We start from the raw sequence: 57,464 nt of genomic DNA, 5'->3' as shown, positions 1-57,464 counted from the left end.
TCTATCGCCAACAGCAAGGATTGAGATGTTATGAACTTGATCCAAGCAATCAATAAAGTCTCTCAGGGAGCCTCAATTGTCTCCTGTGCAGGCCGAACTTATACATATGCCATGTTGCAGCCTGAATGGGTTGGAGCGCTATGTTTCTTTTAATACGTTTGGAATGACTGAGGTTGAGAAGAAAAATAATTGGACAATTAGGGAGACCATATAAATGACAATCGAAAATAGCATTAAAGACGTAATCTTAAATAAGTTGAACGATGGTTTAATTGAGAAATTGGTAAGTGAGCAATTAGAGAAAGGCGTAAAGAATGCACTGGATCATCTCTTTGGTTCATATGGCGATGTTACAAAAGTAATTGAACAGCAAGTAAAATCTGTGATGATTCCCTATCTTGAAAAATACGACTATTCTCAATACATCACAAAACTAGATGCAGTTCTCGTAGATGTCCTTAAATCTTCTGCTTTGGAGAATAAGAATCTTCTAGAGAATTTCAAAAATTTGATGACTCCAAAACAGTGGCATGACACTATCAAAGTGAGTGAACTTTTTAATCACTGGATGAATTATGTTAAGAAAAATGTAAAAACTGACGGACTTGAAATTGATTATGATGATCGTCCTACATATGAAAATGTTGAAGTGCGATTTGAAGTAGAATATAACACTGATAGATCGTGGAGTGATATTGAACGAGCAGTTTTAGTTTTTGAGTGTGACCATGATAAAGACATGAATTTCGAAATTAACATTCATCGTTGGAAAAAGTTTGATAAGGATAAATGGACAATCGATTATGACTCTGTTCACGATCTGAACTCGTTGAGAAACTTGAGTGAATTTGAAGTCTTAATTATGAAGCTTAGACAAAGCTACGCTAAACTAATTATTGATTCTGATAGTGAGTGTGATGAAGTGGAGCCAGAAGCAGAACCAGAAGCCAGTTATAACTAATGAAATAATGCTTTTAAAGGGAAAAGGAGGAATGAAATGATTAAATTGAATGGAAAGGTGCTTGATTTTGAAAAGTTCCCCAATGGTGAGACAAGAGTTAATGGTGAGCAGATTAATGTATATCAGGAAGATGTTAATCAAATTGAATTTAAGTACAAAGATGATAGTGATTTAATAAAACTTCTATTTGTAAAAAGGCACCTTGACAAACTTAACACTAGAACGTATCTCATTGTTTACTACATGCCATATAGCAGAATGGATCGAGTCGAAGGCGATTCCGTTTTCACACTCAAATACGTTTCGGAACTCATTAACAGTTTAAACTTTGAGCAAGTGACAATTGTAGAGCCACATTCTGATGTCACTCCAGCATTAATCAATAAAAGTAAAGCGATTTATCCAAGTCTAAACCTTTTAAAAGATGTGGTAAAAGAAGTTGGTTTTAATGCAGATACAGATTATCTTTTCTTTCCAGACCAAGGAGCTGCTAAACGATACTCGAAAATAGAAGGTTACAAATCACTTGTAGGATTTAAGGAGCGAGATTTTCAAACTGGTCAAATCAATAGTTTGCAGTTGGTTGGTGAAAAGCCTCAGCATGGATTTAAAGCGATTATTGTAGATGACTTATGTTCATTTGGTGGAACATTTATTCTCAGTGCAGAACAACTTAAGGCTGCTGGTGCAACAGAAATTTATCTGTTAGTTGCACATTGTGAAGAATCTATTTACAAAGGTAAGATTTTTAATACTGATTTGATTAATAAAGTATTTACCACAAATACTATTATCAAAGAATCAAAAAACGAAAAAATTAAATTATTTAACCATATCGGAGGAAAATCTAATGACTAAAACTACCTATTATCCAGCAACATTGCTCTGCGATTTCTACAAAGTATCTCACCGTCAACAATATCCAGAAGGAACTGAATTTGTTTATTCTACATGGACACCACGAGCAAGCTATATTGATGGAGTAAAAGGTGTAGTTGCATTTGGTATGCAAGCATTCGTCATGAAATATCTTATTGAGTATTTCAATGAACACTTCTTTGAACGTCCTAAGCAAGATGTAATTGATGAGTATGTTCGATTTATCAAGAATACATTATTTGTTGACTCTCCAGAATATGACCATATTGTAGCGCTTCACGACTTAGGCTATCTTCCATTGGAAATTCGAATGGTTAAAGAGGGAACTATCGTTCCACTTAAAGTTCCAATGGCAACAATAGTAAACACTCATCCAGATTTTTTCTGGTTGACGAACTATATCGAAACACTAATGTCATCTGAGAATTGGCTTCCATCAACAAGCGCAACAATTGCCCTTGAATATAAAAAACTTCTAAATAAGTATGCAGAACTAACAGGTGGAGACTTAGGATTTGTTCCATTTCAAGGACATGATTTTTCGATGAGGGGAATGGTTGTTGAAGCAAGCAAACTAAGTGGTGCTGGTCATCTTACATCATTTCTTGGCACTGACACGATTCCAGCTATTTCATTTCTAGAAAAATACTATGAAGCAAATGTTGAAAATGAACTAGTTGGCACTTCAGTAAATGCAACTGAGCATTCAGTAATGTGTGCTGGTGGACAGGACAATGAATTTGAGACTTATGATCGACTAATTAATAAAGTCCATCCAACAGGAATTCTCTCAATTGTATCTGACACATGGGACTTGTGGAATGTCCTCACTGATACTTTAGTTAAACTAAAAGACTCAATCATGAATCGTGAAGGCAAAGTTGTTATTCGTCCAGATTCTGGAGACCCTGTTCGTATTCTCTGTGGTGATTACATTCGTGACTTAACTGAAAAGTGCAGTACCATTGAAGAATGTAAAACTTATATGGAAGATGTTTTGATTGATGAAGTCCGTGATGAGACTCCTCATGGAGAGCATGGGGATTGTGATGTTTCAAATATGTTTAAATTTAAAGGTAAATATTATTCAATCGAAATTGAAATTGATTGGAACCGCTATGATAAACAATATTATTACATTGATGGAAGTAGAGTTTCTAAATGCAAAGAAACAACTCCCACTCCTGAGCAAATTGGTGTGATTGAACTTCTATGGAATGTATTTGGTGGCACCGTTAACGAAAAAGGATATAAAGAACTTGATTCCCATATTGGTGCAATCTATGGAGATTCCATTACCTTGGCTAGAGCTGAGGCTATTTGCAAGGGACTCATGGAGAAAGGATTCGCTTCAACAAATGTAGTATTTGGTATTGGCTCATTCACTTATCAATTTCAAACACGAGACACATTTGGATTTGCAATGAAGGCAGTTCATGTTGTGATTAATGGCGAAGAAAAGTTTATTCTTAAAGATCCAGTAACCGACACCAAAAAAACTAAAAAATCAGCTACAGGTCGTTTAATTGTCACTAAAGAAGATTTCACAGACAATATTATTATGGTTGATGGTCTGACAATTGATCAACAAAACATACTTGAAGAAAATGACCTTCTTGAGGTAGTGTTTGTAAATGGAGAATTGAAACGTGAACAAACATTGAGTGAGATTCGTGAAATCATTGTGAACCAATTGTAAAGCTTATGGGGGAGGCGACTCCCCTTAAAATAACAGTTCTATAGGGTGAGGTGATTATGTGGAGAATTATTTATTCTTAGAGGAGACCAGAAAAGGTGAATTGTTATTGATTGAAAAAAAATGGAACCTTTTATGATCATAGTAATCAAGATTTAATAATCGCTACATTTAATGATAATCGATATGCTAAAGAAATTTGTGAATATCTAAATAAATGCAAGTAAAAGATCTCTTTTATGAGGGGTGATACATATTAAGCAGACTGAAAAAAACGTAATAATTATTGCACTTATACATGATTTTATTAAACCATTCAGTCTTCGAATTGAGGACTTGGTTCCTGAGTTTGATAGGGCTAAATTTCAAGAGTTTACAGAAGGAATCTCTTTTATGGAGAACAACCAATCAGTAGAACACGCACTCCGATATCTCGCTGCTGACACATATAAGCGACTATCAAAGAAACTGTCTAAGGTGAAATTGCATGACTGAACATAAACCACATCCAATCGGTTCAATCATCATGGTTGATAATTACTATAGTCATGAGGAGTTTGAAATTACTGGATATAAGTGGACTACAAACATCATAAAGAGAAAAGTCTCAACGACGATTATGTATGATGTTAAAACAAAGAATGGATTTCCGTGGAAAGTGGATCATAGAATTGCTCGTTTGAAGGATGACTCAAAACAGGTATGTGTAGACTCAGGTATGACAACTGACGAGTTGCTTGATACTTATAGCAACTATAAGACACTGTATAATATATTTGGCGACAATGAATATCTGAACAAACTCCTTGAGATTGAACTACTCATTAAAACTAAAAAGTTGAAATGGAGTGATAAATGTGAGATGTAATGTGACTGGTCAAACCGAAGGGAAGATATATGACTTTTATATTAATGGGGATTTTGGTTTTACTGCTGATCACCTAATGGATGAGCAATTTAGTTTTTGTCTATGTGAACAAGAGTATAATAATTTCATGAAAAAAGGCGTACTAGATGAAAACATCACTCACATAGATAACTATACCTATCAATATGGAAAAAGGTTTAGCAGTGAGCAAGTATATGATCTAATCAGCACTTTTGAAATACCTCCTAAAGGATATTATAATAAGGGATGGGCACAGTTTACTAGAGTAGAAGAGCAATTATTTTGGGACAATATGGATTGGGAAATATATGATTTACTTAAAAAGAATTTTCCTGAACGAGCAAAAGAATTAGAATTTTTATTGTAGTTGGTGAAGACAAATGCCTCATACATATGAAATTGTTATTATTGATTGTCGCTCAGGAAAAGTTAATAAAACATTGACAAGATTTTATAATGATTCCCTTAATGAAAATGTTGAAGGAATGAGATTGCCAAAAGGCTACAGAATAGAATTAAATAAAAAATATTAAATAAAAAATTAAATATGTTGACTTAATTGAAGTTGATCTGTTAGTATGAACAAGCAAATGAGAGGAAATGAGAAGTGAAGAAATTTTGGAGACAAAAAGAACCAATTAAAGATTACAAAGAAACAGACAGTGTTATTGATAAGTTGATTGCAGTCAATAACATTGAAGATCGCTTCAGATTTTTATACCCCACTGAAGATGAATTACATAGTCCATATTTATTGAAAAATATAGAGCCAGCAAGAGATCGAATAATTGTAGCTCTAGAGAACAAGCAAAAAATTAGTATATTTGTTGATAATGATCCAGACGGAATTTCATCAACTGCATTATTGTTTCAATATTTAAATAACTATAGTGATAATGTTACATATTTTCATACTCAGAGAAGTGTGGGTCATGGAATTCAATATGCGTTAGAATTAATACCTTCAAATACAGACCTTCTCATTATTGTAGATTCATCAAGCAATGAGTGGGAGTCATGCAGATTAATTTCTGAGCAAGGAATGGATATTATAGTAATTGATCATCATCTTATCACAGACAAGAATGACTATTGTATACTTGTAAATCCACAACAAGAAAGTTGTCAGTATCCAAATAAACAATCATCAGGTTCACTTTTAACTTGGAAGGTTTGTCAGACATTAGATGAGTATTTTCATGAAAACTACTCTGATTCACTTATCGACTTAGCTGCTTTTGGGCTGTATAGTGATATACAGTGCATGAAGGAGTATGAGAATAGATTTATGGTTAATCACATGTTAGACAATGTACAAAACATTGGATTAAGATCTATTCTAAAGGTAATTGGTAAAGAGAAAGAGAAGCTGTATTCTTCAACTTTTGGTTACAATATAACACCTTTTATTAATGCACCCACAAGACTAGACAAAATTGAGTTACCTCTTAAACTACTTACAACTGAAGATCCTATACTTGCTTTAAAATTAGCTAAAGAGATTAAAATTTTGAATGAAGAGCGTAAAAAGTTTCAGAAAGAAGCAGTTGGAAGACTCAGGCCTTTAGTGAACGAGCAAGACAAATGCATTGTTTTAGTGGATTCAAGTTTAGGTAAGGGATATAACGGATTGGTTGCTAACGATCTATCAAGTATTTATCAAAGACCAGTAATCATCCAAGGTGAGAGTGATATGGAATATGCAGGAAGTTTCCGTTCATATGGCGATTTTGATTTTTTGAAATTTGTATCAGAGCTAGAGTTGGTTACAAATTGTGGAGGCCATGCAGGAGCAGGTGGAATTTCGTTTAAAAAGACAGACATAGACAGAATTAAATTAAATTTAAACAGTAAACTTAAAAATGAAAAATTCGAACAGATGATTGAATACGATTTTGAATTGAAGGCAGATGAAATTAATGAAAAAATAATTACTCAAGTTCAAGACTTCTGTCGTGTTTCTGGAACAGGATTTAATGAGGCCAAGTTTCTTATCAAAGATCTCATAGTAATTCAGAAGAAAATTCTTGGTAGTGGAGAAGACACATTGAAATTAGGTTGCTTAATTGAGTCTGATACATATTTTATGGATGACAATGATTTTAAAAAGGCAAAGTCCTCATTGGTAATTATGAAGTTTAAAGCTGATGAAAATTTTAAAGACAAAGTTAAGATTGGTGACAAGATTGATGTTGTTGGTAGTCTCAATTTAAATCTATTTCCACGATACAAACCAAAGTATCATATAGAAAAGACAAAACAAATATTTATTGAAGATTTGCGAATTATTGCAGGTAATGAAGGTTGAGTTTCATAAGGAGTGAATGAGATCAAAAAGTCATACATTGATCGACACTGGAAGTGGATTGTGAGTAAACAGTTTGATGAGTCCAAAATGTCTCGAAAAACTAAAAAGGCAATGAATCAATATTTCGAAACATTTGAAGATGAGTTATATCTTACTGAAGAAGAGCGTTTATTGAAGTCATTGCCTAATTGTTTGTAAGTGGTGTCGTGGTAGTGGCGCAAGTGAAGATGACATGTGGTTCGATGGTTATGATTGTTCGGACTGTTATGGAACAGGTAAAACAGGATGGAAGTTTAATGATAAAGGTGAAAAGGTAATTAGATAACCGTTTTAATGGGGAGATACAAATATGATTTTTCTTGCAAGTATAATTATCGTTCTAATAACCGCATTTGTGTTGTGGGTTTTGCTGGCTCCAGTCTATAAAAAGATTGGAAGCATTATTAATAATAAACTAAAATATTTTATTCAGGAGGAAAAAAAGAGTGAGTAAATTTGCTAAAGGTTCGATTTATGTTGGTGCTTTGTTGATTGTGGGACTTATTTTATTGAGTATGTTTGTAACAAGAATTCCTAATGGATACGTTGGTCTCGTATACTCTCCAAACGGTGGGGTTCAAAATCAAACACTCAGTCAAGGTTGGCACATTGTTGGGATGTTTGACAAAGTAATTAAATATCCTGTTCGTATCAAAACAGTTGAGTATAAAGATATTCAAATTGCAACTTCCGATGGTAAAAATATTACAATTGATTTTGCTTACAATTATCAGATTGAACCAAGTAAAGTAGTATCACTGTTTAATACATTTGGCCCTATCTCTGTAGGTGAAATTGAAGATACATATCTACGAACACGTTTTTGGGATGCTTCAAGAAAAGGAATTTCCAAGTTTACTGTAATCGATGTGTATGGAGAAAAATCATCTGACGCTGCTAATGATGTTCAAAGTCGCTTCTCTGAAGATGTTAAGAGTTTAGGATTCATTGTTTCCAATGTAACTGTTGGAGTTCCTAAACCTGATGCTAAGACACAAGAAGCAATTGATAAACGAGTGGAAGCTGCTCAGGAACTGGAGCGTAAAACAACTGAGCTTGAAATTGCTAAGAAAGAAGCAGATCGTAAACGTGTTGAATCTCAAGGTATTGCTGACTCGAAACTCATTGAAGCTCAAGGTCAAGCAAAAGCGAATGAAGTACTTCGCCAATCCTTGACTAAGGAACTAGTACAGTATGAATGGATCAAAAAATGGGATGGAAAACAACCAGTTGTAAGTGGAACAGGAACAGATATTCTTCTTAATGCAAGTAATATCGTGTCTGGTAAGTAAGAAATTATGGGGGGAGAAATCCTCCTAAACTCAAACTATAGGGAGAAGATAAACATGTTTAATAAAAATAATGTAGTCATAGCAAAAAAGAAGATTGATGGTGCTCTTGCAATGTTCACAAAGGCTTCTCAAGCAGTTGATCTAGCAAACCAGCTACTTGCAAGTGAAAAGGAAATTAGATTAACTGAGAAAGAAGCTATTTTAGTACGACTTGAAGAAATTAATCAAGAGGTAATCTCAGTAGATAATGAAGTTGAATTTAATAATGGTATTAAAGCGAAACTTCAGGAGTTCATTAGATAATCAAATATAGATTTTAAGGAGTGAATGAAAATTTATAAAGCAAAAGTCTATGAGAGAAAAGTAAAGAGGACATTCTTCTTAGCAGAGGAAGATCGTATTTTCCCATTCATAGATGCAAAGATTGAAGTAAATTCGATGAGTAATGAGATTGGATTTGTAGGAAGTGAGATTAAATTTGATTCATGGTCAATTATCATGGAAACTAATCAATACATCAGAGAATTTGTAGTTAATGAGTATTTAAATACTTGTGGTAAGGATTATAAAATTGTAGGTGTTTCACATTCAGATGATGGGGCAGTTCACTACATGATAAACAAAGAAGCTATTATAGAAGATATTGAGTCAAAAATTAAAGCAGAGTCAGATCTAGAGGAAAGAAAACAAATTCTTATGAAAAGAAAAGATAAGGCAAAAGAAAATGAAATAACTGATATTAATGCAAGTGTAGAAAAAGTTATCAATGAAATTAAAGAAGAAAAAAGAAATAAGAAATGGTATCAATTTTGGATTTGAAGAAAGGTTGGTGAGCATGTTTGAAGCTATGGGAAATGCTTCGAGATGGAGAGATTGGTGATAAGTTTAAGTGTGTTAGTGTTGATAAAACTTGGAATGGTGCAGTTTATGAAATTTACGCAAGTGAAAATGGATATTGTGTAAAGTGTCAGAATAGCATGTATCTACTAGATTTATGTGAGGCTGCAATCAATGCTGATTGGATTAAGTTACCTAAACCAGCAGTACTAGTTGATTTCTCTCAAGCTTTTAAAGCATTTTTGGATGGGAAAGCAATAAAATCGGAAACGAATGGGCAAGTATTTATTAATGAGAACCATGCCATTTCTTTTCCAGTTCCTTTGATTAATGGTAAGTGGACTATTCTTGAAAATACATAAAATGCTCACTTCATTCTATGGAGAGGAGGCAGTAAAAATGTATTTTATTTATGATCTTCTACTTTTAATTGCTCTAATTGCTGGTATCATCTCACTCGCTACAACAATCATAAGTTTGATTGCAGCAAAATGGAAAACGTTTGTGATTTTCTTGATCCCATTAATAATTAGTATTGCTACTTGGATTACAATATCAAACACAGATGAACAGAGAGCTATGGATAATAATATTCTTTTTAAAAGCTATGGAGTAGTAACATCTATTTCAGAAAATAGTATTTATGTTGATGGTGATTATAAAGTAACTTTGTACGAAAAAGTAAAAAAGATACATAAGATAGACTTTGTTAATTTGGACATTGGCGATGTTGTCGAAATGGAATTCTTAAAAGGTGTTATGGAAAACTATTTGATTAAAATTGAAAAAATAAAGTAACGATTGAAATCGTCCTTTCATGAGGTTAAAGGAGAGAGAAAATGGGGTTTACAGGTGTATATACAGGAATTGAAATAGTATCTGGACAACGTTTCAAACACTACAGCGGAAATATATATACGCTATTTAATATTGCCACCCATACTGAAACAGAGGAAACGTTGGTTGTTTATCATGATGAAAATTATAAGATTTGGGCAAGACCGATTGATATGTTTTTTGGATATCTTGAGGATGGACAAAAGAGATTTACATTATTAAATGAGGAAGAGGATTTATTAGATGAAGCTGAAACAAATTGAGTCTTTAGATAATGAGAAGTTATTGGAAATGTATGCTATTGGCTTTGGAAAACTAGCTTTAGACAATAATGACGAAAATCTACAAAAGAATCTACTTAATATAAAAAGTGAATTATTGAAACGATTAAACCCACAAAATAAAGTTTTTGATAGAAAGCTGTATGAGCTAATTGCAGATGAGAATGTAATTATTGATAAGATGAGCATAGATCAAATTACATCACAACTACTATCTCATTTAAAAACTGTAAGTGGAATTGGGAAGACAGGTGAAGTAGCTAAAATAATTGTGTGTATCGACCATTCTGGTTCAATGGGGAGTTATGAAAAGTATTGTGCTAAAGGCTTTATGACGTGGATTGATAAAATTCTGTCTGAAAAGTACAAGATTGTGTCAAGTGAGTTTATTGGTTTTCATACTGAGGCAAGATTTTTAGATGAAGCTAGTGTTTATGGTTCAACAGATTCAGGAGGGACAATTGTATCTTCAGGTCTGCATAAAGTGAATGAATTGATTAATAATTACAATTATGAAGAAATCGATACATATGTTTTTTTGATTAGTGATGGTGACAATCTAACAAGTGATAATGATAGAGTTGTTCGCTTACTTAAAGATATTGAAAGAAAAATTACTAAACTTACTTACTTAGAAATTAATCAGTATAATCGAAGTTCAACAATCAAGAATGGGCTGAAACGTGCGCAGCTTTCTGATAAGTTTCAATTATTAACGATTAGTGAGAAGAATGAATTCCTTGATGTATTAGAGTTGTTTTGTAAACAAATTTAACCATTGAAACAGTTCTTTTATGGGAGGAGGTGGAGCAATTTGAAAACTCTGAAGAGCTATCTAACAGTGATAACAATAGCTGTACTGTTTAATGCTATTGCATTTGGATGGTGTTATCTGACCAATAGCAATATCACTGACACAAAGCTAAATTTATTGATTGGCGTTGTCATTGGTTTTGGAGTGACCATTTATAAGCGAATGTTTGATAAGAACGATGTACAAAACATTCACGTAGCTATTAATGGTGTGTCAGAACAAAATTATAGCGAAATTATTGACATTATCTCAAATAAGATAAGAAGAAATAGGGTGTAAAAATTGTACTTTTTAGTTTTGCATGAGGAAGTAAATAAAACATATTAAAAGGAGAAACGGAAATGGAAAACAAAAAATTCAAAGCAATCAACAAGGGTCAGCAATGGATTCAAGATGGAGTGGTTGTAAGTCATATTAGTTTGGTTGAAGTTGGCGGAAACCCAAACCATCAAGGAGCAAGTATCAATTTTAATAATGTGAGCAATGACTATGCTAAACAATTTGTAGTTGGTAGTGATTATGAATTGAATTTTGTTGAGTCTGTAGGAGCGGTTGAATAGATGGATATTTTCTGGTTACTTGTAGACTTACTTGCAGTGATTCTATCCATTACGATTTTTGTTAAATTAATTAGGAAGAAGGAAGTAAGTAAAGCAGCATTGTTATGGGTGTCATTTATTACAATTATTGCGATGCTGGATCTTTTCTTTAGTGATTTGGGTGTACTTATTGAAAACCGATTTTTATAAATAAAATATTTATTTCATAGGGTAATGAAAATACATATAGTAGGGAGCAATAAATTTGACAATTGTTTTAAAGGATCGAAAATCCTATATTCAGAAGACGCAATTCAGTGAACAGAGGTTTAATCGATTCTTTGATGAAATCGTTAAAGATTCTGCACAAGAATATGACAATCAACTCGAAGAAGTCAGATTGAATGTAATTGATGAGGTTCTAAGTCGAGATGAAATTTATGCTGATAAATTGTTTGATCTAATCATTCGTGAAGCAAACGAGAAGATTAGCGCTGCGACTCCATATTACACATTTCTTTCAGCAGCCACACTCAGAAGAAAACTTTACAAACATGCCTCAAAGGAAAGAGGGTTTAATTACAAAGAGGGATATGGTGACTATCTTTCCTTTATTCGCATGATGACTGAGAAAGGGCTTTATTCTGAAGAGATTCTTGAAGCATATTCTGAAAAGGAAATTCGTCAAGCAGGAAAACTTATTGAGAAAGATAAAGACAAGTTGTTTAGTTATGCTGGATTATTTCTACTAAATAATACATATATGATTAAGGATTATTATGGCGAAATACTAGAACTACCTCAAGAGCGACTTATGACAGCAGCTTTATATCTACTCAAAGACGAGAAAAAGTCTAATCGAATGTTCTATGTTGGTGAAGCATATTGGGCATTAAACAATCATTACATTGGTCTTGCAACTCCAACGCTTAAGTCATCTGGTGCTCCACATGGCTCATTATCTTCTTGTCATGAAATCACTTGGAATGATGACCTCTATAATATCTATGATGTTCAACAACAAACTGCTCGATTTAGTCAGAATGGAGCAGGGATTGGAATTTATGCAGGCTATTTAAGAGCAAGGGGAAGTTGGATCAGAGGGATTAAGGATCGTGCTACAGGTGTTACACATCCATCCCGTTCTCTGAGTGTCCTTGCTGAATATGTCAATCAACTTGGAACTCGTGTAGCTGGAATCGCTATTTATCTTCCAGTTTGGCATTTTGACATCTTTAGCTTCCTTGAATTGCGTCTTAAAACAGGGTCTCAGGAAAAACGTGCTCAATCAATAAAAACAGCAGTATGTATGCCAGATGAATTTATGAGACGTATTGACCAACGTAAGACTTGGACGATTGTTGATCCGTATGAAGTTAAGAAAAAACTTGGTATCGACTTAAACAAATTGTATGACAAAGAACGCCTTAAGGATGGCGAAGAGCCAAATGCAGTAGACCATGCATTTACTTATTACTATCGAAATGTAGAGAAAGCTGATCTAGAGATTAAACAAACAGTAAATGCGTCTGAAATACATAAGGCAATGTTTATCTCAAGAAAGACAGGAGGTACTCCTTATGAGTATTTCTCTTGTACTTCAGCTCGAATGAACCCCAATAATCACGCTGGTATGCCACTTGGATCTAATCTTTGTAGCGAAATAATCCAGAACCAATCCTACGATGAATTAATCATTGAAGATATTAATCATGCGACTGGAACTGTGGTCACTAAAATAAAAAGCGGTGACTTGGTGACATGTAACCTAAGTTCACTTGTGCTACAAAATGTATTTGGAAAAGAAGAAGTTGATTTGCAACGAGTGGTTGATATTCAAGTGAGACTTCTTGACAATGTTATTAGTTTAAATCGCACTGTTGTACCTCAAGCTACAATAACCAATCATAAATATCGTGCTATTGGTCTTGGAGCGCTTGGATTAGCAACTCTAATGGCAGATAAGCGAATTAAGTGGGATTCATTCCAAGCATATGGCTTTGTGGATAAGTTATTCGAAAGAATTGCGAAAACAGTAATCATTGCATCGCATAAACTAGGGGTAGAGAAGGGATCTTATCCTGTATTTAAAGGATCTGATTGGAATACTGGTGCATACTTTGATAAGCGTGGTTATGTGTCTGATGAGTGGCAAGAGATCAAAGAGATGGCTATGAAGGCTATGAGAAATGGTCATTTGCAAGCTATAGCACCAACATCAAGCAACAGTATTATTATGAATGGTTCACCAAGTATTGATCCACTTTATGAAGTGATTTATCGTGAAGTTAAATCTGGTCTCAATGTTATCATAGTCCCATCAAACTATAACGAACAAACAAAAGCTTATTATAAGTCTGGGTTTGAAATGGATGAAATGTGGTCTATCAACATTGTGTCTGCTGCACAAAAGCATGTTGACCAAGCAATTTCACATAATATGCATGTATTAAAATCTACGACAGGCTCTGAAATGGTTCGATTAGATTTGGGGGCATGGAAAAAAGAACTCAAGACTATTTACTACACTTATACTGAAGAATATGAACGCGATCCAGCTTGTTCAATGTGTGAAGCATAAAGGAGATAATAAATAAAAAATGAACATTTCACCATTTAAAATTTTCAATGCAGAGAAAAGCAATCTCCCTACCAAAATTTTTGGTGGGGAGGCCAGTGGTATTAGGGATTGGGACAATATCAAATACCCTACTATGCTTGATATGAATAAAGCAATGTTTGCAGAGTATTGGATTGAGGATGAGATTAAACTTGGAAAAGATATTGAACAGTACAACACTAAACTTAGTGATCGAGAACGCTATGTCTACAATATATTAACTGGAATGTTAAACACCCTTGACTCAGTTGCTACGGATTTCAACATGTTTCTTTCGTTTGTTACCACAGACACTAGTGTTCGTTCAAATATTGCATTAATTAACGCATTTGAGGTTCTTCATAATCGATCTTATCAGTATCTCACATCTACAATGCTTAGTGAGGCACAAAAAAAGGAAGCATTTGAGGAGATTAAGGATATCCCTGTTCTTCAAGAAAGAAATAAGTTTTTATTTGATAAGATTCAAAAGTTTGTTGATGTTACAACTGAATATATTGTAAATAAGAAGAAAATCGATGATTATTTTCTTCAAGTTACTTTTGAAGCAATATTAGCTAATCAATGCTTAGAAGGAGTTTCTTTCACTGCTGCATTTGTTTACTTTCATTCACTAGCAAGAGATCAAAAAATGATTGGCTCAAATAATCTAGTAGTCCTCATAAAAGGTGATGAAGTTCAGCATTCTGAGTTTTATGGAACTCTAGTTCGAGCTATGATGGGTGAATACCCACAACTCAACACTGAGGTTAACCAAGAATATGCAGTCAACTTCTTGCGCGAATATGTTGAAATGGAGAAGATTTGGGCAAAGTATATCTTTAAAGGAATTGAAACATTTAGCCTTAGAGAATATAACAATTATGTAGAATATCTAGCAAATCTAATTGCAAGGAATGCTGGATTTACTGAACCATTTCCAGAGAATAAAGAACTGAAATCTCGGTGGATTGTCACATATGGAAGTAAGAAACGTGACAGTAGGGACTCGAAGCAAATTGTAACAAGGTCTGATTTTCTTCAAACAGATGCTCCGAATTACGAACATAGTTCTGGAGAGGATTATGACTACTAAGGCAATTTATTTTTACTCCTTAACTGGTAAGACTGAAGCTGCACTAGATAAGGTAGTTGATGTGAGAAAGGTTAAACTGAACAAAATTGATCCCAATGAATTCAGGTTCAATGATGAGAATGTTATTGTCATTGGCACTCCTACTTATGGCAGGGGTGCTCCTCCTGAATATTTCTTAGGCATACTCAAACAATTGAGACTGCTTAGGGGCAGGAAAATAGGGCTTTTTGGAAGTGGAAATACAGTGTATGGAGATGACTTTTGTGGAGCATTAGATGTATTGGAAGAGATGTTAAAAGAAAAAAATGAGATTATTTTTAAGATTAAATTTGAAGGGTATCCTTCATCCGAAGTTCAAAAATGTTTATCTGAACAAGTTAAAGGAGAATATCGTTGACTAAAGAACTGATTCTCGCTGGAGGAGAAATTTGTTTAGTCGATGACGAAGATTATGATTATCTAAACCAATGGACTTGGAGAGAAGATTGTGGATACGCAGTAAGAATAACAACTGTAAATGGTGAACGCATGAAGATAAGAATGCATCGCATTCTCATGAACTGTCCTGATGATTTAGAAGTAGATCATAAACAAAGAAAGCGACTTGACAATAGAAAAGAAAGGCTAAGAATCTGCACATCTCAAGAAAACTCATTTAATGTTGGAAAAGTTAATCCTGAAGATGCAACTTCGATTTATAAAGGTGTTTCGAAACGTGAAAGGGTTGGAGAAACTGGATGGAGAATGAGAGTGACAAGGGATGATTACTCAACATATGTTGATATGAATTTTAACAATGAAATTGCAGCAGCAAATGCATACAATTATTTCGCCATTAAATTACATGGAGAGTTTGCTGTATTAAATGACTGCCCTTTTATGGCTATGGAGTTGTGGGAAACTTTTAAAACGAGTAAGAAGAAAGCTGAAATTAATTCTAAATATATAGGTGTTGGTTGGAACAAGAAAAGAAGAAAATGGAGAGCATATGCCTTCAAGGATGGAAAACAAGTACATATTGGTTATTTCGAAACTGAATTGGAAGCAGCAGAGACCTATAATAAAAAATGTACTGAACTTGGATTCCCAATTGAAAAATTAAATATTATAACCAAATAAAAGGAGTGTTTCATAAGCTTGTCTATTAAAACTAATTATGAGTCTGTTCAAGAATTTCATCATGCATTTTCATACTCAATGCCAACTGAACCAACAGCAATGAGTAAGGAGATGATTCTAAATCGTATGAGTTTTGATGCTGAAGAAACAATAGAAATTCTTCATGCAACTTGCAGTTCTAAAAAGGAACTGAAAAAGCTATATAAAAAGTTAATGATTCGTATGGAAAGTTCGTTAAAGAAACAACTTAAAAAGGAATTTCCTCAAAGTATTCGTGAAAAACTTGTTGCTCAAACAGATGGCCTACTAGACAAAAAGTATTTTAATAATGGTGATTTCACGCTGGTTTCACTTAACCCTGATCCACTTTTTGAAATTGTTCACAATGCTAATATGAATAAATTACATAGTGATGGAAAGCCAAGATATGATGAATATGGAAAGATTATTAAACCTGAAGGTTGGGTTGCACCTGAACCACTATTAGAGGCGGAAATTCAAAGACAAATAGAATCTGCACAACAATAATTCATTCTATAGAGGACTGGTAAAAGTAGTACTCTAATATAACTTACAAGGGAGAGTCACATGTTTAAACTCAATCGTCAAGAACTAATCCAGTCTCAACGTATTATTTTAGGGGATTGGACTGAAGAAGATCTTCAAAACATTGAACTCGCGCTTCAACATCTTGAAAAGGAAACTGGAACAAAAATTGTTCAGAATGGTCGAGTTATCGCATTTCGTTCTACAGATGTAAATAGACTTTTTTCCTCTTTTAAGGCAGCTACATATCTTGGTAAGTATGATGATATGGCTAATATTAATCGATTTTTGAGTAAGATGGTTAAATCACATCATTCGTATGAGCCAATTAGAGGGGAGGAGATTGCTTTCCTATTCATTGGAGTAGGGAAGCCCAATTACGATCATCTGATTACATATTCTGCTGGACGGTATACACGTATTGCAGGTGGTCAACGTGCTAATTTACCTTGGGGTATTGAAGTTCCAGTTGAAACAAAGGACAAAGAGGGTTACATTAATCGCAATTGGCAACGTATTTTAGATGTAATCAATATCACTGGTAAAGGTGAAGGAACTCCTGAAATTAAAGAGCAGTTGCAAGCAGCACGTTCAGAACTTCCAGTTGGCTACATTATGCCTCCATTTATTTTTGAGTTCAGTGAAGAGGCTTTAGCAAAAAGTGTTTTTCGTCAAAGACTATGGGAACAGGGTGCTCAAGGGTCTACTGTAGACATTGTAAACGACATGTGGGAATGTTGCATTCAACTGGACAAAGAAAAATGGGAGACACTTTATGACTACCATGGACAGCACACAGTTGGTTGGGAAAAAGCAATGAGAACACTTCGAGATAAAGGTTACACAATAGATGATCTAAAAAATCAGTTTAAAGGTGTTTTGACTGATGACACTCATCTGTATGAAATTATCATGACCACAATTGGAAAGCCTCCTCGAACCATGTGGGATAAAATTAAATAAAATATTATAATTGACACTAAAAAAATGGCATGATATCATTGGGATAACTTAGAAATAGGTTATCCCAATTTTTATATTAAAGGAGGATTCGAATTGGAGAAACCCAATCTCAATTTCCAAAAGATTAAAATCAGTCCCCATGCTGATCTTCGATTCACACAGCGTTTGAGGGCAAAAAGCCTTGAAGAAAAATTGCAAATTTGCAAGTGTATTTTAGGTAATGCAAAGTACTACGGTTTGACCACTTGTGATAAAGGTAAAAGAGGGCATATGTTTGCAGATGTAAAAATGACGATCATTCTTCATGAAGACTTGGAAACAATTGTGACTGTATATGAAACAAAGAGTAAACAGTACATAGTGCAAACAGAACCAGAAAATCCTTTGCACGATAAATTGAAAAATCTTTATGAGACTGAGTTGCGTAGATATGAGCGAACTGAGCAAAGTAAATCGAGGAAGTTAGAGAGATTGAAGTTAGAGATAGAAATTGAAAAAGCAGAACTTAAGTATAAAATATACAAAACGAAATCACATTCAGTTAAGAACTCTTGTACAGCAAGGCTTCATGCAATAAATAATTACATTCATGATCATGAGAAGGAAATTAAGAAAATTCAAAATGACAAAAGAAAGATTGCTAGAGCCATGGCTTGCATTGTATAGGTAGAAGTCATTAAAACAAAAAATAATAAATACATATTAATACTGATCGTTTTCATTCTAATCATTTGCCTAACTTTTATCATTAAAACAATATACATTCAATTTTTTGCATCACCAGTCATGATGGCTATTATTTACTTGATTCTAAAAGATGAAATTACATATGACCAAGTTTTACTTAGAAAGCCAGATCTAAAGACTGCCTACAAAGTGTTCTGTTTTAGTCTTATTACACAGACAGCTACAAACTTCCTTTTAATATGGGTGTTTGGTAAACAAGAAACAAGATTTGATTTAGAAATATTGCTTCCTATTATTCCAGTCTATGCAGTATTGTTAGCACCAATTATTGAAGAAATAATCTTCAGGCATATCATTTTTGGTTGGATTCAAGGCTCGAAAGAGAAATTCTCAATCATAGGAGCTTTTATCAGCTCAACACTATTTGGAATCATGCATATGAATGTAATATTGTTTATTGGATACTTTGCAGTAGGATATATTCTTTGTTACTTTTACTTCAAGACAAAAAATGTTTTAGTTATTATATTGGCACATATAATGCTTAATTTCTTTGCCTTGATGAGTCAGTCTATACATATAGTTTTTGGAGGAGTTTAAAATGGAATACAAAAAAGTGAAATATGACAAACAATTAAATAATGAAGTATTGTTTGAAAAGGCGAAGTTAGGCTGTGATCATTCTAAAAATCTGTTGATTCAAAATAGCATTCCTCTTGTAGTTGCATTGGCAAAACGTTGGTCTAGAGTATCTACTTATACTGATATTGATGAATTAATCAGTATAGGGATGATTGGTCTAATGAAAGCTTATAGATATTTCGATCCAAGCAAAAAGAATAAATTTTCAACACTTGCTGGAACTGCTGTATGGCAACACTTTATTAACTTTGCAAGAAAATCAAAACGTTCAGTACGAACTAAGTATGATGCTGTGAGTTTTGATGTTGATGAATTATGTAATGAAGTATCATCTAGACATGAGACAATTACAGATGAGAAGAATATGGATGTTTATGTTGAGACGGAGAATAGAGTTTATAGTGAAACTTTACAAGTCTTCCTGAATTCAGAGATGTTTAATGAAAATGAGAAGATGGTAGCTAATGGTTACTTTATTAATGGAAAATCATTATCTGACATTGCAAGAGAGAACAATGTATCTAGGCAAAACATTCATCAGATGTATAAGCGATGCATTAGTAAGATTGCAAAAGATGGTAGAATGATTAGTTAATAGGTAATAAAAGACACTTTTCATGGGAGGAGGAACTACATATGAAATACTATCAATATTGTCCAGATTGTAAATTGGAGTCTATTGAGAACGAGGAAACAAAATCGCCAGTGAAAAGAAATCGATTTGGCACTGACGGTTGGGGACAACCTGTTAAATTTACAGAATGTACATGCGGAGGAATCAATAAAGGTTATTTATACTTAGATTACTATACTAGGCAAGGTGAATTAATAAATGACAAACTGCTACAATACCTCAAACATAGAATAAATCATTACATATAAAATACCTGTTTCAGGAGAGGATTAAAGTATATGTTTGAAATAAAAAATGAAAATACAATTGAGATAGATATTGATGAATGTGAAATGACCTGTGCAGGATGTCCTACAATATTCGATTTTGTAGATAGAAAAGGAGCAAGATATTACTTTCGTTTGAGACATGGTTTTGCATACATAGACTGCGAAGATAATAATGAAACTTTAATATCAGGTGATATGATTGGTTTCGATGGAGTTTGTTCATGGAATGATATTGTTCAATGGGCTAAGAATGAAGGAGTGCTGTTGAATTATTAATATGTTTCTAAGTAAGGAGTGTAAGCCAAGTGCCAATTTATCAAGGACATTTTTATTGCTATGAATGCAATCCAAATTACTTCATTGTGACAGAAAATACAGATATCCCAATCTGTGAGATTTGTAACAAGGTAATGTCAGGTGGATTTAGGGATGAATAATGAAAAACCTGTTATAAATTTGAATATTTATAATTGATAAAAAGGAATTGAAGGTGAGCATAATTCATAAACCAATTAGGACAACAAGAGTGGAGTTTGAAACAGAAGAAGAGATGAACAAGTTTCTTGAAAATTTGGGAAAGAAAGATTTGAGTGAAGAAATGAATCGAATGAGAGAAATGCTTAAGCTACATAGAAAAAATAGACAGGATGCGCAGTTAAATCTCTATATTTTTGCCATCAAAAAGAGAAGAAAATATTTGAGAAATATTCTATCTCAATTGGATACTTCAAACAGAGAAGTTCAACCGAAAATTTACAAGTCAATACGTCAAGGAATGCTTTCAGAGTTGTCTCTTATGGAATGTGTTTTTACTGAGATACAGGAAGGAAAGTTTGATATAGATAAAGCTTGGAATATAGAAGATTAATGAAGAACTATAAAATTCAGATTTCATAAGATCAAGAAATAGGAGGGAATCGAGTGAGTAAGGATATCCAACAACAAGTAATAGGGCTAAGAGATATAGCCCGTCAGGTAGATGCAAATTGGCTCGCAGGGTTTGTTAATAGAGTTGCGGATACCATGGAACAGCAGCAGAGGGAGATAGGGCGCAATAAAAGTAAAATCCAAATGCTCAGTGACGAGATACAGAGTTTCAAGAGCCTGATTAAGACTATCAACCTTGAAAAAAAAGAAATGGTAGCCGACAAGGATAGGGAGATTGCTAGATTGCGTCAAGGACTGTTGGAAGCAATAGAAAATTTAAATGTTGTTCTTGCATTCAAAAATCTGGCGTATGAGGTGGAAAGTACATCTCTTGGTGCAATTGAGGATATTAACGTTGTGCTATCCCCCAAGGAGGATAAAACAGATGACTGATGCCATCAATAGAAAGCATATTGAGAAATTCAGGGATATGGCGGAAGAGACCGTTCCTATTCTCGAAGAGCTACTTTTGCAGTGCTGGAGTACGGAAATCAAGTATTTTATGGGGTATTTGGGATGCCGGAGATGATAGATAAGCAACGACTAACGGGATTTTTGAAAGAATATTCCCGTTCAGACAGAAAGATTTTGAATGTAATTAATCTCATTGAGGAAGGTCATTTCGATGTGAAAAAACGCAAATGCACAGCCTGCAACGGCTCAGGACGCTATGACAGCCACGGATCGCCGCCATGTGGAGCGTGTGACGGAACGGGGGAGGAATCCGAATGACACAGAGGGAGTATAGGGGCCAGCACATTGACACAAAGGAATGGGTGTATGGTTGGTATCTTGTGGATGATCAGCAGAGCGAACCACGTCATTGTATTTGGACTCGGGAGAACGCTGGAGATTTTATTGCAAATAATTTAATACAGGTCGATCCCGATACAGTTGGGCAATATACGGGCGAAAAAGACAACGATAGCAGGGAGATTTTCGGAAATTCTCAGATTGAGATTAATTATAGGACTGAGGATGGATGGATGTCATACATTGATACAGTTGTTTTTGAGAACGGTAGTTACATTCTCAAAGGCGAAAAAGAATTGCTGCATGATGTGCTAATTCGTGATGTAGTAAAAGTCTTTGACCACCCTCAATTACTCAAGGGGGATACGGTATGACATGGAATGGATACAAACGAATTAACAAGACTAGGAAGCCGCATAGATGTGCAATTACTGGACAAACAATCCCAATTGGCTCAAGTTGCTGGAACTTTATTGGTGAGTTTGAGGGAGATTTTCAAAATTGGCATTGTACCGATCAAGCAAAGGAATATGCAGATAAATACGACAACGGCGAAGGTAGCTGGTCGTGTGAAGAAATTGGCGAATCTATGAGAGAAGGAGGTTTGTTGGTATGACACAACCTAAACAGGATGCAGTCAAAGTAAAGTTTTTGCGAGAGGTTGACGTCGAATTGCAAGATTCAAGCATTGATGAAGACAGCCGCAGGACATCATATACGGCGTGTGAGTGTATGAAATGCCTCTGGCAGTTTATCGGGGATTGCCAAAGATTCGGATATGGGTATACCAGCGAGGGCGTACAAATACCTAACTATTGCCCTATGTGTGGGAGCAAGTTTGAAGACGAATTACTAGAGGATGAAGGAGGGTCTTAGATGCTTACTAGGGAGCAGATGACCGAATGCCCACATTGCGAGTCGGATGAAGGGTATTATGAAAAACAATCAATGAGTGGAAATGGGACGGGAATATGTGATTGGTAGCGATGATTTGTGCAAAGAGTGCTACAAAGACTGGGAATCCGAAGGAGTGTTGGAGTAGATGGGCAAGGACAGCAATTGTGAGCATGAGAATATGGAAATGTACTATGCACCAATTGCAGGCGGTGGCGGAACTGTAGAAGAACCAATTGGGGAGAATCGTATCAAAGCAAGTCAAATAAAAAAAAGATTATTTCGCTAAGAAAAAATTAAACAACTAAACATTAAGTGGGTGAATCATTGTCTCATATAACTGTTTATGCAACGCCAATTCATAAGAAATGGAGGCATTTTTGGAAGCTTAAGAAGAAACTTGTGGAAGACCATGACTACAAACTTAATGGATACGGAGTGAGATGTACCAATCCATTAATCAGGCACAAATACACAATAAGTATTAAGTACAAAAAACGATTCAAATAAAATATACATTTCGTGAGGTGAAATTAATGGATCTGTGGGGAAAGCTTGAGCTACGAGGAAGAGAAGAGTTTAATTTGAGTGATGAATGGTTTATGTATGCTGCTGATGCAAGCAATAAAGACAATGTTTGCGAAATTAAATTTGCAAAGAAGAATGGAGCTAAATGGTTAACTGACAATGATTTCGTCGGAAAAGTTAAGTATATGGACTTACAATAAATGATGTATTTTATAAGGAGGCAGTGAGATCAATTGCTAACCGAATTTGGAAAGTTTGTTCGTAAACTTAGAATTGATAATGATGAATTGCTTAAACACATGGCAAATAAACTTGAAGTATCATCTTCCTATCTATCAGCAGTCGAAATAGGGAAATGTAATCTGCCTGATGAATGGAAAGAAGTGATCATTAATTCGTATAAATTAGATAATAAATCAAGTGATGAGATACTCAGAATCTTCGGGAGAAGAGGTGACACTGATAAAAAATGTAATTGAATTTATTGAACTATTAAAAGGAAGAAAATCTACAAGTGAGATAACAGCTTTTGAAATCACAGAAGAAATTTACTTGAATGGTGGTTGCTATAGACTATATCAGATTTTAAAACAGGTTTTTCCTGAAGCAGAAGCTTACAAAGTTGATTATCAAAGTAATAAAAATCGTAGAGATGTAGACGGAAATGATTTTATTCTATCTCATGTAGTCACAAAAATTAAAGATACATATTATGATATCCAAGGCGAGTTTTCGTTAGCCAATTCTTGCTACAAACGTATGACTAAAATGGAAGATTCCGATCATCAGGTAGCAGAAAAATTTTGTTATTCATTTACTCAAAGAGCTGCTATGCCATGTTGATTACCTTAAATTTTGAAGAATTAGGAGGTGATAATTAAAATGATCACTTTATTAATTATCTTTTCAGTTCTTTATTTGGGAATTGGTGTATGGTCATTAATTTTCTACATCAATGATTTTGTTATTGTTGAAACAAAAGAGAATAAATTCGATGGTCAAATGATCATTGTTATGCTTATGGCTTTATTTGTATCCCCTTTGTATTGGTTTTTAAGATACATATTTAAGCATAGCTTATGAAACATTAATTCTATGAGGTGAAAAATGGAGATTTTAAATACAGTTACAACTGAAACATCATCATCTGTACCATTTTGGATTTTTATTGTTGGAGTAATACTATTGATAATTGGGATCCTCTTTCTAGAACAGAAGGAGGGTGCAGGAATACTTCCTCTTCTCATTGGTGGTGCACTGATTTTTGGATCTTTAATGGTAGACACAGGCACTGAAATTCAACATGAAGTAATTTTAAAGGATGGATATGTTCTAAATGCAACAAAGTATGAAATCATTGAACAACGAGGGAGAATTTATCTGATTAAAGAAACTGGAGATGAACACAATAAATAAAATTTGATTTTCTTCTTCAAACGATCACAAGATATAGTTATTTTTTATCTCTAGATAACAGAAAATACATATATGTTGATATACTGATGAGCGTTATGTTATATTGGAATCAGGAACCAATAGAATATACGTTCGGAGGTACAAATTATTGCAGAGTCGCACAAAGCAAAAGTCCAGAATCAAAATTGACATCAAGAAACAACTTTCCGATCCAAAGCAGTATCAAATTGACAAAGTTTTATCACATAGTCTTTCTCAAAAATATGATGATGCAAAATCTGAATGGGAGTTAATCAATGCTCTTGATGAAACTTCAGAAGATTTTACAAATGTCTGTGGATTGTGTAACAACCCTCATTTGGTTTGTAACTTTGTTATACATAATCCTCATACAAATGTAACTTTGCATGTTGGATCAACTTGCATAATCAGGTTTGGATTAATAAAAGGAAATGTTGATGTTGAGTCTGGCAAAGCGATTTTGAAAAATTTTGTACGAGAAAAACAATTGCTAGATGAAATAAGAGGCTTAGTGAAGCTTGTAATGATACCTATGCCTGAATTTACAGACTTAAACGAGTTTTTAAAAGCTATGAAGACATACTTTGTATTAACTGGAACACGAGATCCGAATGTTGATCAATTAGGAGAAATTGTATTTGGGAGCAGAAAAGAAGAGATGTTCTCCAATTCAAATAATGTACGATGGCTGCTGAAGCTTTGGGAGAGTCCAGACTCAATTCCAGTAACAAGACCACAAGGTAAGGTCAAAAAAGATCCAGTTTACAAGGAAGGTTCAACATGGGGGCACAAAAAGAGAAGAGGAGCATTCATTTCAGATTCGTTTGGTCGTTCTAGAGAATTTAATGTTCAAAAATTTGTTGAGGATAAAAAAGAGAATAAATAAAGGAGGGGATTCCCCTCCTTGTAGATATTAAATAAATAATATCAAAATTTAATACTCCAACTTAGATTCCGATCCTTAAACTCGCCAGCCCTAAAGAAATTTCCAAACGTATCTCGATTAGGAAACCCATCTGGATGAGCATGATAGACAATCATTTTATGTGAACACTTATGACAGTAAGTCAATCTTGCATATTCAGGAATGTAATGTGATGCCTTATTGTTGCAAGCAATGCATTTGTAATGTAGTCGATAATGCTTTGTTCCATCTTCTCTAATTTTAATTCCTGTGTGAACAAATTCAGGCTGATCTCTAGTTTCTTTATAAGTGATTTCTAATTCTTTTTTATGTTCATTTAATCCATTAATTAACTCTTTTTTTATCTCATCAACATCTTTTTGTGGTAATTCTTCTTTGGTTTCTATTCCCATTGAATCAACTTGTGAGAAGAATGAAGTATATGCATCACCAACTTTTTGATAAGTTGATGTCATTTCAATAACATCAGTATCTACACCAAATAAATTAAATACTTTTTGAATGATAAGTAATTTTGTTTCATTATTTACTTCATTAATTTCTAATTCTGCTTTTTTGCCATTTCCATTATCTATTGAGATTTTTACATTAAGCAATAGTTTCACCTCCTTGATTTATTATAGAGAAGAGGTATCGAATGTACAATTATAAAGTTGAGCGTTACGATCTTGCTGATTATGAAGAGTATATTATTGAATCAAATGATATGAAATATGTTGAAAGTGAGGTGCTACGATTAAGTTCACTAGATGAGGGTCAATTTGCGTATCGAATGGAGACATGGAAGGATGATAAATTATTAAATGGTATGAGATTTTTTCAAAATGGAATTGAGTTAACAGATAGATTAAAAAAATCAATTGAAATAGGAAGTTAATAATTAAAATATGAAAATAAAATGATAGTTTAATTGGATTGAATAAATTATGAAAGGAGTGTAGGAAATTGTGTTTCTTCTGCAATTACCATAAGCACACCCATGAAAGTAACATATACGTTCCTGATAGCCCCGTAACCATTATGGACTACGTACATCGATCAAAGGAACTTGATCATAAGATATTAGCAAGCATTGAACATGGATATCAGGGACGTTATCTCAATACATATGACGTGGCTAAAAAAAATGGACTCAAGTTCATCTTTGGGACAGAGGCATATTGGGTTAAGAATAGGTTTGATAAGGATAAAACAAATGCTCATATCTGTTTATTTGCAAAATCGGAAAAAGGCAGACGAGACATTAATCGTATTCTGTCTGAGGCTAATATTAGTGGTTACTATTACAGACCAAGAGTTGATCTGAACTTGCTTTCAACACTTGATCCTAACGAGGTATTCATAACAAGTGCTTGCATAGCCTTCTGGCATTATGAAGATATAGAAGAAATCGTTCAAAAATTCAAGTCATATTTCGGTAAGAATTTTATGTTTGAAGTACAAGCACATAATACTGAGCCACAGAAAAATTTACATAGAAGGATTCTTGAACTGTCGCAAAAGTATGATATTGACCTTATAGCAGGGTGTGATAGCCACTTCATTTACCCTGAACAAAGTGCAGATCGTGATGATGTATTAGCGGCAAGCAAAATCTTTTACGAAGATGAAGTTGGTTGGTACATGGACTATCCAGATGGAGAAACACTATTTAAACGATTCCAAGAACAAGGTGTCCTTACCAATGATCAGATTAAAACTGCAATTAAGAATACACATGTATTTCTAGATTTTGATGATTATGATGAGAACAAAATTAAAGTATTCAGTAAAGATATCAAGCTACCTTCGATCTATCCTGAATTAACTCAGGAAGAAAAAAATGAAAAATATAAACAACTTCTAAACCAGCAATGGAAGATACATAGAGAAAAAATACCAAGAGAACAACATGGACAACACTTAGAAGAGATCCGAAAGGAAGGCCAAGTTATTATTAATACAGGTATGGCTGACTACTTCTTATTAGATTATGAGATTGTTAAAGATGCTGTTACAAATGGTGGTCAAATAACATCTACAGGAAGAGGATCTGGGGTATCTTTCTATACCAATACTCTGTTAGGATTCTCAAAAGTTAATCGAGTAACAGCGCCAGTTAAGCTATATCCAGAACGATTTATTAGTGAGAGTCGGATTTTGGAGACAAAATCTCTTCCTGATTTAGATCTTAATCTTGGAAATGTAGAAGTGTTTGCAAAATCACAAGAGAAAATTTTAGGAGAAGGTCATTCATACCCAATGATGGCTTTTGGTACTTTTAAGAGGAAATCAGCATTTAAAATGTATGCAAGGGCAAAGAATCTTGACTTTGAAATTGCTAATATAATTTCAAAACAGCTTGAGGATTATGAAAAGGACTTGAAGTATGCTGAGGATGACGAGAAAGATTTGATTGACGTTTATGATTATGTAGATGGAAAATATCATGGATTAATTAAAGATAGTGAAAAATATAGTGGTATCATATCTGACAAAAAACCGCATCCTTGTGCATACCTTCTTTATCAAGGTGATATTAAAGAAGAGATTGGCCTAATAAAACTAAAGAGTGAGTCAACAGGGAAAGAAGTTCTTGCAGCACTTATGGATGGAGACATTGCTGAAAAATTTAAGTTTTTAAAAAATGATCTCCTTAAAGTAGATGTGGTTAAATTGAATTACAAAATCTATGAACGAATTGGAATAGAAGTGCATACTGAACAAGAACTCTTGGATATTATTAGAGACAATCAAAAAGTATGGGATATTTACGAAAACGGATATACAATTGGAATCAACCAAGTTGAAAAGTATTCAACAACCCAAAAAGTAAAAAAATATAAACCAAAGAATATTTCGGAGCTTACAGCTTTTATCGCAGCAATACGACCATCATTTAAGTCCATGTACTCTATTTTCGAATCAAGGAAGCCATTTTCTTATAACATTCCAAACTTTGATTCAATTTTGCAAACTGAAGAAATGCCAAATTCATTTGTATTGTATCAAGAGCAGATGATGGCGACTCTGGCATATGCTGAATTCCCAAGTGATGAAACATACGGAATTATCAAGGCAATAAGCAAAAAGAAGCCAGAAGAAGTCATACCTCTCGAGGAAAGATTCTTAAAAGAATTTAGTAAGAGAATTATTTCTGAACAAAACTCAAGTCAAGAAGAAGCATCGTTGATGAGTAAGAAGGTTTGGACAATTATTGAGGATTCAGTAGACTACGGTTTTAATGCTTCACATGCTTATTCTGTAGCACTCGATTCTGCATATGGTGCATATCTTAAAAGTCACTATCCGATCTATTTCTATGAGACTATGTTGAGGCATTTTACTGAGAAAAAAAACAATAAAGAAAAAATAGCTAAACTTAAAACAGAAATGAAGAAAGCATTTAACATTATTGATGGAGGTATTAAATTTAGAAAAGATAATAGGGGATTTGTTGCAGATGAAGAAAACAATACGATTTTTGCAGATTTGTCTAGCATCAAATTCATGAGTTCAAACGTTGCCGAAGATTTGTTCGATGCTAAAGATAAACTATTCGAAACATTCATTGATTTACTGGTTTATTTAACTGAAAAAACTTGTCTTAATATTAGGAATATCGAGATTCTAATTCGTCTGAATTACTTCTCTGAGTTTGGCAGAACAAATGAACTTGTATCTATTTTTAATGAATTCTCATCTGGGAAAGATCAGTACAAGAAGACGTATGTTGAAAAAACTAAAATTAAACGTCTTGAAAACTTGAGAACTACTGAGTCTGAAATTAAACAAAATCTTCTGAAGAAAGATTTGCCTCCACAAACTCTTGTTATGTTCCAGAAGGAAGTCATGGGGTACTCTGATCTTAAGTATGAAAACTTGAATGAGTATTATGGCGTAATTGTAGAGATTGATACAACATATTCTCCAAAATTAACTGTCTACAATCTTCAAAATGGAGAAGAAGAAATCATCAAGATGAACAAAAAGTTGTTTAAAAAGAGTGGTCTTGAGATTGGATACTTAATCAAGAATTTAAATATTGAACTGAAAAATAAAAAGAAACCAGATGGAAATGGTGACTTTATTGAAACTGAAGACATTGAACCATGGCTTGTTGGTTGTACGATTTGTAATTAGACAACACACAAAACATTAGGAGGTAGTAATCATGTCAAATTTAGCAAGTAAGAAAACAAAAACAAGCAAAAAACTGTATCTCACTTACATAGATAACTCAGGTGATAAAATCACACTTTCATTCAGAAGTGAAAAATCAGCAGAGCAACATTTCAATAGAAATAAAATATCAATAAAAAGTATTAAATATAAATCTAATAAAAGACCAAGGAATCCAGATTTAATTGGATCTCTTTGGTCAATGAGTCCAATTTTGAAAGGAAGGACAACAAAAACAGGTGTTTCAAATGGATAAATTCATGGTTGAGTCAGAAATGAATTTTATGTATTCAGTTCAAAATTATCTAATAGGATACATCAATATTTATTTAGAGCATGGTCTAATTACAGAAGAACAAAAAGAAAAAATCAAAACATTTCATAATAGTAGAATTGATAATTATGTGGATTCTAGACTCAGAGGAGTGTGCAATGAGGAAAAGTAAAAGTAAAGGTAAAACTAGTGCAGGTAAAAAATTTGAAGAAGATTGGAAAGAGAGCTATTCAAAGATTCCTATTTTTTACTTGAGATTAAAAGATTCAGCAAAGTGGAATAGAGGTAATAAATCTTCATTTACGCCAGAAAATCCGTTTGATGCATTACAATTTCAAATGCCATTCATTTGGCTATTGGAATTGAAAAGTACTTCTGGAACAGGTGTAAGCTTTTATCCAAAAAGTCCTGATGAGAAGCCAGAAGGAACTACTTCACAGGTAATGATCAAACCAAATCAGGTTAAATCACTTTTGAATGCATGTGACATAGAAGGTGTAATTGCAGGATTTGTTGTTAATTTCAGACCAAGATCAACCAAGAAACTGAAATTTGAAAATGAAACATTTTTTATACATATAAGAGATTTTATGAAGTTTGCAAAAGAAACAGGTAAATCAGGTTTGAATAGAGATGATTGTCAAACAATTGGATTGAGAATTAATAGTAGAATTAAAAAAGTGAATTATAAGTACGACATAAAAAAGTTTGTAAAAGATTCATCACTGTTTTGCTTAAGTCGCAAATATATTAGTAGAGAAAAATTAATCGAAGTGAGAGATGAGATGGAAGAACTAATAAATGCCTACCTTTAATTAATGATTCGTTACACAATAATTATGAGGAGTAATGTGCTATAGAAAAACTACTAACACTACTAACAAATGAGATTAAAGAAAAACTTATAACTCTTCAATATAACATTGAAACACCAAGCTCAATTTATACAATTATAAAATATGATGATGACACACACGAAATAATAGAAACTTCAAAATCCTAAGAATATTAAAAAACGCCAACATGTGGGCGTTTTTTTAATGGACATCATTGCCATGATAATGGTATCATTTTTGTTATGAAAACAATATCATGATTAGGGAAGGGGATTTATGTGTTCAAAATAATTAATGATACAAATACAAATCAAACAATAAAAGCAGTTGCATATTGTCGTGTAAGTACAGGCTCTGAGGAACAGGAAACCTCATACAAAAATCAACAATCTTATTTCCAGCGGGAAATATCGATGAAAGAAGGATTTTCACTTTATCGTATTTATGCTGATAGAGGTATCAGTGGAACTTCGTTAAATAGACGTGAAGAATTTTCATTAATGCTTTATGATGCAGGACTCGATGAGACAAAAATAAGCCCCAAAAAGTCAGTATTTGTGGCAAGCCGTCGTGAACCTGTGTTTAATTGTATCTTTGTTAAAAACACAAGTCGTTTTGCTAGGAATGTATTAGTTATTGATATTTTGCGCGAATTACTCAAAAAAAATGTTTTTGTTTATTTCTTGGACATTAATCTAGTTTTCGATAGTATAGAAAAGGAGTTTATGCTTAACTTGTTTCTCAATTTTTCTCAACAAGAAAGTATAGACAAATCAGCTAAAGTTCGTTTTGGGCAAGAAGAGTCAGCTCGAAAAGGAGTAATTCAAACAACAAAAAATATTTATGGGTATCGTTATTCAACTGATACAAAACAATTGACAATCATAGAAGAGGAAGCAAAGATTGTTCGTAAAGTATTTAATCTATACGCAAAAGGTTTTGGAATTCGCCTAATATTGGAAAAGCTTAGTGAAGAAGGAGTAAAGTCTAGGAAAGGTAAAGACTTTGTGCCATCTTTCATTAAACGAATGCTAGACCAAGAAAAATATTATGGAACTTTAGTTCGCAATAAGTATGAAACTGGAGCAATCTTTAACAAGAAAACTCCAACTGTTAAAGATAAAAGTTTATGGTTTGTCCATGAAAATCGCGTGCCTGCCATAATTTCAAAAAAATTATTTGACCAATGCAAAGAAATTCGTGCTAGTAAAATAAATCATATAAATCAAAAAGGTATATACAGAGGTCAATCAGAGTTTGCAGGAAAAATATATTGTGGAAAGTGTGGCAGTGTTTATACGCGCAATATTGATGTAGAAAGAGCTTTTTACAATTGTTCTTTAAAGAAACAAAAAGGGACAAGTGCTTGCTCTAATATCAATGTCCAAGAGGAAACATTATACAAGCATATTGATGATATAGCCGAAAATGGACTAATTGCTGTATTTGTATCACAAAAGGAAAAACAGATTGCTGAATTCAAAAATCAAATTAATAAACTACTTAATCGCATTGATAGTCCTTCTGAAGAAGAAGTAAAAATTAAAAATCTCGAAATGGCTTCATTGAATAATGAAGAGTCGCGATTAATGCAATTATTTGTTAAAGGCACTTATAATGAAATGCAACTAGATGAAATGAAACTAGACATTGATGAAAGAAGAGAGGTCTTGCAAAACGAAATTTCTGAACTTTCTAAGACTAATGAAGATGTGTTTAAGCTAATCAACGAAACTGAAAAAAAGATTTCGAAGATAAGTTCTATGTCACTTAAGAGTAAATACAGCCGAGAAGAGATTATAGAACTTATATCGCGGTTCACTGTTTCAGAAAAAACAGTTGAATTTATTACAAAAAAAGATAAACGCAAATCATCAAGGCTTGAGTCGATAGTAACCTATGAATTTGCATTGTTTAACAACTTATTTTATAAATGATGTACTTATAGAACTTAGCATGACAATGTATCATAATGCCAAAATATTATGTTTGCCTGCGGCGGCAATCAGCATGGCCCTTTTGGCTTGATGCTGGCCGACAATGTCGGCAAAATCCTCTCGCTCGACTTGGATCGCCTCTTGGTTCGTTATGGACCATGCTTCGGAAGCTTCGGTTTCGAAAGAGGCCGCAGCCTCACGCAGCTGATCCCAATAAGGAGGCCCGTCTTTTTGCGGCCGCAGCTCCCGCAAGTGGCCCAGAACATAAACATCAAGCCCTGAAATCCAATCCGCTTCCCTGCGGTTGCCTAAAGGAAGCAGAACGCGGCCTGCTCCTGACCGTTTCGCCTGCTCCAACATGGCGAGCACACCTGGTACTGGCTTGATGCCCCCATTCAAGGACAGCTCGCCAATAAACAAAGTATCCCTCATCATTTCCTTTTCCAATTGTCCGCTTGCCGTTAAGATGCCAACGGCAATGGCCAAATCGAAAGCGGTTCCTTCCTTGCGCATATCGGCGGGCGCCAAATTGACCGTAATCCTGTCCATCGGAAAAGAGAAGCCGCTATTTTTCAGCGCGGCGCGTACCCGCTCAACCGACTCCCGCACGGCGGGGTCAGGCAATCCTACGATTGACACTTGGGGAAGCCCGCTGCTGATGTCCACTTCCACAGCTATGTTTCGGCCTTCCACACCTACTACGCTTGCGCTATGAGTCATGCTAAACACAAAAAAACACCTCCATCGACTTTGATTGTCCACAATGAAGGTGCTTCCCAATTGTTTATTTTATAAGTAATTTGGAACAAAAACCAATTGTCTACATCATATCGGCCGCTTAGTGTTCTGTCAACGACGCCTTAAAAAGGGCGATTATTTCATCCACTTTAGGCTATACTACTTGGCGTGACAGGCTTTAATCTCATTTTGAGATGAAATCCATATCAAAAAAGTTTGCGCTTTCAAAGAGAAATATAAGGTATCGGACAAGGAAAAGTGCTACAATAAAAAAGGTTTTTGTACATATGACTGATTCGAGTCTGTGAAATGGAGGATTTCAACAATGAATATCCACGAGTATCAAGGCAAAGCGGTGCTGAAGCAGTATGGTGTAGTCGTACCGGAGGGGAAAGTTGCATTCTCCGTTGACGAAGCTGTTGCGGCGGCAGAAGCGCTCGGAACACCTGTCGTTGTCGTAAAGGCGCAAATCCACGCCGGCGGACGCGGCAAGGCGGGCGGAGTTAAAGTAGCAAAAAGCTTGGATGAAGTGCGCGCTTATGCGAGCGAAATCCTAGGAAAAGTGCTTGTTACGCACCAAACAGGTCCTGAAGGCAAAGAAGTAAAACGTCTTCTGATCGAACAAGGCTGCGATATTAAAAAAGAATATTACATCGGCGTCGTTCTTGACCGCGGCACAGGCCGTGTAACGTTGATGGCATCCGAAGAGGGCGGCACGGAAATCGAAGAAGTGGCCGAGCATTCCCCTGAGAAAATTTTCAAAGAAGTCATCGATCCCGCTGTCGGCATGCAAGCATTCCAAGCGCGCAAGCTGGCTTATGCGATCAATATTCCGGGCGAGCTGGTTAACAAAGCCGTTAAGTTCATGCTGGCTCTATATACGGCATTCGTAGAAAAAGATTGTTCTATTGCTGAGATCAATCCGCTTGTCGTTACAGGCGACGGCAATGTGATGGCGCTTGACGCGAAGCTGAATTTCGATTCCAACGCGCTTTACCGTCACAAAGACATCGTTGAGCTGCGCGACTTGGAAGAAGAAGACGCAAAAGAAATCGAAGCGTCCAAATTCGACCTTAGCTACATTGCACTTGACGGCAACATCGGCTGTATGGTTAACGGTGCCGGCCTTGCGATGGCAACGATGGATATTATTAAATACTACGGCGGCGACCCTGCCAACTTCCTTGACGTTGGGGGCGGTGCTACAAAAGAGAAAGTAACGGAAGCGTTCAAAATCATCCTGTCTGACGAAAAAGTAAAAGGCATCTTCGTTAACATTTTCGGCGGCATCATGAAATGCGACGTTATCGCAGAGGGCGTTATTGCCGCTGCCAGAGAACTGGGTCTGGACCGTCCGCTTGTCGTTCGTCTGGAAGGAACAAACGTGGAGCTTGGCAAAAAGCTTCTTAACGAATCCGGCCTGAACATTGTCGCAGCAGACTCGATGTCCGACGGCGCGCAAAAAATTGTCGCACTCGTAAAATAAAGCCGCTCGGCTCATGCGGCTGACGATACGCATACGAATACAATCAGGGGATGTGAGTGAAGTTGAGTATTTTGGTCAATAAGGATACAAAAGTAATTACTCAAGGCATTACAGGCGCAACAGGCTTGTTCCATGCAAAAGGCGCATTGGAGTACGGCACGCAAATGGTAGGCGGCGTTACGCCAGGCAAAGGCGGCACAAATGTCGACATTACGCTGGAAAACGGCTCCGTCGTTTCCCTTCCCGTTTTTAATACAGTTCTAGAAGCTAAAAAAGCAACAGACGCCAACGCATCCGTTATTTACGTTCCGCCAGCTTTCGCGGCAGACGCAATTATGGAAGCGGTAGACGCTGAGCTGGACCTCGTAATTTGTATTACTGAAGGCATTCCAGTGCTGGATATGGTCAAAGTGAAGCGCTACATGGACGGCAGCAAAACGGTTCTGATCGGACCTAACTGCCCAGGCGTTATTACTCCAGGCGAATGCAAAATCGGCATTATGCCGGGCTACATTCACTCCGTAGGACATGTAGGCGTTGTTTCCCGCTCCGGAACGCTCACTTACGAAGCGGTACACCAGCTTACAACTCGCGGAATCGGCCAATCATCCGCTGTCGGCATCGGCGGTGACCCGGTTAAAGGTTCCGAGTTTATCGACATTTTGAGCCGTTTCAACGATGACCCGGACACTTATGCGGTAATCATGATCGGCGAAATCGGCGGTACGGCTGAAGAAGAAGCGGCTGAGTGGATTAAAGCGAACATGACGAAACCTGTCGTTGGCTTCATCGGCGGCGCAACGGCGCCTCCAGGCAAGCGGATGGGTCATGCTGGCGCGATCATCTCCGGCGGCAAAGGCACAGCGGCAGAAAAAATCGCTACGCTTGAGGCTTGCGGCGTCAAAGTAGCTCCGACACCTTCCGACATGGGCTCGACTCTTGTAAGTGTGCTTGAAGAAAAAGGCCTTTTGGAAAAGTGTACGACAATTAAATAATCGAAGCTAAATTCGATAAGGTAGGCAACCTTTAGATCACCTTTTGCAGGTGTTCGGAAGGTTGCCTTTTTGCATGGCATGGAGTCTATTTTTACGGTTGACTTGCATTCTGCCGCTCTGTAACGCAAAATAGATAGGGATGCGAGCTGACCCTACGAAGAGAGGGTTGGTATTGATGGACCAGGAACAGATGTTGTGCAGGAGAATGGTTATCGCTTTTTATGAATTGCCAGGCATTGGCTGGCACGCCATCGATAAGGCCGTCCGCCACAGGTTGTGGAGGAAGAGTCATTGGACGGTGGATGATTTAACTGCGATAGGATTTAGACGAAACCAAGCTGAAGCTGCTGTCGCTCTTTATAAACGGCGGCCGTGGATGCTGACGGAGGAATCGTCGCAAGCTGTGCAGAATATAGGAGCTTGTGCATTAACGCCATTTGATTCATCTTATCCTGCTGTTTTGCGCGAAATTGCGCAGCCGCCTTGGGTTTTATATGCAAGGGGCCGAATGGAACTGCTGGAACGTCCCGCCGTAGCCATGGTTGGAACAAGAGCCCCGACCGCTTATGGCAGGCATACCGCTTATTCCATGGCTCAGGAGCTCTCTAAGGCGGGTATTTCTGTCGTCAGCGGATTGGCCCGCGGCGTAGACTCCAAAGCTCATGAGGCGGCTCTGGAGGGCTTAGGAAGCACGATAGCGGTTTTACCCACCCCGATTAACACTTGCTATCCTCCCGAAAACCGGTCGCTGTTCCAAAAAATTGCGGAAGAAGGCCTTCTTGTATCGGAGACTCCAATTGGCACCCCTCTTCATCGAGGACAATTTCATCAACGCAACCGTATTATTGCTGCTTTGTCCAGGGCGACGATTGTTGTGGAAGGGGCGAAGAAGAGCGGATCGCTCATCACCGCAAAACATGCGGCGGAAATGGATCGTGAGTTGTTTGCCGTTCCGGGGCCGATATCATCTGCCAAAAGCGAAGGACCAAACGATTTGATTCGAGAGGGCAAGGCCATATTGCTCAGCGATGTTGGACAAATTTTTCATGAGCTTCCGTGGCTGCGGGAAGCCATTGCAGACACCGTCTTAACGCTTCAACTCGGCTTTGACAGCGGGAAAATCGAGGAGCTCCGGCTTAGCTCGGAGGAGCGCAAAGTGATCGATTTGCTCCGTGACCGTCCATTGTCGATTGATGAATTGCACGAGCTTGCTTCGATTCCGTTTGGACTTTTGAATTCACTTCTGCTAAATTTATGTATAAAACGGAAAATCGAGCTTCAGCCCGGTTCCATATATATAGCATTGTAACTTGTCGCAAAGAGAGGAGGCACCTCGTATGGCAGATTCTTTAGTCATAGTCGAATCACCGGCCAAAGCTAAAACGATCGGAAAATACTTAGGCAGCAAATATATTGTAAAAGCGTCTATGGGCCACATTCGAGATTTGCCTAAAAGCCAGATTGGCGTAGAGGTTGAAAATGATTTTAATCCCAAATACATTACGATTCGCGGAAAAGGCAGCGTCCTCAAAGAACTGAAGGATGCCAGCAAAAAAGTGAAAAACGTCTATCTGGCGGCTGACCCGGATCGCGAAGGGGAAGCTATCGCATGGCATTTGGCGCATTACTTGGAGCTGAATGAAAAGGACACATGCAGGGTTGTATTTAATGAAATTACGAAACAAGCGGTCAAAGATGCGTTTAAGAGTCCGAGAAAAATAAATATGGATTTGGTCAACGCTCAACAGGCCCGTCGTATTTTGGATAGGCTAGTGGGCTACAAAATCAGTCCATTATTATGGAAGAAAGTAAAAAAAGGATTGTCCGCAGGCCGTGTTCAGTCGGTTGCCGTAAAGCTGATTATCGACCGTGACAATGAAATCGACGCTTTCGAGCCGGAAGAGTATTGGTCCATTACTGCAAAGCTGATGTATAACGGCGTTGCTTTGGAAGCCAAATATCACTCCATCCAAGGCCAAAAAAGGGAGCTTGGCAAAGAAGCCGACGTTCAAGAAGTGCTTCAGGCTATGGGCAGCCATTCTTTCCGTGTCATCGAAGTGAAAGAAAAGGAAAGGCTGCGCAATCCGGCCCCCCCGTTTATTACGAGCTCGCTGCAGCAGGAAGCAGCCAGAAAAATCGGCTACCGCGCATCCAAGACGATGTCTGTAGCCCAGCAGTTGTATGAAGGGGTCGAGCTTGGAAAAGAGGGAACCGTCGGTCTCATCACATACATGAGAACGGACTCCACTCGCATTTCTCCTGTAGCTCAAGAGGAAGCCAAAACGTACATTTCCGAAAAATACGGAGCGGATTATTCGCCGGAGCAGCCTAGAGTGTATACGAAGAAAAACAGCAACGCCCAAGACGCTCACGAGGCAATCCGGCCAACTTCCATCTACCGTGATCCGGAATCTATGAAACCGTTTTTGTCCAGAGATCAATTTCGCCTTTATAAGCTAGTTTGGGAACGGTTCGTGTCCAGCCAAATGTCGTCCGCCGTTTTGGATACGATGACGGTCGATATGGAAGCGGGAGAGGCCGTATTTAGAGCCAACGGCTCCAAAGTGAAGTTTGCCGGCTTTATGAAAGTTTATGTGGAGGGCAACGACGACGGTACGGTGGAAGAGCATAAGTTTTTGCCGCCGCTTGTCGTTGGAGACGCTGTGGAGACGGAAGCAATTGAGCCGAAGCAGCATTTCACTCAGCCGCCACCCCGTTATACGGAAGCGCGGCTTGTACGAACGCTGGAGGAGCTTGGCATAGGACGCCCAAGCACGTACGCGCCGACGCTGGAGACGATTCAGAAGCGTGGTTACGTAGCCATTGAAGAGAAAAAGTTTATTCCGACGGAGCTTGGCGAATTGGTCATCCAGCTGATGGAGGAATTTTTCCCGGAAATATTGGACGCCGAATTTACGGCGAATATGGAAGGCAACCTCGACCACGTCGAAGAGGGCACGGAAGATTGGGTCAAAGTGCTGGCCAATTTTTACGAATCGTTCGAGAAGCGGCTTGAATTCGCCGAGGACGAAATGAAAGAAATCGAAATTCAAGACGAAGTGTCCGACGAACTGTGTGAAAAATGCGGCCGGCATCTCGTTTACAAGATGGGACGATTCGGCAAGTTTCTGGCTTGTTCGGGCTTCCCGGAATGCCGCAATACAAAGCCGATTGTGAAAGATATCGGAGTTACTTGTCCGAAATGCCGAGAAGGCAAAATTATCGAGCGCCGCAGCAAAAAGGGCCGTATTTTTTACGGTTGCGATCAATACCCCGGCTGCGATTACGTATCTTGGGATAAACCGACGAACAAGCCATGCCCTAGCTGCGAGACGATGCTTGTCGAGAAACGAAGCAGAACCGGGGCTAAGCTGCAATGTCCGTCCTGCGATTATTCAGAGGAAGTTTTGGAAGAGGAAACAGAGGATCAGGAATAAAACCGGAACGGTTCACAAAATAGCCTGAGCCTGCATATCGCACCCGCTGCCTACACGTCCTCCCTTCATAGGGAGGATGATGTTGTTATAGAGACGGTTGCGGCAATGCGTTTCGGGTTAGAAATCTGTTTCACTTCAAAGATTTAAAGCGACAACTAGACGGCAAACTCTGCGAAGAGATTGCTAACGAACCATTACGAAAGGGCTGAATGACTTGTCATATCAAAAAGTTACCGTTATCGGAGCGGGTCTTGCAGGAAGCGAAGCCGCATGGCAAATCGCATCGCAAGGCGTGCCCGTTACTTTATATGAAATGCGTCCAGTGAAGCAAACGCCTGCCCATCATACGAACCAGTTTGCAGAGCTAGTATGCAGCAACAGCTTGCGCGCCAACGGACTGGCAAATGCGGTCGGAGTTCTTAAGGAAGAGATGCGCAGGCTGGACTCTATTATTTTGAGCAGCGCCGACCAGCATGCGGTGCCTGCGGGAGGAGCGCTTGCGGTAGACCGCGACGGTTTCTCCGGTGAAGTGACGCGCAGATTGCATGAACACCCACTGATCGAGGTGCGGAACGAAGAAGTGACCGAAATCCCGAGGGATGGGATCGTGGTTATCGCTACGGGCCCGCTTACGGCTCCTGCCCTTTCCAAGGAAATCCAAGAGCTGCTGGGCCAAGAATACTTTTATTTCTACGATGCGGCGGCGCCGATTATTGAAAAAGACTCCATCGACATGAGCAAAGTTTATTTGGCATCCCGTTATGACAAGGGAGAGGCCGCTTATTTGAATTGCCCGATGACGGAAGAGGAGTTTGACGCTTTTTATGAGGCGCTTATTTCCGCGGAAAAGGCTGAACTGAAAGAATTTGAAAAAGAGATTTATTTTGAAGGCTGTATGCCGATTGAAGTGATGATGAGCCGGGGCAAGCAAACGGCGCTGTTCGGTCCGATGAAGCCGGTAGGACTCGTCAATCCGCATACGGGCAAGCTGCCGCATGCCGTCATTCAATTGCGCCAGGACAATGCGGCCGGCACGTTGTACAATATGGTTGGTTTCCAAACCCATTTGAAGTGGGGAGAGCAAAAAAGAGTGTTTTCGATGATTCCGGGGCTTGAAAATGCGGAATTCGTTCGGTTCGGCGTTATGCATCGCAATACGTTTATTAATTCTCCTAAACTGCTGAAGCCGACTTATCAAACGGTTGCTCGTGAACAGTTATTTTTTGCAGGCCAAATGACGGGGGTAGAAGGGTATGTGGAGTCTGCCGCTTCCGGTCTAATTGCGGGTATCAACGCTGCAAGGCTGGCTAAAGGGGAAGAGCCGCTTGTACTGCCGGAGCAAACGGCTTTAGGTAGTATGGCCCAATATATTACGACAGCCGATTTCAAACATTTTCAACCAATGAATGCCAACTTTGGATTGTTCCCGCCGCTCGAAAATCGAATCCGGAACAAAAAAGAAAAAAATGAAGCGATCGCAAACCGGGCTTTGGATGCCATTGAAACATTTAAACAGGAACATTTATCGTCTGCCGCCGTACAGTAGACTAGAGGAATAATGCGAATATAGATTACTCGCGCAAGGTTTGCTCCATTTTAGTAAAGGGAGGCTAAGTAATGGAAATGCAGTTTCATGCCACAACGATATGTGCGGTACGCCATGAGGGCAAAGGAGCGATTGCCGGCGACGGTCAAGTGACGTTCGGCAACAGCATGGTCATGAAGCAACAAGCGAAAAAAGTAAGAAGGCTGTATCGCGGTCAAGTAGTAGCGGGTTTTGCCGGGTCGGTAGCCGACGCTATTACGCTTTTTGAAAAGTTTGAAGCCAAGCTTGAAGAGCATCATGGAAACTTGCAAAGAGCTGCGGTTGAATTGGCTAAAGACTGGCGCTCCGATCGTGTGCTTCGCAAACTGGAAGCGATGATGCTCGTCATGGACAAATCAGGCCTGCTGCTTATTTCCGGCAACGGTGAAATTATTGAGCCGGACGACGGCGTGCTGGCTATCGGTTCGGGCGGCAGCTTTGCGCTGTCGGCGGCAAGAGCGCTTAAGCGTCACGCGCCAGGGCTGGAAGCAAAAGAAATGGCGAAGTCGGCTTTGGAAATCGCAGCTGAAATTTGTGTGTTTACGAATCATAATATTATCGTAGAAGAAGTCGTATAGATGAAAGCGGAGGCGATGAAAAAATGGGACATGACGCACTGACGCCGCGCCAAATCGTCGCGGAGCTGGATAAGTATATCGTAGGCCAAAAGGACGCTAAGCGTTCGGTAGCGGTCGCTCTTCGCAACCGTTATCGGAGAAGCAAGCTTGACGAGGCGCTTAGAGATGAGGTTGTGCCGAAAAATATTTTGATGATCGGCCCTACCGGTGTCGGCAAAACAGAAATTGCAAGAAGGCTAGCTAAGCTTGTTCGCGCTCCGTTTGTGAAGCTGGAGGCAACCAAATTTACAGAAGTGGGATACGTTGGACGAGATGTGGAATCCATGGTCCGTGATTTGGTGGAGACGTCCATCCGAATGGTGAAGGAAGAAAGAACGGAAGGCGTTAAGGACAAAGCGGAACAACAGGCGAATGAACGAATCGTCGCATTGCTCGCTCCATCCCCCGCCAAAGCGAAGTCTTCCAAAAATCCGTTTGAGATGCTGTTTGGCGGCAATCAGGACGATAAGGAAGAGGAAGCGGATAAGGAAAAGGATCAAGGCCTTGATCTGAAACGGTCTCAAATTCGCGAGCAGCTTGCGGCAGGCAAGCTGGAAAACGAAACGATCGAAATCGAAGTAGAGGATCACACCCCGAATATGCTCGATATGTTATCCGGCGGGCAAGGGCCAGATAGCATGGGCATGAACATGGGGGAGATGCTGGGCTCGCTTATGCCGAAACGGTCGAAGAAGCGCAAGCTACCTGTTAAGGAAGCGCGCAAGGCACTCATCCTGGAAGAGGCGAACAAACTGATTGATATGGACGATGTCATTTCGGAGTCCATCAAGCGGGCTGAGCAGAGCGGCATTATCTTTATCGACGAAATCGATAAAATTGCCAGCCCTTCGCGCGGTTCCGGGCCGGACGTTTCCAGAGAAGGCGTGCAGCGCGACATTTTGCCAATAGTTGAAGGCTCTACTGTCATGACGAAATACGGACCGGTCAAAACGGACTATGTGCTGTTTATTGCCGCAGGAGCCTTCCATATTGCAAAGCCGTCGGATTTGATTCCGGAGCTGCAAGGACGCTTTCCGATTCGCGTGGAATTGACCAGCCTAAGCTTGGATGATTTTATCAACATTTTGACGGAGCCAAAAAATGCACTAACTAAGCAATACACCGCTTTGCTCCAAACGGAAGGAATTGAAGTCCAGTTTTCTCCGGAAGCGATTCGAGAGCTTGCTTCTATAGCGGCGGATGTCAACCGCAACATGGAAAACATAGGGGCAAGAAGGCTTCATACCATTTTGGAGAAGCTGCTGGAGGATCTTTCGTTCGAAGCGCCGGAACTTTCGCTTGAAACTTTGACCATTACACCGGAGTATGTAAGGGAAAAGCTGGGCGGCATTGCAAAGGACCGAGATTTAAGTCAATATATATTGTAGTCGTTACCGTAGTGGTTACAGTTTTGGGAGGCAATTAGAAATGAGTTTATTGAACAAAACAAGAACGCTTAACCGGCTGCTTCAACGAGCGGCCGGAAAGGCGCTCAGCTTTAGAGAAATGGCAGAAGTCCTTTGTTCCACAGTGCAAAGCAACGTGTTTGTCGTAAGCCGCAAAGGAAAAATTTTGGGTTGTGCCGCTGTAGACGTGTACGATCATGATTTTATTCGCACGCTTTCGGGGGACGAGCTTAGATTCTCCTCGGATGTGAACGCGGCTTTTCTTGAAACGGGCGAAACGATGACCAATGTAGCGCCGGAGAAGGAAATGTTCCAATCGATCGCCAGGCTAGGGGATCAAGAAATTATGACGGTTGTGCCGATTATCGGCGGGGGCGATCGCTTGGGAACGCTTGTGCTTACCCGGCCGTCGGGCTCGTTTAACGATGACGATTTGGTGCTGGCGGAATACGGCTCTACTATTGTCGGGATGGAAATATTGCGCGAGCGCGCAGACGAAATTGAACAAGAAGTTCGCAGCCGCGCTGTTGTGGCTGTAGCGGTTGGTTCCTTATCGTTCAGTGAACTTGAAGCGGTAGAACATATTTTTGAGGAGCTAGACGGAAAGGAAGGGCTGTTAGTCGCTTCCAAAATTGCCGATCGGGTCGGAATTACCCGTTCCGTTATCGTCAATGCCCTCCGCAAGCTGGAAAGCGCCGGCGTCATTGAGACAAGGTCGCTTGGTATGAAAGGCACATACATCCGAATTTTGAACCACCAGCTGCTGCAAGAGCTAAAAAAAATCAAATCATAGCACTAGGTCTATTAGACCAAGTAAGCCCTGTCTTTATTTAAAGATAGGGCTATTTTCTTATTGTAATAATTTAGGGAATTGATGAAGATATTCGTGTTGGCATAAATCGACATGTTAATCTCATTTTTTTAATAATTTTATGTCGAACAAAGAAGGAATGAGAGAGAATCTGTTGAATACGTTAGTTAAGATTTTCATATGTGAAAGTGGTGAACTTACATGACTTTGTTGAATGGCGCAGCATTTAAACGGATGGAAGGCGCACTTTATGCTTCGGAAATGAGGCAGCGCGTCATCTCCAACAATATTGCTAACGCTGAAACGCCGCATTTCAAGAGATCGGAAGTTCTTTTCGAACAATTGCTGGAACAATCGATGGGAGCGGGCGAGCAGAAGCTGTCGGGAAGACGAAGCGACGCAAGGCATATCGCAATCGGGACTGGCAACGCAGAGATTCCTACGGCTGAGGTCACAACAGACGCTTCTACATCGATGAACAACAACAAGAACAATGTCGACATTGATCGAGAAATGTCTCTTCTTGCGAAAAATCAATTAAGTTACAACTTTTACATCCAACAAATTAACCATGATTTTAAAATGATGCGGACTGCGATCGAGGGGAGGGGCTAATCAATGAAACTGTCGACAGGATTCGATATAAGTGCCTCCGCTTTGTCGGCGCAACGGATGCGAATGGATGTCATCTCATCCAATATCGCCAACGCCGAAACGACTCGCGGGAGCTATGTGAACGGCAAGTTCGAGCCTTATAAGCGAAAGCTAGTTGTGCTTGAGCCGATGGGCGGCCAATCCTTTGCCAGCATGCTGTCGAATCAAATGAACGGCGGAGCCAAAACGGCGCAAGGCGTAAAGGTTGCTAAAATTCAAGAGGACCATACGCCAAGCAAGCTTGTTTACAATCCGACTCACCCAGACGCTGACGAAAACGGTTATGTACATATGCCAAATGTGGACATCGCGAAAGAGATGGTCGATATGATTTCCGCGTCTCGCGCTTATGAATCCAACGTAACGGCAATAAATGCCACAAAGGCCATGTTTGTCAAGGCGCTTGAAATCGGAAGGGCCTAATACTTAAACAGAAATCGGAGGGAAGATCGTGATTCAATCGATGTCATTGGGCCAAGTGGCCCCCGCAAAATTGAACCTTACTAAGCCGATTGAGCAATCGACTCCGGCTGAGCTTACACAGTCTTTTGGCCAATACTTGCAAACGGCTTTGGATGGCGTTAGCGCCCAAGAAAAAAACGTTCACAAGATGAACGACCAATTTTTGGTCGGAAAAGTGGATGTGACTCAAGTGCTTTTGGCTGCGGAACAGGCGCAGCTAAGTTTGCAGTTTACCTCACAGGTCCGCAACAAAGTGGTTGAAGCATATCAAGAAATAATGCGGATGCAAATCTAATCGAACTTTTTTCCTAGCAAAGCATTTGGGTGAGGTGACAATGTGAACGAGAAATTCGCTCAATACCGCGAACGGTTAACGGCGTTCTGGGGGCAAATGGGCAAAAAACAAAAAATATGGTTGGGGGCATCTATTAGCGGATTGTTGTTGACAGTTATTCTGTTAACAATTGTGTTCACTAGGACGGAATATGAACTAGCCTTTCAAAATTTGGATGCCACTGATACAGCCGCAGTCATGAATTATTTAGAAGCAAGCGGTATTCCATATGAACTCGGCGGAAATGGTACGAGCATCAGTGTTCCGAGCGCGGTCGCTGCGAAAGTGAAAGTAGAAGCCGGCTCTCAAGGCCTAGTGCAAAACGGATCAATCGGATTTGAAGTATTTAACTCGAGTTCTTCAAAATTAGGCACAACCGAAAATGAATTTAATGTCATCTATCAAAACGCTGTGAACGGAGAAGTGCAAAAGCTTCTTAACGGGCTGCAAGGCGTTGAGAGCTCTAAAGTATTGATCAATTCTCCGGAGGAAAGCGTTTTTCTGACGCCGGAAGATGCGACAAAAGCATCGGCTGCGATCGTGATGAAATTCAAACCAGGTTATCGTCCGACGCAAAAGGCCATTGACGGATACTACAATCTAGTTCAAGCGACGGTTTCGGATCTGGACATTAAAGACATTACGATTTCGAGCCCGCAAGGAGAACTTGTTTCCTCTGAAGCCGGCGGAATCGGAACAGGCAATGCCGATGTGGTAGAACTGCAATTCCAAATCCAGAACAAATACGAATCGGAACTTAAGAAAAACATACAGCAGTTTTTGGGGCCTATTGTCGGCAGCGACAACTTGGTCGTCAGCGTATCGAGCAGCATGAACTTTGACAAAAAGCTGACGCAAGAAAATTTGGTTCGACCTTTAGAAAACAATAACAACAATGGAATTCTTATTAGTGAAGAAACTAACAGCACTAGTTCCACAGGTTCGTCGGCAGCTCCAGGCGGAGTTGCAGGAACAGGCGAAACGGACATTCCAGGTTATGAGGCTTCTGGACAAGGAAATAGCAATTCGGAATCCAATTCCGCGATTCGGAATTATGAATTCGACCGAATTAACAATAACATCGAATCCGGGCCTTTTGTTTTAAAGGATCTATCTATTAGTATCGGCATCGAAGCCGAGCAATTGAATGATGAAGCGAGCAGAGCTTCTGTTATGGGCTATTTGACCACTTTAGTCAGAGCGCAGCTTGCAGATTCGGGTCAGAATGTAAATGATGACGAACTGATTAACAAAAAAGTTTCACTTATCGCCCGAAATTTTGCGGAAAGCCCTTCGGCTTCCGGTGCAAGCGGCATCTCAATGCCATGGGCAATTGGTATCGGCGTAGCAGCGCTGGCGCTTATCGGCGGACTTGTCTTTATGCTTATGCGTAGAAGAAAGCAGCCTCCTATCCAAGAGATGGAAATGGCGTCGCCTTCTAAGGTAGAATATCCTACGCTTGATCTGGATAGCGCCAACAACGAAAGTCAAGCCCGTAAAAATCTTGAAACACTGGCCAAACGCAAGCCTGACGAATTTGTCAATCTTCTCCGCACCTGGCTTGTGGATGAATAGAGGTGTTCTAATTGTCTAAAGCGATGCAAGGTTTATCGGGACGCCAAAAGGCGGCAATTTTGCTCATTACATTAGGTCCTGAAGTATCGGCACAAATTTTCAAACATTTGCGTGAGGAAGAAATCGAGCAGTTGACGCTTGAGATCGCGAACGTCCGCAAGGTTGACAGCCAAGACCGAGAGGTCATTTTAGGCGAGTTCCACCAAATTTGCCTAGCCCAGGAGTATATCTCTCAAGGAGGCATTTCCTATGCCAAAGAAATTTTGGAAAAGGCGCTTGGTGAATCCAAAGCTCAGGAAGTGCTTCACCGGTTAACCGCTACTTTGCAAGTACGACCGTTCGACTTTGCGAGAAAAGCGGAGCCGGCGCAAATTTTAAACTTTATCCAAAACGAGAACTCTCAAACGATTGCGCTTGTGCTTTCCTATTTGCAGTCGGAGCAATCATCGCAAATATTATCATCCCTTCCGCAGGACAAGCAGGCGGATGTCGCTAGAAGAATTGCACTAATGGATAGCACTTCGCCGGAAGTCATCTCTCAAGTTGAACGAGTGTTGGAGCAGAAGCTGTCGGCAACCGTCACACAGGATTACACAAATGCCGGCGGTATCGATTCTATCGTTCAAATTTTGAACGGCGTCGACCGCGGTACAGAGAGAACCATATTGGACGCTCTCGAAATTCAGGATCCGGAGCTTGCGGAAGAAATCAAAAAACGGATGTTTGTATTCGAAGATATCGTCAATATCGACAATCGCTCCATTCAGCGCATTATACGCGATATCGAAAACGCGGATCTCCAGCTTGCGCTCAAAGTGGCAAGCGAAGAAGTTCGCGAAGCGATTTTCCGCAATATGTCCAAACGGATGGCGGAGACATTCAAAGAAGAAATGGAATTCATGGGTCCTGTGCGGCTGCGTGACGTTGAAGAAGCCCAAACCAGAATCGTGGCTACGATTCGCAGGTTAGAAGAGTCGGGCGAAATCATTATCGCGCGCGGCGGAGGAGATGATATCATTGTCTAATTTGATTAAATCTTCAAGCGTTGTTCCGCTAGATCAACTTAAACAATTGAAATGGCATAACCCTTATTCTGAATTAACCGGTTTAGACATGGATGAAACAGTAAATGAGGAGTATGCCGGGCCTGACGAAGAGACCATTTCGCTGCGGGATCAAATATTGGAAGACGCTCAAGCTTTCGCCGATCATAGATTGCGCGAAACGGCCGAAGAATGCGAAAAAATGTTAAACGACGCTCAAAGCCAGATTGACGTATGGTGGCTGGAGAAGCGCTCCGAGGACGAAGTCGCCGCGGAAGCCGCCAGGCAGTCCGGTTATGAACACGGATTTGCGGAAGCAGCAGAAGCAGCACAAGTTCAGCTTATGTCCGATTGGGAGACGAGACTCGCGGAAGCGGCCGAAGTGCTTAAACACGCCTATTCAACGAGAGAGCAAATCATTCAGGAGGCCGAGCCCTTTTTAGTAGAGCTAAGCTGCGCCATCGCAGAAAAAATTATTGGCCGGCAGCTGACGCTTGCACCTGATATTGCTGTAGATTTGATTCGGAAGTCGCTCTCCCGCAGAAGAGAGCAAGGCGTCATCACATTATGCGTAGCGCCGTCTCAGCTTGCTTTCGTACAAGCAGCGAGAGAGGAGCTTCATACCGCAATTGATTCTCAAGCTGAATTGCAAATTTTGCCGGATTCCAGCGTGAAGGACAGCGGCTGCGTCATCCGCTCCGTGTACGGCAGCATCGATGCCCGCATCGATACGCAATTGTCGGAAATCAAGCGCGAGCTTATCCAGCTTGCCCATCAGAGCAGCGATGAAAGAGGCCATGACCATGAGCGCAACTAAGCCCGATGTTCTCAAATATTTGGAGCATCTCAGGCCGCTCGATCCGGTCCGGGTCAACGGCAAGGTGACGCAAGTGATCGGCTTGACGGTAGAATCCGAAGGACCGGATGCCAGCATCGGCGATCTATGCTACATTTATCCATCCAAAAGCGCAAAGCCGCTTAAGGCGGAGGTTGTTGGCTTTCGCAACAACAAAGTCATTCTGATGCCGCTTGGCGATCTGCACAGCATTAGTCCCGGCTGCGACGTCGTTGGGACGGGAAAACCGCTGACGGTACAGGTTGGTTCTGAACTGCTCGGCAAAGTACTGGACGGTTTGGGCAACCCGCTCGACGGATCATTTTTGCCAAGCCGCATGCAGCACTACTCAACGCATAATGAACCGAGCAATCCGCTTAACCGGCCTAGGGTGACTGAACCGCTAAGCATCGGCGTTAGAGCAATTGACGGTTTGCTAACGGTAGGGCAAGGGCAGCGCGTCGGCATTTTTGCAGGATCAGGCGTCGGTAAAAGTACTTTGCTCGGCATGATTGCCAGAAACACCTCGGCAGACGTTAACGTTATCGCACTTATCGGCGAACGGGGGCGTGAAGTACTCGAATTTATTGAAAAGGATCTTGGTCCCGAAGGGCTGGCCAGATCGGTCGTTATTGTCGCTACATCCGATCAACCCGCGTTGATCCGGATGAAGGGAGCTCTTATCGCAACGACGATCGCAGAATTTTTCCGTGATCGCGGGCTTAACGTCATGCTGATGATGGACTCCGTCACCCGTTATGCAATGGCACTCCGCGAAGTAGGACTGGCGATTGGCGAGCCTCCCGCAACAAGAGGGTATACGCCATCCGTGTTCGCGGCGCTGCCAAAGCTGCTGGAGCGGGCCGGAACTGGACCGACCGGATCTATAACCGCTTTTTATACTGTGCTTGTGGACGGAGACGACATGAACGAGCCAATCGCGGACGCCGTTCGCGGCATTTTGGACGGTCATATCGTACTTAGCCGGCACTTGGCTCACAAAGGCCATTTCCCTGCGATCGATGTGCTTGCTTCCGTAAGCCGGGTGATGAAAGAAATCGTAACCGAGGAGCAGCAGGATGCAGCGAACTCATTAAAACGTCTTCTTTCTATATATAAAGATTCGGAAGACCTTATCAATATTGGGGCGTACCAAAGCGGTTCCAATAAAGAAATTGATTTGGCGCTTCAATATATAGAAGCTATCCATTCTTTTATGAAGCAAAAGACGTCGGAGAAGGTCACTTTAGGCGATGTGCAAGAGCGATTGGTTAATGAATTTAATAGGATTGGTTAATGAATTTAATAGGAGTTGAAGCATAAGTGGCGTCCTTTCATTATTCCTTTCAGAAGGTTGTTGATTTGAAGACTAGCCAAAAGACGCAAGCAGAGTGGCATCTGTCAAGCGCAATCGGTGAATTGGCGGCGGAAGAACTGACGCTTCAGCAATTGCTGGAGACGAAGGGCGAGTGGGAGGAGAAGCTCCTTGGGGCATCCGCTCAAGCGGTTCCTCTTTCGGAGCTTCAAATGATAGGGCAATATGTGGAATATCTCCAGATTCGAATAGAAAGCAAAATGAAAGATGTCGCCAAGGCTCAAAAAGCGGTTGAACTAAGCCGCTCCAAACTTGCCGACAAAATGAAAGACGAGAAAGTATGGTTGAAGGCCAAAGATCATGCGCTGGATCGTTTCCGGCATGCGCTTGCGCTGAAGGAGCAAAACGAGCTGGATGAAATGGCGACAGTAAGGTTCATCATGCCAACCCCATAAGTATCGTGTAACGCCGGCTAGAGGAGTGAGTGGAATTGGCGGATATGGATGTCGAAAAGCAAAGCTATAGCGGCTTTGAACGATTTATGTTTTTGATGGTTCCCATTTTGTTTGTCATTGTGCTGCTCGGTGTGCTGCTTACTTTGTTTGATGCAGACTTTCGAAATCGGGCGCTGGAATTTGGCAACTCGATCCCAGTGATCAAAAATGTGCTGCCTGAACCTAAAGTGGAAGGCGGCTCCATGGATGACAATCAAATCCGTTCGATTAATATGACGGATAAAATCACCGAGCTGCAAGCCGAGGTGGACACTTTAAAAAACGAGCTCGCCGAAGCGAACAGCGTGAAAGAGACGCAAGGGGCACTCGTCAAAGATTTGCAGACGGAAAATGGACAACTAAAAGGACAAACGGAAGAAAAAGCACTTGAAAATGAAGAGTATACAGCCAAAATCGCTGAGCTTGCCGGTATGTTTTCAAAAATGACGCCAGGCAAAGCGGCTCCCATCGTGCAAAACATGACGACGGAAGAAATGGTGCTTTTATTTTCGGCTATGAGGCCGGATGACCGCGTGCGCATTATGGAGAAGATGGATCCAAAAATAGCTGCGGAAGCAACAATGAAAATGAAAGACAACCAAAGCGCCAAAGATTTGCAAATTGCTGCGCTTCAATCCCGTCTGGACAAAGCGGAGGAAGGTACGGTCAAATCTCCTTCATCTACGCTGGATCAAGAGCAGCTTAAAGCTACTTTCACGGCAATGGATCCAAAAAGCGCCGGTGAAATGCTCATTAAAATGATGGAAATCAGCCCAAGCAAAGTGCTCCGTATTTTAAATTCGGTGGATGACGCAACGCGGTCGGCCATTTTGACTGAAATGTCGGCTATCGACGAGAAAGCGGCAGCGAATATTATGGCAAAGCTGATGTCAGGCAGCTAACTAGCCTCATTTGTAACCCCTTTATGGAAAGGAGGTGAAAAAGATGGAAATGATGATTCCGGGAATGACGGTTTCTCAAGGGACGGCAGCCTTGCAATCCACAGCGTCGCCAAAAGCGGGAACGGGAGCTTCGCCTGAAACCGGCTTTCAGCAGGTACTGGTGGAACAAATTTCGACAGGTACGGCGATTAGCGGAGAGCAAGGACAGCCGACAGCCGTAACTGCGATCATGGCTCAGCTTGAAGCGATTGCTACCGACACTGCGGCGGGAGCTATGCCAGCGACCGAGGAGTTGCTCGCTTTGCTGGACGGATTGCTAGACAGCTTGCATATGGAAAATATGGAAGAAAAGCCGGCGACCGAAGATCAGTTGGAACAGCTTCAAAACATGCTGGATAGTTTAAATGCGCTGCTTGGCTTGCTTGGCATTCCGGTGCCGGTTCCTCAAACGACGCAATCGAACATGGAGCTTCAGAATGCGGGAGACTCCTTGAAGCTTGCCGTATCGCAAGCAAACACGAATCTTCAAGATTCATTGTTGCAATTGCAAACGTTTATGCAGTATGGCACTTTGAAGCAAGTACAGGGACAGGAGCCTCTGAAGCTTATCGCCGGACAACTGCAAGCGCTGGCGGCGGCTCTAAATAGCGGCGATGGAGACGTTTCAACCGAAACGAAAACGTCCGCAAATGAGCAAAACGTTCCCGTTTGGCTAAATGTTCAGTCTAGTCCAGCGAGGGAAGCGTCTTCTCTGCTGCAAAGATTGACCGCTCAAGCGGTGCACCCGTCGTTTTATCAAGCGGTTGCCGCCGTAGCTGAAGAGCAGGGATCTGCGACGCAAGATGCCGTTGTGGCAACCGTTTCTGCCGAACCTTCCGGGGGTTCCGCACCAGCCCAGCTTCCGTTTGTTAGTCCGGAAAATATTCGTGAATTTGCGCCGCTTCTGACGAAGTCGCAAGCTCCGACGGCTTTTGTACTGGCCGATGAGTTTGCGGAAACGATGAACGGACTGATCGTCCAAAAGTTCGACGTTCGCACGGTAAACGGGCTGTCCGAAGCCAAGCTGATTCTTTTCCCTGAGCAACTCGGTCAAGTAGACGTTCGCATCTCGATGCAAAACGGATTGCTTACTGCCGTTTTTCAGGCGGATACAGCAGCAGCAAAGGATATGTTGGAAAACCAGATGGCACAGCTGAGAGCAGCTTTGCAAGCGCAAGGCTTGACGATTGAGAAGCTTGAGGTAACGCAAAGTCCGGTGAGCAGCGGGCTGTCCCAGCAATTTACCGGCCAGGGCCAAGGGCATCAGGGCCAGCAGCCTTTCGGCAACCGCCAAGGTTTTAGAGACGGAGAGCTTGTAAAGGATGCGGCATTTGAACCAGAGCTTGTGGAACAAGCGGCTATCCAAGGATTAGGCTACGGCAGGGCGATTAACGAAACGGCATAATGATCACCTTGCGGTTATTGGAGGTCTGTTCTTGAGCTTAAACGCTAACGATCGGAGGTGAACAATATGGCAGAGGGTGTATCGACCCGCAACGTATGGCCGAATTATGACAAAAACAATGTGCAGGCAGCAGCAAAGCGAGAGCCTTCGAGTGTTTTGGGAAAAGACCAGTTTCTTTCAATCCTCGTCACTCAGCTTCGCAACCAAGATCCGATGCAGCCTATGCAAGACAAAGAGTTTATTGCGCAGATGGCGCAGTTTACTTCCGTTGAGCAGCTGATGAATATGTCGGGCGAAATGGCTTTGATGCGCAACAGCATCGGTTCGGCTTCGAGTTTGATCGGCAAGTGGGCAGAGTGGAGCGAATATGACGAGAATGGTCAAGTGACTCAGCTTCATGGACAGGTCGACTCTATTTTGTCAAAGGACGGCTTGCTGTACGCGAAAATCGGAGACAAAGAAGTAGCGCTTGATTATTTGACGTCCATCTCGGAAAACGAGCCAAAAGGAGAGAGCTCCACAGAGGGCGACTCTAGTGCTGGTTCGGAAGAGGTGGCTGCTAAATGAGCGATAGAATGAAAATTGGACATTTGTTTCCGATCAAAACGACGCCGCTCCAGCTGGACAAGTCGGCCAAAGGCTTAAACGGCAAATCGCCGCAATCGACCGAATTTCAAGATTTGCTGGATTCCAAGGTTTTAAAATTCAGCCATCATGCAGAAATGCGGATGGAGCAGAGGGGCATTTCCTTGCAGCCGGAATCTTGGTCCAAAATAGCAAGGGCTGTCGATGATGCGGCATCTAAAGGAGCAAAGGATTCTTTGATCGTTTTTAAAGATATCGCGATGATCGTCAACGTGCCGAGCCGAACCGTTGTAACGGCTATGGACGGCAAGCAAATGCAGAGCAACGTATTTACGCAAATTGACAGCGCGATTATATTGTCATAGGGCTGGACCGTGCAGGAAGCCCAAAGGTTGCGGACCGATTGAAGCAACTGCAATTATCGTACAATCACATTCATTGGAGGAATTGAAACCATGTTAAGATCCATGTATTCCGGCGTTTCCGGTATGAGAGGGTTTCAAACCAAGCTTGACGTTATCGGCAACAACATTGCAAACGTCAATACGGTCGGTTTTAAAGCGGGCCGCGTTATGTTCCAGGACATTTTGAGCCAAACCGTATCCGGCGTAACGGCACCGGAAGAAGGAGAGCGCGGCGGCGTCAACGCCAAACAAATCGGCCTGGGCGTGTCGATCGGCTCGATCGACACGATCCATACGGCGGGCAGCGCGATGACGACGAACCAGGCGACCGATCTTCGGATCGACGGCGACGGATTTTTTGTTGTATCGGCAGGCGACGGAGCGGAAATGATGCTGACGCGCGCGGGCAACTTTACGCTTGATGCGGCTAGGCAGCTCGTAACGGCCGACGGACTGTTCGTACTCGGTCAAGACGGAGCGCCAATTACGCTTGGCGAGGAAGTAACGGCGTTCAGCATTAGCCAAAACGGCTCGATTCTTGGCGTAACGGCCGATGGCCAGGTGGAAGTAGGATCGCTTGGCATTGCAAAAGTCGTTAATCCAAGCGGCCTTGAAAAGCTAGGCGGCAACTTGTACCGGATGACGGTCAATGCCAACCCGGACGGGGAATTTGAGCTTGTGCTTGCCAATGATCCCGAAGTAGGTACCGGCGCTATCATTTCCGGACAACTTGAAATGTCCAACGTTGATTTGACGGCGGAATTTACGGAAATGATCGTAGCGCAACGCGGTTTCCAAGCAAACTCGAGAATTATTACGACTTCCGATGAGATTTTGCAAGAGGTTGTCAATCTGAAGCGCTAGTAGATCATGAATAAGCGGGAGGCTTCCAGCCTCCCCTACAATAGAGGGGGGTAGCTGATGATTACCGTAACGCGTTTAAACGGAGTAAAAGTTGTAATTAATGCACTTCTCATTGAACTAATAGAAGAGGCTGCTGATACGGTTATAACGCTTACGACTGGGAAAAAGCTGGTGGTGAAAGAGAAATCAGCTGAGCTCATTTCGCTCAATCAGCAGTATTTGCAAACCATCGGCCTCGTTGCGGCGGCCCAAAAGAGTGAACAGACGGAGGGTCCTTCGACATGAAAAAGATGCTGCCTTGGTTAATTACGATTTTGTTGGCCATAACGCTAATTGCGATTGTAGCCATCATTTTATTCCGATCGCTATTTGGAGATAATGCCGATGCGGAAGCGGAGAAAAAGCCGGTTAAAATCGAAGTGTTGTCTGCTACTGAGCGTGTGGAGGTCACGTCGGAGCTGAAAGATTTCCGCCGAAACTTGATGGATGAGGAAAAGGTCGTCATTGCGAGCTTTGCATTCCAGCTCGATTCCAAAAAAACGAAAGAAGATTTCGACAAGCTGCTGGAAATCGAAATTAAACCGATTATTAGCCGGACGCTTGCTGATATGACGGCAAAAGATTTAAGCGGCTCGCTCGGCGAGGATGCTTTGGAAACGAAGCTGCTTAATTTGATTAATCCTAGCCTGCCGAAAGGCAAGCTTGTAAAAGTCGAAATTACAAACATCATTATCGCGGATATGTAGGTAGCCCTGCGATATTCCTCGAAGGAGGTGAGAGAATTGGTTGATGTATTATCGCAGAACGAAATTGACGCCCTGCTCGCCGCGCTGTCTTCCGGAGAAATGGATGCAGAAGATTTAAAGAAGGAAGAGGTTTCGCGCAAAGTAAGTGTGTACGACTTCAAGCGAGCCGTTCGTTTCTCGAAGGATCATATTCGAAGCTTGACACGCATTCACGAAAACTTCGCGCGATATTTGACAACCTATTTCTCGGCGCAGCTTCGCACGTTTGTTCAGATCAACGTCGTAGACGTTGAGCAGTTGCCTTACGACGAATTTATCCGTTCGATTCCCAAAATGACGATTTTGAACATTTTTGAGGCGGAGCCGCTGGAAGGACGCATGGTGCTGGAGGTTCATCCCAATGTCGCATACGCGATGCTGGACCGCATGCTCGGAGGTCAAGGGATAGCCCCATCCAAAATCAACGCCCTTACCGAAATTGAAACGACGGTTATGGAACGTATTTTTGCCCGGACGTTCGACAGCCTTCAGGAAGCTTGGAAAACCGTTATCGATATCTCTCCAAGACTTGAAGCGCTAGAAACGAACCCGCAATTTATGCAAATTGTTTCGCCTAACGAGACGATTGCGTTAATTTCATTCAGCACAAAAATCGGAGACACAACCGGGATGATCAACCTCTGTATTCCGCATGTCGTGCTGGAACCGATTATGCCAAGACTGTCCGTCCATCATTGGTTTGTTTCTCAGAAAAAGGAACGAATTCCCGGAGAGGTTGAAATTCTGGAACAGCGCGTCAATAAAGCGAAACTGCCTATTGTCGCCGAGTTGGGAGAATCATCTATTACTATCAACGAATTTTTAACTTTAAACGTTGGCGATGTTCTTACTCTAAACAAGCCGGTTGATGAAGGACTGAAAATAAAAGTTGGAGACAAGCTTAAGTTCATTGGCAGCCCTGGGTCCGTACGGGACAAAATTGCTGTGCAAGTGGACCAGATTGTAAGCGAAGGAGCGGAAGAAGACTATGACGAGTAAAGATTATTTGTCACAAGAGGAAATCGACGCATTGCTCCGTCAATCCTCCAATGAGCTTGATGACGTACAATCGCCGGCAAATGAAGTTCAGCTTTCCGATTTTTTGTCCTCATTGGAGCAAGACGCTCTTGGGGAAATTGGAAATATTACGTTCGGCAGCGCCGCGACGGCCCTATCTACTTTGCTGGGCAAAAAAGTCGATATTACGACTCCTCAAGTTACGCTAGTGAAGCGTGAGGATCTTGGCGATGTGTTTCCTAAGCCGCATGTGGCCGTTAGCGTTCAATATGTAGACGGCTTTGAAGGCATCAACTCTCTTGTTATCCGCACGAAGGATGCTCAAATCATTGCAGATTTGATGCTTGGAGGAGAAGGGAACGTAACCGACCAAGAGCTTAACGAAATACATATTAGCGCCGTACAGGAAGCGATGAATCAAATGATGGGATCGTCGGCAACATCGATGTCCACCATCTTTAACCGATTCGTCAACATTTCCCCGCCGGGCATTGATATTTTGGACGTTAACAATGGAGATGGAATGGGTCATTTGCCTCCGGTCGATGTATTTATTAAAATTTCGTTCCATTTGACTATTGGCGATCTGATTGATTCCACGATTATGCAGCTCGTTCCGGTATCCTTTGCGAAGCAGATGGTATCGACGCTAATGGGCGGAGGGGAAGAGCTAGGCGGCACACCGACTAACGCTTCATCGCCGCCGCCAACAACCGCGCATGTCGAGCAACAGGCTGCCGCTCAGCAGACGGCCGCAGCTATGGCACCGCCGCCGCCCGCCGAATATCAGCAGACGGCACCGCAGCAACCGCCAATGGGATATGGCGCACATCCTGCGGCATACGACGGGAATATGGGCTACGCGCCACCGGGTTATGCGCAAAGCGCCAACCGGAACGTCAATGTTCAGCCGGTTCAATTCGCGAATTTCAGCCCGGGATCGTATCCTCAAACGGACGGTACCAATTTGAATTTATTGCTCGACATACCGCTTAAGGTAACTGTAGAATTAGGAAGGACCCAGAAGCAAATCAAAGATATTTTGGAGCTTTCGCAAGGCTCGATTATTGAGCTGGA

Annotated in this window: 72 protein-coding genes (2 of these 72 cut by a window edge); 70 read left to right on the top strand and 2 right to left on the bottom strand. The window is 40.3% G+C overall.

Annotation, left to right across the window (positions count from 1 at the left end; translation table 11 throughout):
* The 40 genes from ACFQZE_RS06485 to ACFQZE_RS06290 form a co-directional block, all read left to right on the top strand.
* Positions 1-34, top strand: partial view of a hypothetical protein gene (locus ACFQZE_RS06485; RefSeq protein WP_379354843.1) — the 3' end only. Its footprint begins 257 nt before the window's first position; the window shows 34 of its 291 coding nt (coding positions 258-291); its start codon lies off the left edge, out of view; it ends in the stop codon at positions 32-34.
* Between the two features lie 180 nt (positions 35-214).
* Positions 215-961 (top strand): hypothetical protein, encoded by a 747-nt coding sequence (locus tag ACFQZE_RS06480; RefSeq protein WP_379354842.1) that lies wholly within the window; start codon positions 215-217, stop codon positions 959-961.
* Between the two features lie 36 nt (positions 962-997).
* Positions 998-1,819, top strand: coding sequence for a ribose-phosphate pyrophosphokinase (locus tag ACFQZE_RS06475; protein ID WP_379354840.1), 822 nt, complete (start codon positions 998-1,000; stop codon positions 1,817-1,819).
* A complete protein-coding gene (locus ACFQZE_RS06470; protein WP_379354838.1) occupies positions 1,812-3,539 on the top strand; it encodes a nicotinate phosphoribosyltransferase in 1,728 nt (575 codons plus the stop codon). The genes ACFQZE_RS06475 and ACFQZE_RS06470 overlap by 8 nt, the downstream gene beginning before the upstream one ends.
* A 484-nt stretch (positions 3,540-4,023) precedes the next feature.
* On the top strand, positions 4,024-4,404 hold the full coding sequence (locus ACFQZE_RS06465; protein ID WP_379354836.1) for a hypothetical protein: 381 nt from the start codon (positions 4,024-4,026) through the stop codon (positions 4,402-4,404).
* Positions 4,394-4,792, top strand: a complete 399-nt coding sequence (locus tag ACFQZE_RS06460) for a hypothetical protein (RefSeq protein WP_379354834.1) — start codon at positions 4,394-4,396, stop codon at positions 4,790-4,792. The genes ACFQZE_RS06465 and ACFQZE_RS06460 overlap by 11 nt, the downstream gene beginning before the upstream one ends.
* Positions 4,793-5,032: 240 nt before the next feature.
* Positions 5,033-6,733 carry a single-stranded-DNA-specific exonuclease RecJ gene (locus ACFQZE_RS06455; protein WP_379354832.1) on the top strand — a complete coding sequence of 567 codons (1,701 nt, stop codon included), beginning with the start codon at positions 5,033-5,035 and terminating at the stop codon, positions 6,731-6,733.
* A gap of 485 nt (positions 6,734-7,218) precedes the next feature.
* Positions 7,219-8,064: a prohibitin family protein gene (locus ACFQZE_RS06450; RefSeq protein WP_379354830.1), complete on the top strand. Its 846-nt coding sequence runs from the start codon at positions 7,219-7,221 to the stop codon at positions 8,062-8,064.
* Positions 8,065-8,118: 54 nt separating this feature from the next.
* Complete coding sequence (locus ACFQZE_RS06445; RefSeq protein ID WP_379354828.1) at positions 8,119-8,367, top strand: hypothetical protein; 249 nt, start codon at positions 8,119-8,121, stop codon at positions 8,365-8,367.
* A 24-nt stretch (positions 8,368-8,391) separates the two neighbouring features.
* The gene (locus ACFQZE_RS06440) at positions 8,392-8,883 is read left to right on the top strand and encodes a hypothetical protein (RefSeq protein ID WP_379354826.1); all 492 of its coding nucleotides are present in this window, start codon (positions 8,392-8,394) and stop codon (positions 8,881-8,883) included.
* 20 nt (positions 8,884-8,903) lie between these two features.
* Positions 8,904-9,263 (top strand): hypothetical protein, encoded by a 360-nt coding sequence (locus tag ACFQZE_RS06435; RefSeq protein WP_379354824.1) that lies wholly within the window; start codon positions 8,904-8,906, stop codon positions 9,261-9,263.
* A 37-nt stretch (positions 9,264-9,300) separates the two neighbouring features.
* Complete coding sequence (locus ACFQZE_RS06430) at positions 9,301-9,699, top strand: hypothetical protein (RefSeq protein WP_379354822.1); 399 nt, start codon at positions 9,301-9,303, stop codon at positions 9,697-9,699.
* 41 nt (positions 9,700-9,740) lie between these two features.
* Positions 9,741-10,001, top strand: coding sequence for a DUF1653 domain-containing protein (locus tag ACFQZE_RS06425; RefSeq protein ID WP_379354820.1), 261 nt, complete (start codon positions 9,741-9,743; stop codon positions 9,999-10,001).
* Complete coding sequence (locus ACFQZE_RS06420; RefSeq protein ID WP_379354818.1) at positions 9,982-10,794, top strand: DUF444 family protein; 813 nt, start codon at positions 9,982-9,984, stop codon at positions 10,792-10,794. Before ACFQZE_RS06425 ends, ACFQZE_RS06420 begins: the two co-directional genes overlap by 20 nt.
* A 39-nt stretch (positions 10,795-10,833) precedes the next feature.
* Positions 10,834-11,112, top strand: coding sequence for a hypothetical protein (locus ACFQZE_RS06415; RefSeq protein ID WP_379354816.1), 279 nt, complete (start codon positions 10,834-10,836; stop codon positions 11,110-11,112).
* Positions 11,113-11,174: 62 nt separating this feature from the next.
* Positions 11,175-11,393: a hypothetical protein gene (locus ACFQZE_RS06410; protein WP_379354814.1), complete on the top strand. Its 219-nt coding sequence runs from the start codon at positions 11,175-11,177 to the stop codon at positions 11,391-11,393.
* Positions 11,394-11,582, top strand: a complete 189-nt coding sequence (locus ACFQZE_RS06405; RefSeq protein ID WP_379354812.1) for a hypothetical protein — start codon at positions 11,394-11,396, stop codon at positions 11,580-11,582.
* A 55-nt stretch (positions 11,583-11,637) separates the two neighbouring features.
* Positions 11,638-13,953, top strand: a complete 2,316-nt coding sequence (locus tag ACFQZE_RS06400; RefSeq protein WP_379354810.1) for a ribonucleoside-diphosphate reductase subunit alpha — start codon at positions 11,638-11,640, stop codon at positions 13,951-13,953.
* 19 nt (positions 13,954-13,972) lie between these two features.
* The gene (locus ACFQZE_RS06395; protein WP_379354808.1) at positions 13,973-15,067 is read left to right on the top strand and encodes a ribonucleotide-diphosphate reductase subunit beta; all 1,095 of its coding nucleotides are present in this window, start codon (positions 13,973-13,975) and stop codon (positions 15,065-15,067) included.
* On the top strand, positions 15,057-15,464 hold the full coding sequence (locus ACFQZE_RS06390) for a flavodoxin domain-containing protein (protein ID WP_379354806.1): 408 nt from the start codon (positions 15,057-15,059) through the stop codon (positions 15,462-15,464). The genes ACFQZE_RS06395 and ACFQZE_RS06390 overlap by 11 nt, the downstream gene beginning before the upstream one ends.
* Positions 15,461-16,186, top strand: coding sequence for an HNH endonuclease family protein (locus tag ACFQZE_RS06385; RefSeq protein WP_379354804.1), 726 nt, complete (start codon positions 15,461-15,463; stop codon positions 16,184-16,186). Before ACFQZE_RS06390 ends, ACFQZE_RS06385 begins: the two co-directional genes overlap by 4 nt.
* Positions 16,187-16,204: 18 nt before the next feature.
* Positions 16,205-16,714 (top strand): pyrophosphohydrolase domain-containing protein, encoded by a 510-nt coding sequence (locus ACFQZE_RS06380; RefSeq protein ID WP_379354802.1) that lies wholly within the window; start codon positions 16,205-16,207, stop codon positions 16,712-16,714.
* A 60-nt stretch (positions 16,715-16,774) separates the two neighbouring features.
* A complete protein-coding gene (locus ACFQZE_RS06375; RefSeq protein WP_379354800.1) occupies positions 16,775-17,695 on the top strand; it encodes a hypothetical protein in 921 nt (306 codons plus the stop codon).
* Positions 17,696-17,788: 93 nt separating this feature from the next.
* On the top strand, positions 17,789-18,361 hold the full coding sequence (locus ACFQZE_RS06370; protein WP_379354798.1) for a hypothetical protein: 573 nt from the start codon (positions 17,789-17,791) through the stop codon (positions 18,359-18,361).
* Positions 18,362-18,481: 120 nt separating this feature from the next.
* Positions 18,482-18,982, top strand: coding sequence for a CPBP family intramembrane glutamic endopeptidase (locus ACFQZE_RS06365; protein ID WP_379354796.1), 501 nt, complete (start codon positions 18,482-18,484; stop codon positions 18,980-18,982).
* Position 18,983: 1 nt separating this feature from the next.
* Positions 18,984-19,619 (top strand): sigma-70 family RNA polymerase sigma factor, encoded by a 636-nt coding sequence (locus ACFQZE_RS06360; RefSeq protein WP_379354794.1) that lies wholly within the window; start codon positions 18,984-18,986, stop codon positions 19,617-19,619.
* 41 nt (positions 19,620-19,660) lie between these two features.
* Positions 19,661-19,906, top strand: a complete 246-nt coding sequence (locus ACFQZE_RS06355; RefSeq protein ID WP_379354792.1) for a hypothetical protein — start codon at positions 19,661-19,663, stop codon at positions 19,904-19,906.
* Positions 19,907-19,936: 30 nt separating this feature from the next.
* Positions 19,937-20,203 (top strand): hypothetical protein, encoded by a 267-nt coding sequence (locus ACFQZE_RS06350; protein WP_379354790.1) that lies wholly within the window; start codon positions 19,937-19,939, stop codon positions 20,201-20,203.
* Positions 20,204-20,417: 214 nt separating this feature from the next.
* A complete protein-coding gene (locus ACFQZE_RS06345) occupies positions 20,418-20,795 on the top strand; it encodes a hypothetical protein (RefSeq protein WP_379354788.1) in 378 nt (125 codons plus the stop codon).
* A 53-nt stretch (positions 20,796-20,848) separates the two neighbouring features.
* Complete coding sequence (locus tag ACFQZE_RS06340; RefSeq protein WP_379354786.1) at positions 20,849-21,247, top strand: hypothetical protein; 399 nt, start codon at positions 20,849-20,851, stop codon at positions 21,245-21,247.
* A complete protein-coding gene (locus tag ACFQZE_RS06335; RefSeq protein ID WP_379354784.1) occupies positions 21,240-21,383 on the top strand; it encodes a hypothetical protein in 144 nt (47 codons plus the stop codon). Before ACFQZE_RS06340 ends, ACFQZE_RS06335 begins: the two co-directional genes overlap by 8 nt.
* Positions 21,384-21,582: 199 nt before the next feature.
* Complete coding sequence (locus ACFQZE_RS06330; RefSeq protein WP_379354782.1) at positions 21,583-21,981, top strand: YopX family protein; 399 nt, start codon at positions 21,583-21,585, stop codon at positions 21,979-21,981.
* Positions 21,978-22,223: a hypothetical protein gene (locus ACFQZE_RS06325; protein ID WP_379354780.1), complete on the top strand. Its 246-nt coding sequence runs from the start codon at positions 21,978-21,980 to the stop codon at positions 22,221-22,223. The genes ACFQZE_RS06330 and ACFQZE_RS06325 overlap by 4 nt, the downstream gene beginning before the upstream one ends.
* Before the next feature lie 426 nt (positions 22,224-22,649).
* Entirely contained in the window at positions 22,650-22,790 is a 141-nt protein-coding gene (locus tag ACFQZE_RS06320) for a hypothetical protein (RefSeq protein WP_379354778.1), read from the top strand.
* Positions 22,791-23,037: 247 nt separating this feature from the next.
* A complete protein-coding gene (locus ACFQZE_RS06315; protein WP_379354776.1) occupies positions 23,038-23,229 on the top strand; it encodes a hypothetical protein in 192 nt (63 codons plus the stop codon).
* Between the two features lie 33 nt (positions 23,230-23,262).
* Positions 23,263-23,508, top strand: a complete 246-nt coding sequence (locus ACFQZE_RS06310) for a hypothetical protein (RefSeq protein ID WP_379354774.1) — start codon at positions 23,263-23,265, stop codon at positions 23,506-23,508.
* Positions 23,483-23,872 (top strand): hypothetical protein, encoded by a 390-nt coding sequence (locus tag ACFQZE_RS06305; RefSeq protein ID WP_379354772.1) that lies wholly within the window; start codon positions 23,483-23,485, stop codon positions 23,870-23,872. Before ACFQZE_RS06310 ends, ACFQZE_RS06305 begins: the two co-directional genes overlap by 26 nt.
* Positions 23,873-23,911: 39 nt before the next feature.
* Positions 23,912-24,112 (top strand): hypothetical protein, encoded by a 201-nt coding sequence (locus ACFQZE_RS06300; protein ID WP_379354770.1) that lies wholly within the window; start codon positions 23,912-23,914, stop codon positions 24,110-24,112.
* Positions 24,113-24,136: 24 nt separating this feature from the next.
* The gene (locus ACFQZE_RS06295; protein ID WP_379354768.1) at positions 24,137-24,445 is read left to right on the top strand and encodes a hypothetical protein; all 309 of its coding nucleotides are present in this window, start codon (positions 24,137-24,139) and stop codon (positions 24,443-24,445) included.
* 148 nt (positions 24,446-24,593) lie between these two features.
* Complete coding sequence (locus tag ACFQZE_RS06290; RefSeq protein ID WP_379354766.1) at positions 24,594-25,352, top strand: hypothetical protein; 759 nt, start codon at positions 24,594-24,596, stop codon at positions 25,350-25,352.
* 41 nt (positions 25,353-25,393) lie between these two features.
* Here the strand turns inward: ACFQZE_RS06290 and ACFQZE_RS06285 are convergent, their stop codons facing one another.
* Positions 25,394-25,987, bottom strand: coding sequence for a hypothetical protein (locus ACFQZE_RS06285; protein WP_379354764.1), 594 nt, complete (start codon positions 25,985-25,987; stop codon positions 25,394-25,396).
* Positions 25,988-26,028: 41 nt separating this feature from the next.
* Here ACFQZE_RS06285 and ACFQZE_RS06280 point away from each other — a divergent pair, with 41 nt between their 5' ends.
* The 5 genes from ACFQZE_RS06280 (at position 26,029) to ACFQZE_RS06260 (ending at position 32,599) form a co-directional block, all read left to right on the top strand.
* Complete coding sequence (locus ACFQZE_RS06280) at positions 26,029-26,268, top strand: hypothetical protein (protein ID WP_379354762.1); 240 nt, start codon at positions 26,029-26,031, stop codon at positions 26,266-26,268.
* Positions 26,269-26,336: 68 nt separating this feature from the next.
* The gene (locus ACFQZE_RS06275; protein WP_379354760.1) at positions 26,337-29,513 is read left to right on the top strand and encodes a PHP domain-containing protein; all 3,177 of its coding nucleotides are present in this window, start codon (positions 26,337-26,339) and stop codon (positions 29,511-29,513) included.
* A gap of 31 nt (positions 29,514-29,544) precedes the next feature.
* Positions 29,545-29,808, top strand: a complete 264-nt coding sequence (locus tag ACFQZE_RS06270) for a hypothetical protein (RefSeq protein ID WP_379354758.1) — start codon at positions 29,545-29,547, stop codon at positions 29,806-29,808.
* Positions 29,809-29,984: 176 nt separating this feature from the next.
* Positions 29,985-30,641, top strand: coding sequence for a hypothetical protein (locus ACFQZE_RS06265; protein ID WP_379354756.1), 657 nt, complete (start codon positions 29,985-29,987; stop codon positions 30,639-30,641).
* 299 nt (positions 30,642-30,940) lie between these two features.
* The gene (locus ACFQZE_RS06260; RefSeq protein WP_379354754.1) at positions 30,941-32,599 is read left to right on the top strand and encodes a recombinase family protein; all 1,659 of its coding nucleotides are present in this window, start codon (positions 30,941-30,943) and stop codon (positions 32,597-32,599) included.
* Positions 32,600-32,629: 30 nt separating this feature from the next.
* Here the strand turns inward: ACFQZE_RS06260 and ACFQZE_RS06255 are convergent, their stop codons facing one another.
* Entirely contained in the window at positions 32,630-33,319 is a 690-nt protein-coding gene (locus ACFQZE_RS06255) for a magnesium chelatase domain-containing protein (RefSeq protein WP_379355542.1), read from the bottom strand.
* A 343-nt stretch (positions 33,320-33,662) separates the two neighbouring features.
* On the opposite strand from ACFQZE_RS06255, the gene sucC reads away from it, so the two are divergent.
* From sucC to fliY, 25 genes are all read left to right on the top strand, one after another.
* Positions 33,663-34,823 (top strand): ADP-forming succinate--CoA ligase subunit beta, encoded by a 1,161-nt coding sequence (sucC, locus tag ACFQZE_RS06250; RefSeq protein WP_379354752.1) that lies wholly within the window; start codon positions 33,663-33,665, stop codon positions 34,821-34,823.
* 62 nt (positions 34,824-34,885) lie between these two features.
* Positions 34,886-35,818 carry a succinate--CoA ligase subunit alpha gene (sucD, locus tag ACFQZE_RS06245; RefSeq protein WP_379355540.1) on the top strand — a complete coding sequence of 311 codons (933 nt, stop codon included), beginning with the start codon at positions 34,886-34,888 and terminating at the stop codon, positions 35,816-35,818.
* A gap of 175 nt (positions 35,819-35,993) precedes the next feature.
* Positions 35,994-37,127 (top strand): DNA-processing protein DprA, encoded by a 1,134-nt coding sequence (gene dprA / locus ACFQZE_RS06240; protein WP_379354750.1) that lies wholly within the window; start codon positions 35,994-35,996, stop codon positions 37,125-37,127.
* Positions 37,128-37,155: 28 nt separating this feature from the next.
* Entirely contained in the window at positions 37,156-39,255 is a 2,100-nt protein-coding gene (topA, locus tag ACFQZE_RS06235; RefSeq protein WP_379354748.1) for a type I DNA topoisomerase, read from the top strand.
* Between the two features lie 214 nt (positions 39,256-39,469).
* On the top strand, positions 39,470-40,801 hold the full coding sequence (gene trmFO, locus ACFQZE_RS06230) for an FADH(2)-oxidizing methylenetetrahydrofolate--tRNA-(uracil(54)-C(5))-methyltransferase TrmFO (RefSeq protein ID WP_379354746.1): 1,332 nt from the start codon (positions 39,470-39,472) through the stop codon (positions 40,799-40,801).
* Positions 40,802-40,872: 71 nt separating this feature from the next.
* Positions 40,873-41,418, top strand: a complete 546-nt coding sequence (gene hslV / locus ACFQZE_RS06225) for an ATP-dependent protease subunit HslV (protein WP_379354744.1) — start codon at positions 40,873-40,875, stop codon at positions 41,416-41,418.
* Between the two features lie 23 nt (positions 41,419-41,441).
* On the top strand, positions 41,442-42,845 hold the full coding sequence (gene hslU / locus ACFQZE_RS06220; protein WP_379354742.1) for an ATP-dependent protease ATPase subunit HslU: 1,404 nt from the start codon (positions 41,442-41,444) through the stop codon (positions 42,843-42,845).
* Positions 42,846-42,885: 40 nt separating this feature from the next.
* The gene (codY, locus tag ACFQZE_RS06215; protein ID WP_379354740.1) at positions 42,886-43,656 is read left to right on the top strand and encodes a GTP-sensing pleiotropic transcriptional regulator CodY; all 771 of its coding nucleotides are present in this window, start codon (positions 42,886-42,888) and stop codon (positions 43,654-43,656) included.
* Between the two features lie 219 nt (positions 43,657-43,875).
* Positions 43,876-44,289: a flagellar basal body rod protein FlgB gene (flgB, locus tag ACFQZE_RS06210; protein WP_379354738.1), complete on the top strand. Its 414-nt coding sequence runs from the start codon at positions 43,876-43,878 to the stop codon at positions 44,287-44,289.
* Positions 44,290-44,292: 3 nt separating this feature from the next.
* Positions 44,293-44,751: a flagellar basal body rod protein FlgC gene (gene flgC / locus ACFQZE_RS06205; protein ID WP_379354736.1), complete on the top strand. Its 459-nt coding sequence runs from the start codon at positions 44,293-44,295 to the stop codon at positions 44,749-44,751.
* 40 nt (positions 44,752-44,791) lie between these two features.
* Complete coding sequence (gene fliE, locus ACFQZE_RS06200; RefSeq protein WP_483874770.1) at positions 44,792-45,085, top strand: flagellar hook-basal body complex protein FliE; 294 nt, start codon at positions 44,792-44,794, stop codon at positions 45,083-45,085.
* 42 nt (positions 45,086-45,127) lie between these two features.
* The gene (gene fliF / locus ACFQZE_RS06195) at positions 45,128-46,699 is read left to right on the top strand and encodes a flagellar basal-body MS-ring/collar protein FliF (protein ID WP_379354732.1); all 1,572 of its coding nucleotides are present in this window, start codon (positions 45,128-45,130) and stop codon (positions 46,697-46,699) included.
* Positions 46,700-46,722: 23 nt separating this feature from the next.
* Positions 46,723-47,724 (top strand): flagellar motor switch protein FliG, encoded by a 1,002-nt coding sequence (gene fliG, locus ACFQZE_RS06190; RefSeq protein WP_379355538.1) that lies wholly within the window; start codon positions 46,723-46,725, stop codon positions 47,722-47,724.
* The gene (locus ACFQZE_RS06185; protein ID WP_379354730.1) at positions 47,717-48,559 is read left to right on the top strand and encodes a FliH/SctL family protein; all 843 of its coding nucleotides are present in this window, start codon (positions 47,717-47,719) and stop codon (positions 48,557-48,559) included. Before fliG ends, ACFQZE_RS06185 begins: the two co-directional genes overlap by 8 nt.
* Complete coding sequence (gene fliI / locus ACFQZE_RS06180) at positions 48,546-49,874, top strand: flagellar protein export ATPase FliI (protein WP_379354728.1); 1,329 nt, start codon at positions 48,546-48,548, stop codon at positions 49,872-49,874. Before ACFQZE_RS06185 ends, fliI begins: the two co-directional genes overlap by 14 nt.
* Positions 49,875-49,900: 26 nt before the next feature.
* On the top strand, positions 49,901-50,347 hold the full coding sequence (gene fliJ / locus ACFQZE_RS06175) for a flagellar export protein FliJ (RefSeq protein WP_379354726.1): 447 nt from the start codon (positions 49,901-49,903) through the stop codon (positions 50,345-50,347).
* A 44-nt stretch (positions 50,348-50,391) separates the two neighbouring features.
* On the top strand, positions 50,392-51,288 hold the full coding sequence (locus tag ACFQZE_RS06170) for a magnesium transporter MgtE N-terminal domain-containing protein (protein ID WP_379355536.1): 897 nt from the start codon (positions 50,392-50,394) through the stop codon (positions 51,286-51,288).
* Positions 51,289-51,331: 43 nt separating this feature from the next.
* A complete protein-coding gene (locus tag ACFQZE_RS06165) occupies positions 51,332-52,732 on the top strand; it encodes a flagellar hook-length control protein FliK (protein WP_379354724.1) in 1,401 nt (466 codons plus the stop codon).
* A gap of 66 nt (positions 52,733-52,798) precedes the next feature.
* On the top strand, positions 52,799-53,299 hold the full coding sequence (locus ACFQZE_RS06160) for a flagellar hook capping FlgD N-terminal domain-containing protein (protein ID WP_379354722.1): 501 nt from the start codon (positions 52,799-52,801) through the stop codon (positions 53,297-53,299).
* Positions 53,296-53,682 carry a TIGR02530 family flagellar biosynthesis protein gene (locus ACFQZE_RS06155; RefSeq protein WP_379354720.1) on the top strand — a complete coding sequence of 129 codons (387 nt, stop codon included), beginning with the start codon at positions 53,296-53,298 and terminating at the stop codon, positions 53,680-53,682. The genes ACFQZE_RS06160 and ACFQZE_RS06155 overlap by 4 nt, the downstream gene beginning before the upstream one ends.
* A gap of 90 nt (positions 53,683-53,772) precedes the next feature.
* Positions 53,773-54,585 (top strand): flagellar basal body rod protein FlgG, encoded by an 813-nt coding sequence (gene flgG / locus ACFQZE_RS06150; protein ID WP_379354718.1) that lies wholly within the window; start codon positions 53,773-53,775, stop codon positions 54,583-54,585.
* Between the two features lie 57 nt (positions 54,586-54,642).
* Complete coding sequence (locus ACFQZE_RS06145; RefSeq protein ID WP_379354716.1) at positions 54,643-54,870, top strand: flagellar FlbD family protein; 228 nt, start codon at positions 54,643-54,645, stop codon at positions 54,868-54,870.
* Entirely contained in the window at positions 54,867-55,331 is a 465-nt protein-coding gene (locus ACFQZE_RS06140) for a flagellar basal body-associated FliL family protein (RefSeq protein ID WP_379354713.1), read from the top strand. Before ACFQZE_RS06145 ends, ACFQZE_RS06140 begins: the two co-directional genes overlap by 4 nt.
* A 36-nt stretch (positions 55,332-55,367) precedes the next feature.
* A complete protein-coding gene (gene fliM / locus ACFQZE_RS06135; RefSeq protein WP_379354711.1) occupies positions 55,368-56,369 on the top strand; it encodes a flagellar motor switch protein FliM in 1,002 nt (333 codons plus the stop codon).
* Positions 56,359-57,464 carry the 5' portion of a flagellar motor switch phosphatase FliY gene (gene fliY, locus ACFQZE_RS06130; RefSeq protein WP_379354709.1) on the top strand. 142 nt of this gene lie beyond the right edge of the window, so 1,106 of the gene's 1,248 nt are visible here — the first part of the coding sequence; the start codon lies at positions 56,359-56,361; the stop codon falls past the right edge of the window. The genes fliM and fliY overlap by 11 nt, the downstream gene beginning before the upstream one ends.

The organism is Paenibacillus sp. GCM10027627, from assembly GCF_042675505.1.
Classification (GTDB): domain Bacteria; phylum Bacillota; class Bacilli; order Paenibacillales; family Paenibacillaceae; genus Pristimantibacillus.
The sequence above is the reverse complement of the archived record's forward strand: the minus strand, read 5'-3'. Positions and strand labels throughout refer to the sequence as shown.

Bases quoted from the DNA above. Each gene is read 5' to 3' on its own strand.
- ACFQZE_RS06145 (WP_379354716.1), top strand. From the start codon at position 54,643: ATGATTACCGTAACGCGTTTAAACGGAGTAAAAGTTGTAATTAATGCA.
- fliG (WP_379355538.1), top strand. From the start codon at position 46,723: ATGCAAGGTTTATCGGGACGCCAAAAGGCGGCAATTTTGCTCATTACA.
- fliI (WP_379354728.1), top strand. From the start codon at position 48,546: ATGAGCGCAACTAAGCCCGATGTTCTCAAATATTTGGAGCATCTCAGG.
- codY (WP_379354740.1), top strand. From the start codon at position 42,886: ATGAGTTTATTGAACAAAACAAGAACGCTTAACCGGCTGCTTCAACGA.
- ACFQZE_RS06140 (WP_379354713.1), top strand. From the start codon at position 54,867: ATGAAAAAGATGCTGCCTTGGTTAATTACGATTTTGTTGGCCATAACG.
- dprA (WP_379354750.1), top strand. From the start codon at position 35,994: ATGGACCAGGAACAGATGTTGTGCAGGAGAATGGTTATCGCTTTTTAT.
- ACFQZE_RS06320 (WP_379354778.1), top strand. From the start codon at position 22,650: ATGGGCAAGGACAGCAATTGTGAGCATGAGAATATGGAAATGTACTAT.
- ACFQZE_RS06330 (WP_379354782.1), top strand. From the start codon at position 21,583: ATGACACAGAGGGAGTATAGGGGCCAGCACATTGACACAAAGGAATGG.
- sucC (WP_379354752.1), top strand. From the start codon at position 33,663: ATGAATATCCACGAGTATCAAGGCAAAGCGGTGCTGAAGCAGTATGGT.
- ACFQZE_RS06470 (WP_379354838.1), top strand. From the start codon at position 1,812: ATGACTAAAACTACCTATTATCCAGCAACATTGCTCTGCGATTTCTAC.
- ACFQZE_RS06355 (WP_379354792.1), top strand. From the start codon at position 19,661: ATGAAATACTATCAATATTGTCCAGATTGTAAATTGGAGTCTATTGAG.
- ACFQZE_RS06465 (WP_379354836.1), top strand. From the start codon at position 4,024: ATGACTGAACATAAACCACATCCAATCGGTTCAATCATCATGGTTGAT.
- topA (WP_379354748.1), top strand. From the start codon at position 37,156: ATGGCAGATTCTTTAGTCATAGTCGAATCACCGGCCAAAGCTAAAACG.
- flgG (WP_379354718.1), top strand. From the start codon at position 53,773: ATGTTAAGATCCATGTATTCCGGCGTTTCCGGTATGAGAGGGTTTCAA.
- flgB (WP_379354738.1), top strand. From the start codon at position 43,876: ATGACTTTGTTGAATGGCGCAGCATTTAAACGGATGGAAGGCGCACTT.
- ACFQZE_RS06405 (WP_379354812.1), top strand. From the start codon at position 11,394: ATGGATATTTTCTGGTTACTTGTAGACTTACTTGCAGTGATTCTATCC.
- ACFQZE_RS06365 (WP_379354796.1), top strand. From the start codon at position 18,482: ATGATGGCTATTATTTACTTGATTCTAAAAGATGAAATTACATATGAC.
- ACFQZE_RS06445 (WP_379354828.1), top strand. From the start codon at position 8,119: ATGTTTAATAAAAATAATGTAGTCATAGCAAAAAAGAAGATTGATGGT.
- ACFQZE_RS06165 (WP_379354724.1), top strand. From the start codon at position 51,332: ATGGAAATGATGATTCCGGGAATGACGGTTTCTCAAGGGACGGCAGCC.
- ACFQZE_RS06255 (WP_379355542.1), bottom strand. From the start codon at position 33,319: ATGACTCATAGCGCAAGCGTAGTAGGTGTGGAAGGCCGAAACATAGCT.
- ACFQZE_RS06335 (WP_379354784.1), top strand. From the start codon at position 21,240: ATGACTGATGCCATCAATAGAAAGCATATTGAGAAATTCAGGGATATG.
- ACFQZE_RS06265 (WP_379354756.1), top strand. From the start codon at position 29,985: ATGAGGAAAAGTAAAAGTAAAGGTAAAACTAGTGCAGGTAAAAAATTT.
- ACFQZE_RS06440 (WP_379354826.1), top strand. From the start codon at position 8,392: ATGAAAATTTATAAAGCAAAAGTCTATGAGAGAAAAGTAAAGAGGACA.
- hslV (WP_379354744.1), top strand. From the start codon at position 40,873: ATGGAAATGCAGTTTCATGCCACAACGATATGTGCGGTACGCCATGAG.
- ACFQZE_RS06375 (WP_379354800.1), top strand. From the start codon at position 16,775: ATGTTTAAACTCAATCGTCAAGAACTAATCCAGTCTCAACGTATTATT.
- ACFQZE_RS06280 (WP_379354762.1), top strand. From the start codon at position 26,029: ATGTACAATTATAAAGTTGAGCGTTACGATCTTGCTGATTATGAAGAG.
- ACFQZE_RS06425 (WP_379354820.1), top strand. From the start codon at position 9,741: ATGGGGTTTACAGGTGTATATACAGGAATTGAAATAGTATCTGGACAA.
- ACFQZE_RS06160 (WP_379354722.1), top strand. From the start codon at position 52,799: ATGGCAGAGGGTGTATCGACCCGCAACGTATGGCCGAATTATGACAAA.
- ACFQZE_RS06325 (WP_379354780.1), top strand. From the start codon at position 21,978: ATGACATGGAATGGATACAAACGAATTAACAAGACTAGGAAGCCGCAT.
- fliE (WP_483874770.1), top strand. From the start codon at position 44,792: ATGTCATTGGGCCAAGTGGCCCCCGCAAAATTGAACCTTACTAAGCCG.
- ACFQZE_RS06295 (WP_379354768.1), top strand. From the start codon at position 24,137: ATGGAGATTTTAAATACAGTTACAACTGAAACATCATCATCTGTACCA.
- ACFQZE_RS06300 (WP_379354770.1), top strand. From the start codon at position 23,912: ATGATCACTTTATTAATTATCTTTTCAGTTCTTTATTTGGGAATTGGT.
- ACFQZE_RS06155 (WP_379354720.1), top strand. From the start codon at position 53,296: ATGAGCGATAGAATGAAAATTGGACATTTGTTTCCGATCAAAACGACG.
- ACFQZE_RS06430 (WP_379354822.1), top strand. From the start codon at position 9,301: ATGTATTTTATTTATGATCTTCTACTTTTAATTGCTCTAATTGCTGGT.
- ACFQZE_RS06315 (WP_379354776.1), top strand. From the start codon at position 23,038: ATGGATCTGTGGGGAAAGCTTGAGCTACGAGGAAGAGAAGAGTTTAAT.
- ACFQZE_RS06475 (WP_379354840.1), top strand. From the start codon at position 998: ATGATTAAATTGAATGGAAAGGTGCTTGATTTTGAAAAGTTCCCCAAT.
- ACFQZE_RS06390 (WP_379354806.1), top strand. From the start codon at position 15,057: ATGACTACTAAGGCAATTTATTTTTACTCCTTAACTGGTAAGACTGAA.
- hslU (WP_379354742.1), top strand. From the start codon at position 41,442: ATGGGACATGACGCACTGACGCCGCGCCAAATCGTCGCGGAGCTGGAT.
- ACFQZE_RS06420 (WP_379354818.1), top strand. From the start codon at position 9,982: ATGAAGCTGAAACAAATTGAGTCTTTAGATAATGAGAAGTTATTGGAA.
- ACFQZE_RS06480 (WP_379354842.1), top strand. From the start codon at position 215: ATGACAATCGAAAATAGCATTAAAGACGTAATCTTAAATAAGTTGAAC.
- ACFQZE_RS06410 (WP_379354814.1), top strand. From the start codon at position 11,175: ATGGAAAACAAAAAATTCAAAGCAATCAACAAGGGTCAGCAATGGATT.
- ACFQZE_RS06270 (WP_379354758.1), top strand. From the start codon at position 29,545: ATGTCAAATTTAGCAAGTAAGAAAACAAAAACAAGCAAAAAACTGTAT.
- ACFQZE_RS06170 (WP_379355536.1), top strand. From the start codon at position 50,392: ATGGATGTCGAAAAGCAAAGCTATAGCGGCTTTGAACGATTTATGTTT.
- flgC (WP_379354736.1), top strand. From the start codon at position 44,293: ATGAAACTGTCGACAGGATTCGATATAAGTGCCTCCGCTTTGTCGGCG.
- ACFQZE_RS06360 (WP_379354794.1), top strand. From the start codon at position 18,984: ATGGAATACAAAAAAGTGAAATATGACAAACAATTAAATAATGAAGTA.
- ACFQZE_RS06395 (WP_379354808.1), top strand. From the start codon at position 13,973: ATGAACATTTCACCATTTAAAATTTTCAATGCAGAGAAAAGCAATCTC.
- ACFQZE_RS06350 (WP_379354790.1), top strand. From the start codon at position 19,937: ATGTTTGAAATAAAAAATGAAAATACAATTGAGATAGATATTGATGAA.